Annotated in this window: 52 protein-coding genes and 4 tRNA genes (2 of these 56 running past the window's edge); 26 read left to right on the top strand and 30 right to left on the bottom strand. The window is 72.1% G+C overall.

What is annotated here, in order from left to right; translation table 11 throughout:
• Window positions 1–346, bottom strand: the 5' end (the start) of a protein-coding gene (locus tag VGE38_RS15770; protein WP_331143508.1) for a YncE family protein. It extends 1,058 nt beyond the left edge of the window; the window shows 346 of its 1,404 coding nt (coding positions 1–346); it begins with the start codon at window positions 344–346; the stop codon falls past the left edge of the window.
• Between the two features lie 52 nt (window positions 347–398).
• Here VGE38_RS15770 and VGE38_RS15775 point away from each other — a divergent pair, with 52 nt between their 5' ends.
• Entirely contained in the window at window positions 399–839 is a 441-nt protein-coding gene (locus VGE38_RS15775; RefSeq protein WP_331143509.1) for a hypothetical protein, read from the top strand.
• On the opposite strand, the gene VGE38_RS15780 is transcribed toward VGE38_RS15775, so the two are convergent.
• Window positions 836–1,285, bottom strand: a complete 450-nt coding sequence (locus tag VGE38_RS15780) for a gamma-glutamylcyclotransferase family protein (protein WP_331143572.1) — start codon at window positions 1,283–1,285, stop codon at window positions 836–838. The two genes, VGE38_RS15775 and VGE38_RS15780, sit on opposite strands and share 4 nt — an antisense overlap.
• 103 nt (window positions 1,286–1,388) lie before the next feature.
• Here VGE38_RS15780 and VGE38_RS15785 point away from each other — a divergent pair, with 103 nt between their 5' ends.
• From VGE38_RS15785 to VGE38_RS15800, 4 genes are all read left to right on the top strand, one after another.
• Complete coding sequence (locus VGE38_RS15785) at window positions 1,389–2,333, top strand: nitroreductase family protein (RefSeq protein WP_331143510.1); 945 nt, start codon at window positions 1,389–1,391, stop codon at window positions 2,331–2,333.
• A gap of 70 nt (window positions 2,334–2,403) precedes the next feature.
• On the top strand, window positions 2,404–3,801 hold the full coding sequence (gene lpdA, locus VGE38_RS15790) for a dihydrolipoyl dehydrogenase (RefSeq protein WP_331143511.1): 1,398 nt from the start codon (window positions 2,404–2,406) through the stop codon (window positions 3,799–3,801).
• A gap of 122 nt (window positions 3,802–3,923) precedes the next feature.
• Window positions 3,924–5,339, top strand: a complete 1,416-nt coding sequence (locus VGE38_RS15795; RefSeq protein ID WP_331143512.1) for an NAD(P)H-quinone dehydrogenase — start codon at window positions 3,924–3,926, stop codon at window positions 5,337–5,339.
• A gap of 299 nt (window positions 5,340–5,638) precedes the next feature.
• The gene (locus VGE38_RS15800; RefSeq protein ID WP_331143513.1) at window positions 5,639–6,835 is read left to right on the top strand and encodes a SpoIID/LytB domain-containing protein; all 1,197 of its coding nucleotides are present in this window, start codon (window positions 5,639–5,641) and stop codon (window positions 6,833–6,835) included.
• A 62-nt stretch (window positions 6,836–6,897) separates the two neighbouring features.
• On the opposite strand, the gene VGE38_RS15805 is transcribed toward VGE38_RS15800, so the two are convergent.
• Both VGE38_RS15805 and VGE38_RS15810 read right to left on the bottom strand, forming a co-directional pair.
• Window positions 6,898–10,293, bottom strand: a complete 3,396-nt coding sequence (locus VGE38_RS15805; RefSeq protein WP_331143514.1) for a pyruvate carboxylase — start codon at window positions 10,291–10,293, stop codon at window positions 6,898–6,900.
• A 101-nt stretch (window positions 10,294–10,394) separates the two neighbouring features.
• Complete coding sequence (locus tag VGE38_RS15810) at window positions 10,395–12,179, bottom strand: acetyl/propionyl/methylcrotonyl-CoA carboxylase subunit alpha (RefSeq protein ID WP_331143515.1); 1,785 nt, start codon at window positions 12,177–12,179, stop codon at window positions 10,395–10,397.
• Window positions 12,180–12,312: 133 nt separating this feature from the next.
• On the opposite strand from VGE38_RS15810, the gene VGE38_RS15815 reads away from it, so the two are divergent.
• Both VGE38_RS15815 and VGE38_RS15820 read left to right on the top strand, forming a co-directional pair.
• Window positions 12,313–13,509 carry an acyl-CoA dehydrogenase family protein gene (locus VGE38_RS15815; protein ID WP_331143516.1) on the top strand — a complete coding sequence of 399 codons (1,197 nt, stop codon included), beginning with the start codon at window positions 12,313–12,315 and terminating at the stop codon, window positions 13,507–13,509.
• 80 nt (window positions 13,510–13,589) lie between these two features.
• A complete protein-coding gene (locus VGE38_RS15820) occupies window positions 13,590–14,093 on the top strand; it encodes a GtrA family protein (protein ID WP_331143517.1) in 504 nt (167 codons plus the stop codon).
• Here the strand turns inward: VGE38_RS15820 and VGE38_RS15825 are convergent.
• Window positions 14,051–14,677, bottom strand: a complete 627-nt coding sequence (locus VGE38_RS15825) for a Maf family protein (protein ID WP_331143518.1) — start codon at window positions 14,675–14,677, stop codon at window positions 14,051–14,053. The two genes, VGE38_RS15820 and VGE38_RS15825, sit on opposite strands and share 43 nt — an antisense overlap.
• A gap of 11 nt (window positions 14,678–14,688) precedes the next feature.
• Here VGE38_RS15825 and VGE38_RS15830 point away from each other — a divergent pair, with 11 nt between their 5' ends.
• A complete protein-coding gene (locus tag VGE38_RS15830) occupies window positions 14,689–15,219 on the top strand; it encodes an HNH endonuclease signature motif containing protein (protein ID WP_331143519.1) in 531 nt (176 codons plus the stop codon).
• A 9-nt stretch (window positions 15,220–15,228) separates the two neighbouring features.
• Window positions 15,229–15,309, top strand: a tRNA-Leu gene (locus VGE38_RS15835).
• A gap of 74 nt (window positions 15,310–15,383) precedes the next feature.
• On the opposite strand, the gene bcp is transcribed toward VGE38_RS15835, so the two are convergent.
• Window positions 15,384–15,848, bottom strand: a complete 465-nt coding sequence (gene bcp, locus VGE38_RS15840; protein ID WP_331143520.1) for a thioredoxin-dependent thiol peroxidase — start codon at window positions 15,846–15,848, stop codon at window positions 15,384–15,386.
• A gap of 52 nt (window positions 15,849–15,900) precedes the next feature.
• Between bcp and VGE38_RS15845 the strand changes: the two genes are divergently transcribed.
• Both VGE38_RS15845 and VGE38_RS15850 read left to right on the top strand, forming a co-directional pair.
• The gene (locus tag VGE38_RS15845) at window positions 15,901–16,155 is read left to right on the top strand and encodes a DUF3618 domain-containing protein (protein WP_331143521.1); all 255 of its coding nucleotides are present in this window, start codon (window positions 15,901–15,903) and stop codon (window positions 16,153–16,155) included.
• Window positions 16,156–16,157: 2 nt separating this feature from the next.
• Window positions 16,158–16,484: a GroES family chaperonin gene (locus tag VGE38_RS15850; RefSeq protein WP_524538555.1), complete on the top strand. Its 327-nt coding sequence runs from the start codon at window positions 16,158–16,160 to the stop codon at window positions 16,482–16,484.
• A 173-nt stretch (window positions 16,485–16,657) separates the two neighbouring features.
• Here VGE38_RS15850 and VGE38_RS15855 read toward each other — a convergent pair whose 3' ends face one another.
• The 3 genes from VGE38_RS15855 to VGE38_RS15865 all read right to left on the bottom strand — a co-directional run bounded on the left by VGE38_RS15855 (window position 16,658) and on the right by VGE38_RS15865 (window position 20,103).
• A complete protein-coding gene (locus tag VGE38_RS15855) occupies window positions 16,658–18,076 on the bottom strand; it encodes an FAD-dependent oxidoreductase (RefSeq protein ID WP_331143522.1) in 1,419 nt (472 codons plus the stop codon).
• Window positions 18,077–18,208: 132 nt separating this feature from the next.
• Complete coding sequence (locus VGE38_RS15860; RefSeq protein ID WP_331143523.1) at window positions 18,209–18,847, bottom strand: class F sortase; 639 nt, start codon at window positions 18,845–18,847, stop codon at window positions 18,209–18,211.
• Window positions 18,844–20,103: a hypothetical protein gene (locus VGE38_RS15865; protein WP_331143524.1), complete on the bottom strand. Its 1,260-nt coding sequence runs from the start codon at window positions 20,101–20,103 to the stop codon at window positions 18,844–18,846. The genes VGE38_RS15860 and VGE38_RS15865 overlap by 4 nt, the downstream gene beginning before the upstream one ends.
• A gap of 258 nt (window positions 20,104–20,361) precedes the next feature.
• Here VGE38_RS15865 and VGE38_RS15870 point away from each other — a divergent pair, with 258 nt between their 5' ends.
• Window positions 20,362–20,718, top strand: a complete 357-nt coding sequence (locus VGE38_RS15870) for a hypothetical protein (protein ID WP_331143525.1) — start codon at window positions 20,362–20,364, stop codon at window positions 20,716–20,718.
• A 113-nt stretch (window positions 20,719–20,831) separates the two neighbouring features.
• Here VGE38_RS15870 and VGE38_RS15875 read toward each other — a convergent pair whose 3' ends face one another.
• The 5 genes from VGE38_RS15875 to VGE38_RS15895 all read right to left on the bottom strand — a co-directional run bounded on the left by VGE38_RS15875 (window position 20,832) and on the right by VGE38_RS15895 (window position 25,374).
• Window positions 20,832–21,332 (bottom strand): hypothetical protein, encoded by a 501-nt coding sequence (locus VGE38_RS15875; RefSeq protein WP_331143526.1) that lies wholly within the window; start codon window positions 21,330–21,332, stop codon window positions 20,832–20,834.
• Between the two features lie 174 nt (window positions 21,333–21,506).
• A complete protein-coding gene (locus tag VGE38_RS15880) occupies window positions 21,507–23,819 on the bottom strand; it encodes a heavy metal translocating P-type ATPase (protein WP_331143527.1) in 2,313 nt (770 codons plus the stop codon).
• 25 nt (window positions 23,820–23,844) lie between these two features.
• The gene (locus tag VGE38_RS15885) at window positions 23,845–24,819 is read right to left on the bottom strand and encodes a DUF8832 domain-containing protein (RefSeq protein ID WP_331143528.1); all 975 of its coding nucleotides are present in this window, start codon (window positions 24,817–24,819) and stop codon (window positions 23,845–23,847) included.
• A complete protein-coding gene (locus VGE38_RS15890) occupies window positions 24,816–25,022 on the bottom strand; it encodes a heavy-metal-associated domain-containing protein (RefSeq protein ID WP_331143529.1) in 207 nt (68 codons plus the stop codon). The genes VGE38_RS15885 and VGE38_RS15890 overlap by 4 nt, the downstream gene beginning before the upstream one ends.
• Before the next feature lie 40 nt (window positions 25,023–25,062).
• Window positions 25,063–25,374 carry a metal-sensitive transcriptional regulator gene (locus VGE38_RS15895; RefSeq protein ID WP_331143530.1) on the bottom strand — a complete coding sequence of 104 codons (312 nt, stop codon included), beginning with the start codon at window positions 25,372–25,374 and terminating at the stop codon, window positions 25,063–25,065.
• Between the two features lie 170 nt (window positions 25,375–25,544).
• Between VGE38_RS15895 and VGE38_RS15900 the strand changes: the two genes are divergently transcribed.
• Together VGE38_RS15900 and VGE38_RS15905 are read left to right on the top strand one after the other, a co-directional pair.
• The gene (locus tag VGE38_RS15900) at window positions 25,545–26,987 is read left to right on the top strand and encodes a DHA2 family efflux MFS transporter permease subunit (protein WP_331143531.1); all 1,443 of its coding nucleotides are present in this window, start codon (window positions 25,545–25,547) and stop codon (window positions 26,985–26,987) included.
• A 74-nt stretch (window positions 26,988–27,061) separates the two neighbouring features.
• Complete coding sequence (locus tag VGE38_RS15905; protein WP_331143532.1) at window positions 27,062–27,265, top strand: heavy-metal-associated domain-containing protein; 204 nt, start codon at window positions 27,062–27,064, stop codon at window positions 27,263–27,265.
• A 92-nt stretch (window positions 27,266–27,357) separates the two neighbouring features.
• Here VGE38_RS15905 and VGE38_RS15910 read toward each other — a convergent pair whose 3' ends face one another.
• The 6 genes from VGE38_RS15910 to orn form a co-directional block, all read right to left on the bottom strand.
• On the bottom strand, window positions 27,358–27,957 hold the full coding sequence (locus tag VGE38_RS15910; RefSeq protein ID WP_331143533.1) for a DUF305 domain-containing protein: 600 nt from the start codon (window positions 27,955–27,957) through the stop codon (window positions 27,358–27,360).
• A gap of 94 nt (window positions 27,958–28,051) precedes the next feature.
• Window positions 28,052–28,124, bottom strand: a tRNA-Lys gene (locus tag VGE38_RS15915).
• A 103-nt stretch (window positions 28,125–28,227) separates the two neighbouring features.
• Entirely contained in the window at window positions 28,228–29,805 is a 1,578-nt protein-coding gene (locus VGE38_RS15920) for a phytoene desaturase family protein (protein ID WP_331143534.1), read from the bottom strand.
• A 102-nt stretch (window positions 29,806–29,907) separates the two neighbouring features.
• On the bottom strand, window positions 29,908–30,111 hold the full coding sequence (locus tag VGE38_RS15925) for a cold-shock protein (RefSeq protein WP_331143535.1): 204 nt from the start codon (window positions 30,109–30,111) through the stop codon (window positions 29,908–29,910).
• Window positions 30,112–30,368: 257 nt separating this feature from the next.
• Window positions 30,369–30,444: transfer RNA gene (locus VGE38_RS15930), tRNA-His, on the bottom strand.
• Between the two features lie 42 nt (window positions 30,445–30,486).
• Window positions 30,487–31,143, bottom strand: coding sequence for an oligoribonuclease (orn, locus tag VGE38_RS15935; protein ID WP_331143536.1), 657 nt, complete (start codon window positions 31,141–31,143; stop codon window positions 30,487–30,489).
• Between the two features lie 71 nt (window positions 31,144–31,214).
• Here orn and VGE38_RS15940 point away from each other — a divergent pair, with 71 nt between their 5' ends.
• The 3 genes from VGE38_RS15940 to VGE38_RS15950 are packed head-to-tail and all read left to right on the top strand — an operon-like array spanning window position 31,215 to window position 33,446.
• The gene (locus VGE38_RS15940; RefSeq protein WP_331143537.1) at window positions 31,215–31,733 is read left to right on the top strand and encodes a DoxX family protein; all 519 of its coding nucleotides are present in this window, start codon (window positions 31,215–31,217) and stop codon (window positions 31,731–31,733) included.
• Complete coding sequence (locus VGE38_RS15945; protein ID WP_331143538.1) at window positions 31,730–32,401, top strand: DsbA family protein; 672 nt, start codon at window positions 31,730–31,732, stop codon at window positions 32,399–32,401. The genes VGE38_RS15940 and VGE38_RS15945 overlap by 4 nt, the downstream gene beginning before the upstream one ends.
• A gap of 22 nt (window positions 32,402–32,423) precedes the next feature.
• Window positions 32,424–33,446, top strand: coding sequence for an adenosine deaminase (locus VGE38_RS15950; RefSeq protein ID WP_331143539.1), 1,023 nt, complete (start codon window positions 32,424–32,426; stop codon window positions 33,444–33,446).
• On the opposite strand, the gene VGE38_RS15955 is transcribed toward VGE38_RS15950, so the two are convergent.
• From VGE38_RS15955 to VGE38_RS15970, 4 genes are read right to left on the bottom strand one after another with little or no spacing between them, the layout of a single operon-like run.
• Window positions 33,436–34,896 carry a glycoside hydrolase domain-containing protein gene (locus VGE38_RS15955; protein WP_331143540.1) on the bottom strand — a complete coding sequence of 487 codons (1,461 nt, stop codon included), beginning with the start codon at window positions 34,894–34,896 and terminating at the stop codon, window positions 33,436–33,438. The two genes, VGE38_RS15950 and VGE38_RS15955, sit on opposite strands and share 11 nt — an antisense overlap.
• 9 nt (window positions 34,897–34,905) lie before the next feature.
• On the bottom strand, window positions 34,906–35,544 hold the full coding sequence (locus VGE38_RS15960) for a hypothetical protein (protein ID WP_331143541.1): 639 nt from the start codon (window positions 35,542–35,544) through the stop codon (window positions 34,906–34,908).
• Window positions 35,545–35,546: 2 nt separating this feature from the next.
• Complete coding sequence (locus tag VGE38_RS15965) at window positions 35,547–36,776, bottom strand: NRAMP family divalent metal transporter (RefSeq protein ID WP_331143542.1); 1,230 nt, start codon at window positions 36,774–36,776, stop codon at window positions 35,547–35,549.
• Window positions 36,777–36,794: 18 nt separating this feature from the next.
• Window positions 36,795–37,268, bottom strand: a complete 474-nt coding sequence (locus VGE38_RS15970) for a hypothetical protein (RefSeq protein WP_331143543.1) — start codon at window positions 37,266–37,268, stop codon at window positions 36,795–36,797.
• Window positions 37,269–37,367: 99 nt separating this feature from the next.
• On the opposite strand from VGE38_RS15970, the gene VGE38_RS15975 reads away from it, so the two are divergent.
• Window positions 37,368–38,552: an alcohol dehydrogenase catalytic domain-containing protein gene (locus VGE38_RS15975; RefSeq protein ID WP_331143544.1), complete on the top strand. Its 1,185-nt coding sequence runs from the start codon at window positions 37,368–37,370 to the stop codon at window positions 38,550–38,552.
• Here the strand turns inward: VGE38_RS15975 and VGE38_RS15980 are convergent.
• On the bottom strand, window positions 38,542–39,117 hold the full coding sequence (locus VGE38_RS15980; protein WP_331143545.1) for a TetR family transcriptional regulator: 576 nt from the start codon (window positions 39,115–39,117) through the stop codon (window positions 38,542–38,544). The two genes, VGE38_RS15975 and VGE38_RS15980, sit on opposite strands and share 11 nt — an antisense overlap.
• 110 nt (window positions 39,118–39,227) lie before the next feature.
• Between VGE38_RS15980 and VGE38_RS15985 the strand changes: the two genes are divergently transcribed.
• Complete coding sequence (locus VGE38_RS15985; protein ID WP_331143546.1) at window positions 39,228–39,467, top strand: hypothetical protein; 240 nt, start codon at window positions 39,228–39,230, stop codon at window positions 39,465–39,467.
• A 30-nt stretch (window positions 39,468–39,497) separates the two neighbouring features.
• Here VGE38_RS15985 and VGE38_RS15990 read toward each other — a convergent pair.
• Window positions 39,498–39,571: transfer RNA gene (locus tag VGE38_RS15990), tRNA-Arg, on the bottom strand.
• Between the two features lie 144 nt (window positions 39,572–39,715).
• On the opposite strand from VGE38_RS15990, the gene VGE38_RS15995 reads away from it, so the two are divergent.
• Complete coding sequence (locus tag VGE38_RS15995) at window positions 39,716–40,810, top strand: ScyD/ScyE family protein (RefSeq protein ID WP_331143547.1); 1,095 nt, start codon at window positions 39,716–39,718, stop codon at window positions 40,808–40,810.
• Window positions 40,811–40,871: 61 nt separating this feature from the next.
• A complete protein-coding gene (locus tag VGE38_RS16000) occupies window positions 40,872–42,335 on the top strand; it encodes a glycoside hydrolase family 26 protein (RefSeq protein WP_331143548.1) in 1,464 nt (487 codons plus the stop codon).
• Between the two features lie 3 nt (window positions 42,336–42,338).
• Here VGE38_RS16000 and VGE38_RS16005 read toward each other — a convergent pair whose 3' ends face one another.
• Together VGE38_RS16005 and VGE38_RS16010 are read right to left on the bottom strand one after the other, a co-directional pair.
• On the bottom strand, window positions 42,339–44,843 hold the full coding sequence (locus VGE38_RS16005) for an SCO7613 C-terminal domain-containing membrane protein (RefSeq protein WP_331143549.1): 2,505 nt from the start codon (window positions 44,841–44,843) through the stop codon (window positions 42,339–42,341).
• A gap of 22 nt (window positions 44,844–44,865) precedes the next feature.
• On the bottom strand, window positions 44,866–46,308 hold the full coding sequence (locus tag VGE38_RS16010) for an aminopeptidase P family protein (protein ID WP_331143550.1): 1,443 nt from the start codon (window positions 46,306–46,308) through the stop codon (window positions 44,866–44,868).
• Window positions 46,309–46,341: 33 nt separating this feature from the next.
• Here VGE38_RS16010 and VGE38_RS16015 point away from each other — a divergent pair, with 33 nt between their 5' ends.
• The 5 genes from VGE38_RS16015 to ettA all read left to right on the top strand — a co-directional run bounded on the left by VGE38_RS16015 (window position 46,342) and on the right by ettA (window position 53,313).
• Window positions 46,342–47,472 carry a PrsW family intramembrane metalloprotease gene (locus tag VGE38_RS16015; RefSeq protein WP_331143551.1) on the top strand — a complete coding sequence of 377 codons (1,131 nt, stop codon included), beginning with the start codon at window positions 46,342–46,344 and terminating at the stop codon, window positions 47,470–47,472.
• Window positions 47,469–49,211 carry a dynamin family protein gene (locus VGE38_RS16020; protein ID WP_331143552.1) on the top strand — a complete coding sequence of 581 codons (1,743 nt, stop codon included), beginning with the start codon at window positions 47,469–47,471 and terminating at the stop codon, window positions 49,209–49,211. Before VGE38_RS16015 ends, VGE38_RS16020 begins: the two co-directional genes overlap by 4 nt.
• 9 nt (window positions 49,212–49,220) lie before the next feature.
• Complete coding sequence (locus VGE38_RS16025; protein ID WP_331143553.1) at window positions 49,221–50,885, top strand: GTP-binding protein; 1,665 nt, start codon at window positions 49,221–49,223, stop codon at window positions 50,883–50,885.
• Between the two features lie 147 nt (window positions 50,886–51,032).
• Complete coding sequence (locus VGE38_RS16030) at window positions 51,033–51,542, top strand: single-stranded DNA-binding protein (RefSeq protein ID WP_331143554.1); 510 nt, start codon at window positions 51,033–51,035, stop codon at window positions 51,540–51,542.
• A gap of 88 nt (window positions 51,543–51,630) precedes the next feature.
• Window positions 51,631–53,313 carry an energy-dependent translational throttle protein EttA gene (gene ettA / locus VGE38_RS16035; RefSeq protein WP_331143555.1) on the top strand — a complete coding sequence of 561 codons (1,683 nt, stop codon included), beginning with the start codon at window positions 51,631–51,633 and terminating at the stop codon, window positions 53,311–53,313.
• Window positions 53,314–53,459: 146 nt separating this feature from the next.
• Here ettA and VGE38_RS16040 read toward each other — a convergent pair whose 3' ends face one another.
• Both VGE38_RS16040 and VGE38_RS16045 read right to left on the bottom strand, forming a co-directional pair.
• Complete coding sequence (locus tag VGE38_RS16040) at window positions 53,460–53,951, bottom strand: MarR family winged helix-turn-helix transcriptional regulator (RefSeq protein WP_331143556.1); 492 nt, start codon at window positions 53,949–53,951, stop codon at window positions 53,460–53,462.
• A gap of 34 nt (window positions 53,952–53,985) precedes the next feature.
• Window positions 53,986–55,105 carry the 3' portion of an acetyl-CoA C-acetyltransferase gene (locus tag VGE38_RS16045; protein ID WP_331143557.1) on the bottom strand. Its footprint extends 95 nt past the window's final position, so only the last 1,120 of its 1,215 coding nucleotides appear in the window; its start codon lies off the right edge, out of view; it ends in the stop codon at window positions 53,986–53,988.

Here is a 55,105-nt window from a genome sequence, read left to right on the forward strand (position 1 = left end):
CGACGTACTGGTCGTGACCCTCGCCCGGGCCCTGCTGGATCGCGAGGTAGAAGGCCAGCTTCGCCGGGTCGAGGTGGATGTCGCGCAGCTCCTGGTCCTTGTCCGGCACCAGGTCGATGCCGGTCCGGAGCACCTCGTGGGTGCGCGCGTCGACCACGCTCGCCGTGCCGGCCCAGTTGTTGCCGACGAACATCACCTCCCGCAGCTTCACCGGCCCGCCGCTGACCGGCGGGGCGGTCAGCACGGCCAGCGCGACGGCGAGGACGAGGGCCAGGACCTGGAGCCTGGGCCGGGAGGCACGGTGGCGACGCATGTCCCACCAACGAGCCGCGAGAAGGTCGGTCACGCCCTGTGGAGAGCCGTTCGACAGAACCGTCCCGCTGGCGCAGCGTGAGCCCATGACGACATCACCCAGCGACCCGCCGTACCGTCCGCTGCTGCGCAGCCAGGCCGACGTCCAACGGATGTGGGCCACGCTGATGCGGCCGCTGGGCTGGCGCCGCCCAGCCCTGTGGTTCGCCGTGGTCGACGAGGACGACCGTCCGCTGCCGGTCCTCAACGAGGTGGACGACCTGCCGGCCGACTTCGACGCCGAGATGGCCCGCAGCCTCGCGCTCGTGCTGCGGTCCGTGCTCGACGACGTCGCCCCGGGTGGACGGGTCGCGCTCCTCTACTGCCGGCCCGGACGCGGCGCGGTCAACCGAGAGGACCAGCGGATCGCCGCCGCCCTGTACGCCGGCTGCCGGGCGGGACGCGTGCCGGTCGAGGTGGTGCACCTCGCCACCGACGACCAGGTCCGGCCGCTGCCGCTGGACGAGGTGGGGGTCCGCTCCGCCTAGAGCCCCACCGAGCGGCAGGGCCGGTGCCGCAGCGCGGTGACGTAGTCGGCCGGTGCGTCGGCCGCCTCCGCGGCGTCGGCCAGGGCGCCGAGGAAGTGCGCCGAGGGCAGCCCGCCCTCGTAGGCGTCGAGCACGTAGGTCCAGGCGACGATGTCGCCCGCCATCGTGTTCACGCGCACCTTCGTCTTGCGGTAGAGGCCGGAGTCGGCCGCCTCCCACGCGTCCAGGGTCTGCTCGTCGGGCGCCGCCACGTCGTAGATCGCCACGAAGACCTGCTCGCGGGGCTCCTGGACGATCGTCGCGAGGGCGCCGTCCCAGCCGTGCTCCTCCCCGCCGAACGTGAGCCGCCACCCGACCAGCCAGCCCGTCGTCCGCAGCGGGGAGTGCGGGCAGCGCGCGCTCATCAGCGACGGGTCCAGGTTCGTCCCGTAGGCGGCGTACGGCATCACGGTTCGCAGCCTACGTAATGATCCTCGTCATCGCCCCGCGCGGCGGTCGGGCCGTGTTACGTTCCGCCGATCGGCACAGCGGCCGGCGAGAGGCAGTCAGATGGGAAGCAGGCGCGACACCCCCGGTGCCTGGGCGGCCCGGAAGCAGGAGCTCGCGCTGGTGCGCGAGTTCGTCCGCGACGCCCGCCGCTACCTGCGGTACTCCATCCCCTCGGGCGGCGCGGAGCGGTTCACGTCGATGGACGGGATGAACCTCGACGCCGCTGCCACCCGGCTCTACCACCGGATCGAGAAGGCGCTGACCTTCCCGCAGCCCAAGCAGCCGTTCGGCGCCCGGATCGCCGGGCCGCTGCGCCGGGCCCTGGACAACCCGGCGGCCGAGGGCACCTTCTTCGCCGCCCAGGTCTCCTCCGCGCTGGAGGCGCTGGCGACGTGGAACGCCGCCGGGGAGGTCGACCAGGAGATCGCGCCGTTCGGGGACGGTGCCGGTCACCGGCTCGATCCCGCGGCGGTCGCGGCGCTCTTCGAGTCGCGCCACAGCGTGCGCAACTTCGGCCGGGACCGCCCGGTCGACCGGGCCCTGATCCAGGAGGCGGTCCGGCTCGCGGGCACCGCGCCGTCGGTGTGCAACCGGCAGAGCTGGCACGCCTACTACTTCGACGACAGGGAGGACGTACGGCGGCTGCTCGCGATCCACCACGGCTCCGCCGGGTTCCAGTCCACCGTGCCGGGCCTGTTCGTGGTGACGGCCGACCTGCGCGGCTTCGGTGACCTCCGTGAGCGCAACCAGGGCTGGATCGACGGCGGGCTGTTCTCGATGTCGCTGCTGCTCGCGCTGCACGGGCTCGGGCTCGGCGCGATCTCCCTCAACTGGTCGCGCAGCAACGCGTCGTCGGACCGGCTGCGGGCGGCAGCCGGCATCCCGGAGCACGACAACATCATCATGCTGGTGGCCACGGGCTATCCCGCGCCGGGCTACCGGGTCGCCCGTTCGCCGCGCCGGCCGCTCGCCCAGATCCTGCGCATCGGCATGCCGCCGGGCTGACCGCCGGAGGTTACCCGGCAGTGTCGAAGGCGACATCGGGCGCCGAGGAGCCCCGCATTAGGCTGGCGTCGTGACCCACTTCGATGTCCTCGTCCTCGGTGCCGGCCCCGGTGGGTACGTCGCCGCGATCCGTGCCGCCCAGCTCGGCAAGTCCGTTGCCGTGGTGGAAGAGAAGTACTGGGGCGGTGTCTGCCTCAATGTCGGCTGCATCCCCTCCAAGGCGCTCCTCAAGAACGCGGAGCTCGCCCACACGCTGACCCACGAGAAGCAGAAGTTCGGCATCGAGGGCGACGCCACGATGTCCTTCGGCCCGACGCACGCGCGCTCCCGCCAGGTGAGCGCCGGCATCGTCAAGGGCGTCCACTTCCTGATGAAGAAGAACAAGATCACCGAGATCGACGGCTGGGGGACCCTCACCGGCCCGAAGGCGATCGACGTCAAGGGCAAGGACGGCGCGACGACGTCGTACACCTTCGACAGCCTCATCATCGCCGCCGGTGCCACCGTCCGCCTGGTGCCCGGCGTGACGCTCAGCGAGAACGTCGTGACCTACGAGGAGCAGATCCTCACCGACCAGCTCCCCGAGTCGATCGTCATCGGGGGCTCGGGCGCCATCGGCGTCGAGTTCGCCTACGTCATGAAGAACTTCGGCGTCGACGTCACCATCGTCGAGTTCCTCGACCGGATGGTCCCGACCGAGGACGCCGACGTGTCCAAGGAGCTGCTCAAGCACTACAAGAAGCTCGGCGTGAAGGTGATGCTCTCGACCGCCGTGAAGAAGGTCGAGGACACCGGCTCCGGCGTCCGGGTCACCGTGGCCCCGGCCGCCGGTGGCGACGAGCAGGTGCTCGAGGCCGGCAAGTTCCTCGCCGCGTTCGGCTTCGCGCCGCGGCTGGAGGGCTACGGCCTGGAGAACACCGGCGTGGCGACCACCGACCGCGGCGCGATCGCGGTCGACGGGCGCGGCCGCACCAACGTCGAGGGCGTCTACGCCATCGGCGACGTCACCGGCAAGATGATGCTGGCCCACGTGGCCGAGGCGATGGGCATCGTCGCCGCCGAGACGATCGCGGGTGCGGAGACCCAGGAGATCGACTTCGACATGATCCCGCGGGCGACGTACTGTCAGCCGCAGATCGGGTCGTTCGGCTACTCCGAGGCGCAGGCCAAGGAGAAGGGGTACGACGTCAAGACGGCCACCTTCCCGTTCTCGGCCAACGGCAAGGCCATGGGGCTGGGCGAGGCCGTCGGGTTCGTCAAGGTCGTCGCCGACGCCGAGCACAACGAGATCCTCGGCGCGCACATGATCGGCCCCGACGTCACCGAGCTGCTCCCGGCGCTGACGCTGGCCCAGCAGTGGGACCTCACCGCCGACGAGGTCTCGCGCAACGTCTTCGCCCACCCGACGCTGTCGGAGGCGGTCAAGGAGGCCGTCCACGGCATCGCCGGCCACATGATCAACCTCTGACGTACGCCTTCCCAGGACGCCCCGGCCGACTCGGCCGGGGCGTCCTGGCGTTCGGTGCCGAGGTGCGCCCCCGTCGTGTCCCGGTTGTGGCCGGCCGTGACGCCTCGGGGAGAATGGTCTCCATGAGCGGCGTGGTGATCATCGGTGGCGGTCCGGGCGGCTACGAGGCGGCGCTGGTCGCCAAGCAGCTCGGCGCTGAGGTCACCGTGATCGACCGGGACGGCCTGGGCGGCAGCGCGGTGCTCACCGACTGCGTGCCGAGCAAGACCCTCATCGCCACCGCCGAGGTGATGACCGACATGGCGGCCGCCGGCGAGCTCGGCATCAACTTCCACGACGCCCACGGTGACGCGGCGACCACGATCCGGGTCGATCTCGGCACGGTCAACGCGCGCGTCAAGGCGCTGGCCGCGGCGCAGTCGGCCGACATCGAGGAGCGGCTGACCCGGCGCGGGATCCGCATCGTGCGGGGCACCGGACGGCTCGGGGACGGCGCCGGCCGGGGCGGCGGCGAGGTCGTCGCCAGCCTTGCCGACGGCGGTGAGGAGGCGATCCACGCCGACGCCGTACTCGTCGCCACTGGCGCCCACCCGCGCGTGCTCCCCACGGCGCAGCCCGACGGGGAGCGGATCCTCACCTGGGAGCAGGTCTACGACCTCACCGAGACGCCGACCCACATGATCGTGGTCGGCTCCGGCGTCACCGGCGCCGAGTTCGCGAGCGCCTACCTCGCACTGGGCATCCCGGTCACGCTGGTCAGCAGCCGCGACCGGGTGCTGCCCGGTGAGGACGCCGACGCCGCGACCGTGCTCGAGGACGTCCTGGAACGGCGCGGGATGCGCATCCTCGGCCAGTCCCGGATGCTGTCCGTGACGCGCGAGGGTGACGGCGAGGACGCGGTGACGGTCACCCTCACCGACGGCCGCACGGTCACGGGATCTCACTGCATCCTCGCGCTCGGCTCCATCCCCAACACCGCGGGCCTCGGCCTGGAGGAGGCCGGGGTCCGGCTCGACGACGGCGGGTTCGTCCGCGTCGACCGGGTCAGCCGCACCACCGCTCCGGGCGTGTACGCCGCCGGCGACTGCACCGGTGGGTTCATGCTCGCCAGCACGGCCGCCATGGCCGGCCGGATCGCGATGCGCCACTTCCTCGGCGACGCGGTGCAGCCGATGGACCTCAAGCAGATCGCCTCGAACGTCTTCACCAGCCCGGAGATCGCTACCGTCGGCTGGTCGGAGGCGGCGGTCGAGAAGGGCGAGGTCGTCGCGGACGTCGTCAAGCTGGACCTGCAGGGCAACCCGCGCGCCAAGATGCAGGGCATCCACGACGGGTTCGTGAAGCTGATCGCCCGCCCCGGCTCGGGCGTGGTCATCGGTGGCGTGGTCGTCGGCCCGCGCGCCAGCGAGCTCATCCACCCGATCAGCCTGGCGGTGGCGGCGAACCTGACCGTCGACCAGGTGGCCAACACGTTCACGGTCTATCCGTCGCTGAGCGGGTCGGTCGCCGAGGCGGCCCGGCGCCTGCACCAGGTGTGACGCGGCGGGCTCTGCGGCGGGCTCGTGGGGTGGGCGGGCGCGCCCGCAAAGTGTCACCGTGACAGTTCGCGATGGGGGTGACACTTCCAACTGTCACTCTCGACGCAACGTGTCACGGTGACACTTTGCGAAGACGTCGCGCGCGGCCGGGGTGACCACCCGACCGGTGCGGGGATGGCACACAGGCGCGGGCTGCTCGTCCCGCAGGGCGGAAGGCGAAGGATCTCACGGACTTTCCCTTCATTCCGCTAGCGACACGCCGTAGTCTTCGGTGGTCCCATCCATCACAGGAGACTCTCATGTCACAGCGGTCACTCCGTCTGCTCGTTCCGGTGGCGCTCGCGTGTCTGGTCGCGACCCTCACGGGCGGGCCGGTCCGCGCGGCGAGCGAGCCTGTGGTCGTCGTACCCGCGGGGTCGGGGCTGGTGCTGACGGGCCACGGCTACGGCCACGGCCGGGGCATGTCGCAGTACGGCGCCGAGGGTGCCGCCCGCAAGGGCCTCTCCGCCGCGCAGATCCTGGCCTTCTACTACCCGGGCACCGTCCTGGGCGCCAGCGCCGGCCAGATCCGGGTGAGGATCACCGCCGACACCGACGACGACACCGTGGTGGCGCACCGGCCCGGCCTGGTGGTGCGGACCGTCGGCAAGCCAGCGCAACGGTGGGACCTCGGTCGGCTGCGGTCGGGGGCGGCGTCCTGGCGGATCAAGCCGCTCCGGAACGGCCGGTACGCGGTGTCCGCCCGCGCCGCCGGCGCCCGCTGGGCACGCGTGCTCGTCTCCGGTCGCCCGCTGGCGTTCTGGGCGGGCGGGGCGCCGATCACGCTGCAGTATGCCGGCGGCAGCGCCGCCTACCGCGGCCAGCTGCGCAACGCCGGCCGCGACACCGTCAACGTGCTGTCGCTGGAGAACTACCTGCGCGGCGTGGTCCCGCGCGAGGTGCCGTCGGGCTGGAGCCCGGCGACGCTGCAGGCCCAGGCCGTGGCGGCCCGGACCTACGCCGCCTACGAGCGCGACCACACGCCCCGCGGCCGGGCGTGGCAGACCTGCGACACGACGTCGTGCCAGGTCTACGGCGGGTACGCCGCGGAGCGGCCGAGCACGAACGCGGCCGTCGACGCCACCCGCGGCCAGGTCGTCACCCACGGCGGCCGTGCCGCCTTCACGCAGTTCAGCTCGAGCAACGGCGGGTGGACCGTGCAAGGCGGGTTGCCCTACCAGCGGGCGCAGGCCGACCCCTACGACCCGTGGCCGGGCAATCCGATGCGCAGCTGGACCACCCGCGTATCGGCCTCCAGGATCGCGGCCGCGTGGCCGTCGATCGGCACGCTGACGGGGGTTCAGGTGCTGGGCCGGGACGGGAACGGCGAGTGGGGCGGCCGCGTCCTGACGCTGCGCCTGACCGGCACCGCCGGCCGCGCGGTGGACGTCGACGGCTCGACCTTCCGGACGAAGCTGGGACTGCGGTCCCAGTGGTTCTCGGTCGCCGCCGGCTGATCTGGTCGGACGTCATGCGAGCTGGCTGCCGGAGCGACCAGCTCGTATGACGTCGCGCTCGGTCAGCTCAGGACGAGGACCAGGTCGCCGCCGTCGACGGCCTGGGTGCCGCCCAGGGCGAGCCGCCGGACGGTGCCCGCGATCGGGGCGGTGATGGCGGCCTCCATCTTCATGGCCTCGATGGTGGCCACGGTGTCGCCGGCCGCGACCTGGTCGCCCTCGGCGACGGTGATGGTCACGACGCCCTGGAAGGGTGCGGCGACCTGGCCCGGGACGGTGGGATCGGCCTTCTCCGCCGCTGCGGCCTCGGCCTCCACGGAGCGGTCGCGCACCGAGATCGGCCGCAGCTGGCCGTTGATGGTGCACATGACGGTGCGGTAGCCGCGCTCGTCGGGCTCGCTGACCGCCTCCACACCGAGGTAGAGCTGCTTGCCCTCCTCGATCTCGACGACGTGCTCCTCCCCGTTGCGCAACCCGTAGAGATAGTCCAGCGTGGGGAGCACCGACACGTCGCCCCACTGGGAGCGGGCCTCGGCGAAGTCGCGCGTCGGGCCGGGGAAGAGCAGCCGGTTGAGGGTGGCGCGCCGACCCTGGGAGTCGGCCCCGAGTGCCTGCGCGTCGTGGGGCGAGAGCTGCTCCTCCGGCGCCTGCCAGGGGCGTCCGGCGATGGCCTTGCCGCGGAACGGCTCCGGCCACCCCCCGGGCGGGTCGCCCAGCTCCCCGTGGAGGAAGCCGACGACGCTGGCGGGGACGTCGTAGGAGGAGGGGTCCTCGGCGAACCGCGCCGGGTCCGCGCCGGCGGCGACCAGGGAGAGCGCCAGGTCGCCGATCACCTTCGAGGACGGCGTGACCTTCGGGACGCGTCCGAGGATCTCGTTGGCGGCGGCGTACATGTCCTCGATCTGCTCGAACTTCTCGCCCAGGCCCAGCGCGATGGCCTGCTGGCGCAGGTTGGACAGCTGCCCACCGGGGATCTCGTGGCGGTAGACCCGCCCGGTCGGTGCCGGCAGGCCGGACTCGAAGGGCGCGTAGAGGCGGCGCACGGCCTCCCAGTAGGGCTCCAGCGAGTTCACCGCCGCCAGCGACAGGCCGGTCTCCCTCTCGGTGAAGTCGGTCGCCGCGACCAGCGAGGACAGCGGCGGCTGGGAGGTGGTGCCGGCCATCGCGGCGCAGGCGGCGTCGACCGCGTCGACACCCGCCTCGATGGCCGCGGTGAGCGTGGCGAGCTGGCCGCCGGGGGTGTCGTGGGTGTGCAGGTGCACCGGCAGGTCGAACTCCGCGCGCAGCGCGCTCACCAGCCGACGGGCGGCCGGCGCGCGCAGCAGGCCGGCCATGTCCTTGATCGCGAGGACGTGGGCGCCGGCGGCGACGATCTGCTCGGCCAGCCGCAGGTAGTAGTCGAGGGTGTAGAGCCGCTCGCCGGGATCGGAGAGGTCGCCGGTGTAGCACAGCGCCACCTCTGCCACGGCCGTTCCGGTCGCACGGACCGCCTCGATCGCTGGCCGCATCTGGTCGACGTCGTTGAGCGCGTCGAACACGCGGAACACGTCGATCCCGGTGGCCGCGGCCTCCTCGACGAAGGCGGTGGTCACCGACGTGGGGTACGGCGTGTAGCCGACGGTGTTGCGACCGCGCAGCAGCATCTGCAGGCAGATGTTCGGCACCGCCGCGCGCAGCGTCTCCAGTCGCTCCCACGGGTCCTCGGACAGGAACCGCAGCGCCACGTCGTAGGTGGCGCCGCCCCAGCACTCCAGGGACCACAGCTGCGGGGTCAGTCGAGCCACGTGGCCGGCGACGCCGACCAGGTCCCGGGTGCGGACCCGGGTCGCGAGCAGCGACTGGTGGGCGTCGCGGAAGGTCGTGTCGGTGACCGCGACCTGCCGCTGCTCGCGCAGCGCGCGGGCGAACCCCTCCGGGCCGAGCTCGAGCAGACGCTGCCGGCTGCCGTGGGGCACCGCCAGGTCACCGAGGTCGGGCAGCTTGGTCAGCGGGTCGACCGAGACCGGTGCGGCGCCGTACGGCTGGTTGACGGTGACGTCGGCCAGGAACGTCAGGAGCTTGGTGCCGCGGTCGCCACTGGCGCGGGCGGTCAGCAACTGCGGATGGGTCTCGATGAAGCTGGTGGTGACCCGGCCGGCCGCGAAGTCGGGGTCGTCGAGCAGCGCCTGGAGGAACGCGATGTTGGTCGCCACGCCACGGATCCGGAACTCGGCGACCGCCCGGCGCGCCCGGCGTACCGCGTCGGTGAAGGTGCGGCCGCGGCAGGTCAGCTTGGCCAGCATCGAGTCGAAGTGGGCGCTGACCTCCGCGCCCGAGTAGGTCGTGCCGCCGTCGACGCGGACGCCGGCGCCGCCGGGGGAGCGGTACGTCGTGATCACGCCGGTGTCGGGGCGGAAGTTGTTGGCCGGGTCCTCGGTGGTGATGCGGCACTGCAGGGCCGCGCCCCGCAGCCGTACCGTCTCCTGCGACAGCCCGAGGTCGGCCAGCGTCTCGCCCGAGGCGATCCGCAGCTGCGACTGCACCAGGTCGACGTCGGTGACCTCCTCGGTCACGGTGTGCTCCACCTGGATGCGGGGGTTCATCTCGATGAAGACGTAGTTGCCCTCGGGGTCGAGGAGGAACTCCACGGTGCCGGCGTTGCGGTAGCCGATCGCCTGCGCGAACCGCACCGCGTCGGCGCAGATCCGCTCGCGCAGCGCCGGGTCGAGGTTGGGCGCCGGGGCGATCTCGACCACCTTCTGGTGGCGGCGCTGCACCGAGCAGTCCCGCTCGAAGAGGTGGATCACGTTCCCCTCGCCGTCCGCGAGGATCTGCACCTCGATGTGGCGCGGCTCGACGACGGCCTGCTCGATGAAGACCGTCGGGTCGCCGAAGGCGCCCTCGGCCTCGCGCATGCAGGTCTCGACCGCCTCACGGAGCCTGCTCGCGTCCGGACCCGGCTCGTCGACGCGCCGCATGCCGCGGCCACCGCCGCCGGCGACGGCCTTGACGAACAGCGGGTAGCGCAGGCCCTCGGCGGCCGCCACGAGCGCGTCCACGTCGGTGGAGGGCGCGACGCTGGCCAGCGTCGGTACGCCGGCCGCCTGGGCCGCGGCGATGGCGCGGGCCTTGTTGCCCGTCAGCTCCAGCACCTCGGCCGACGGACCCACGAACGCGATGCCCGCCGCCGCGCACGCCTCGGCCAGCGCCGGGTTCTCCGAGAGGAACCCGTAGCCGGGGTAGACCGCGTCGGCACCGGCCTGGACCGCCGCCTGCACGATGGCGTCGGGGTCGAGGTAGGCGCGGACCGGATGCCCGCGCTCGCCGATCTCATAGGCCTCGTCGGCCTTGAGGCGGTGCTCGCTGCCCCGGTCCTCGTAGGGGAAGACCGCCACCGTCTTGGCGCCGAGCTCGTAGGCGGCACGGAAGGCACGGATCGCGATCTCGCCACGGTTTGCCACGAGGACCTTGGTGAACATGCGGTCAACGTAACCGGCAGATCGGTTACCCATCAGTCACGCGTCTCAGCGGACGCGCCGACGCCCCGTCCCGCAGGGGGACGGGGCGTCGAAGTTGTGCTTCAGTCCTTGAGCTCGCAGATGACCGCGCCGTTGGTGACGGTGGCGCCCACCTCGGCGGCCAGGCCGGTCACGGTGCCGGCCTTGTGCGCCTTGAGCGGCTGCTCCATCTTCATCGCCTCGATGACGACGATGGTGTCGCCCTCGGCGACCGTCTGGCCCTCCTCGACGACGACCTTGACGACGGTGCCCTGCATCGGGGTGGTGACGGCGTCGCCGGAGACCGCGGCGCCGGCCTTCTTGGCGCCGGAGCGCTTCGGCTTCTTCGCAGTCGCCGCCGCCGAGCCCGCGGACAGGCCGCCCAGTCCGGCCGGGATGACGACCTCGAGACGCCGGCCACCGACCTCGACGACGACCTTCTGCTTGTCCTCGGCCTCAGTTGCGTCGGCCGTGTCGCCGGCGTACGGCTGGATCTGGTTGTCGAAGTCGGTCTCGATCCAGGTGGTGTAGACGTCGAAGGAGCCCTTGCCGGTCGGGTTGGAGGCGCCGACGTACGCCGGGTCCTCGATGACGGCCTGGTGGAACGGGATGACCGTCGGCATGCCGTCGACCTGGAACTCCGCCAGTGCGCGGCGCGAGCGCTCCAGCGCCTGGGTGCGGTCGCGGCCGGTGACGATGAGCTTGGCGATCAGGGAGTCGAACGAGCCCGGGATGGTCTCGCCCTTCTCGTAGCCGCCGTCGACGCGGACGCCGGGGCCCTGCGGCGGCGCCCACTCGGTCAGGGTGCCCGGGGCCGGCATGAAGTTGCGGCCGCCGTCCTCGGCGTTGATGCGGAACTCGATGGAGTGGCCGCGGATCTCCGGGTCGTCGTAGCCGAGCTCCTCGCCCGCCGCGATGCGGAACATCTCGCGGACCAGGTCGATGCCGGTGACCTCCTCGGAGACGCAGTGCTCGACCTGGAGGCGGGTGTTGACCTCGAGGAAGGAGATGGTGCCGTCCTTGGCGACGAGGAACTCGCAGGTGCCGGCGCCGACGTAGCCGGCCTCGCGCAGGATGGCCTTGGAGGAGTCGTAGAGGCGCTGGACCTGCTCGTCGGTGAGGAAGGGCGCCGGCGCCTCCTCGACGAGCTTCTGGTGACGGCGCTGCAGGGAGCAGTCGCGTGTGGAGACCACGACCACGTTGCCGTGCTGGTCGGCCAGGCACTGGGTCTCGACGTGACGCGGCTGGTCCAGGAACTTCTCGACCAGGCACTCGCCGCGGCCGAAGGCGCCGATGGCCTCGCGCGTCGCGGACTCGAACGCGTCCGGGATCTCCTCGAGCGTGCGGGCGACCTTCAGGCCGCGGCCGCCGCCGCCGAAGACGGCCTTGATGGCGACCGGCAGGCCGTTGGCCTTCGCGAACTCGACGATCTCGTCGGCGTCCTTGACCGGGTCCTTGAGGCCGGGAGCCAGCGGCGCGTTGGCCTTCTGGGCGATCTGCTTGGCCTTGGCCTTGTCACCGAGGGCGTCGATCGCCTCGGGCGAGGGGCCGATCCAGATCAGGCCCGCGTCGAGGACGGCCTGGGCGAAGTCGGCGTTCTCGGCGAGGAAGCCGTAGCCCGGGTGCACCGAGTCGGCCCCGGACCTCTTGGCGACGTCGATGATCTTCTCGATCGAGAGGTAGGAGTCGGCCGGCGTGGCACCGCCGAGCGAGTAGGCCTCGTCGGCCAGGCGCACGTGCAGTGCGTTGGCGTCGGGCTCGGCGTAGACCGCCACGCTGGCGATCCCGGCGTCCTTGGCGGCGCGGATGACCCGGACGGCGATCTCGCCCCGGTTCGCGATCAGGACCTTGGACAGCGGCTTGCTCAACGTGGACTCCTCGTAGGTGTGCGCGCACGATCATTGGGCCCCGGCGGGCCACCTGAGTCTAGGGGCGGGAGGCGCGTGGGTCCCTGTGACGTATCCAACGCCACAATGGTTAATGATTGCTAACCTGGGGGCCATGGCATTCGAGCTGTCCCGTGAGCACGAGGAGTTCCGCCGGGTCGTCCGGGACTTCGCCGAGGCGGAGATCGCCCCCCACTGCGCGCAGTGGGACCGCGAGCATCACTTCCCGGTCGACGTGGTGCGGAAGATGGGCACCCTGGGTCTGTTCGGCCTCACGGCCCCCGAGGAGTACGGCGGCGCGGGCGGTGACTTCACCTCGCTGTGCGTGGCCATTGAGGAGCTCGGGCGGGTCGACCAGTCACTCGGCATCACGCTGGAGGCGGCGGTCGGCCTCGGCATCAACCCGATCCTCACCTACGGGACCGCCGAGCAGAGGGCGCGCTGGCTGCCCGACCTCGTCGCCGGCCGGGCCCTGGCCGGCTTCGGCCTCACCGAGCCCGGCGCCGGCTCGGACGCGGGGGCCACCCGCACCAGGGCGGAGCTGGTCGACGACGAGTGGGTCATCAACGGCGCGAAGCAGTTCATCACCAACTCCGGCTCCTCGATCACGTCGCTGGTGACGGTCACCGCCCGTACGGGGACCTCGACGAGCTCCTCGACCGGGGAGGCCAGGCCGGAGATCTCGGCGATCGTCGTGCCGTCCGGCACGCCGGGCTTCACCGCCGAGAAGTCCTACGACAAGCTGGGCTGGCACGCCTCCGACACCCATCCGCTCAGCTTCGAGGACGTCCGCGTGCCGGCCGACCACCTGCTGGGCGAGCGCGGTCGCGGCTATGCCCAGTTCCTCGCCATCCTCGACGACGGGCGGGTCGCCATCGCGGCGCTGGCGGTCGGCCTGATCCAGGCCTGCCTGGAGCAGTGCGTCGCCTACGCCGCCGAACGGCAGACCTTCGGAGGACCGATCGGCCGCAAGCAGGGCGTCGCCTTCCAGATCGCCGACCTCGAGGTCATGCTGCAGGCCTCCCGGCTGCTCACCTACAAGGCGGCGGCGATGAAGGACGGCCTGCAGGAGGGGCGGAGCGTGCCGGTCGCGGAGTTCAAGCGCGCCGCCGCCGTCGCGAAGCTCTACGCCACCGAGTCGGCCGTGACGGCCACCCGGATCGCGACCCAGGTCTTCGGTGGCTACGGCTTCATGGAGGAGTACCCCGTCGCACGGTTCTACCGCGACGCCAAGATCCTCGAGATCGGGGAGGGCACCTCGGAGGTGCAGCGCATGCTCATCGCGCGGGGGCTCGGCCTGCCGGTCGAGTGAGCCGTCCCGAGTTCACGCGTCAGCAGGTGGGACTCAGGTCCTGCATCTGGGGTGGCTGCCCGGCCTTTAGAGTGTCGGCCATGCCGCGCCGCCCGCTGGAGCTCCCAGCCCTCACCGAGGTCGGTCGCTTCATGGCCGTCGGAGGCGTGTCGACGACGGTGGCGTTCCTGATCTTCAACCTGCTGCTGCACGGCTTCAACCCCTCCGGCGACGCTCCGCTGAGCGGTCACCCGATCACGGCCTACGTCATCGCCAACACGGTCGGCATGGTGATCAGCTACGAGCTGAGTCGCTCGTGGGCGTTCCGGCACCGCCCTCCGCGTCACGCCGACGGCGGACGTACGGCGTACGTCGTGATCAACGTCGTCACGATGTCGCTCCCGGTGTGCTGCCTGTGGTTCTCCCGCAGCGTGCTCGGCCTGGAGTCGCCGCTGGCCGACAACCTGTCGGCGAACGTCATCGGCCTGGCCGGGGGGCTGGTCGCGCGGTTCTACCTGTTCCGCCGGTTCGTGTTCCACCGGCCGATCTCGCTCGTGGAGATCTACGACGACCCGGAGGAGGTCCAGAGCCCGGTCCAGCTGTGACCGAGCTCCGCGACCAGCTCCCGCAGGCGGGGCAGGCTCACGCCGACGACGTTGTGGAAGTCGCCCTCGATCCCGCTGACGAACGCGCCTCCGAGACCGTCGACGGTGAAGGCCCCGGCGACGTGGAGCGGCTCGCCGGTGGCGACGTACGCCGCGATCTCCTCGTCGGTGACATCGGCGAAGTGGACCGTGGTGGCGGCACTCGCCGTCGCCTGCCGGCCGGTCGCGGTGTCGACCACGCAGTGACCGGTCACGAGCACACCGCTGCGGCCGCGCATCGCCTGCCAGCGGCGTACCGCCTCCTCCGGCGTGCCGGGCTTGCCCAGCGCCTCGCCGTCGAGCTCCAGCACCGAGTCGCACCCCAGGACGAGTGCGCCCTGCGGCACCTCGGGCCGCTTCGCGACCGCCTCGGCCTTGAGGACCGCCAGCTGCTCGGCCAGCTCGACCGGCGGCAGGCCGGCGAGCTGGTCCTCGTCCACGCCACTGACGATGACCACCGGCTCGATGCCGGCGTCGCGGAGCGTTTGAAGCCGGGCGGGGGACTGGGAGGCGAGGACCAAGCAGGAGTGTCGGTGGTCAGCCATAGCGTCAGATCATGGCAGTACGTCGCAAGTACACCGAGGAGATGCTGTCCGAGGCCGTAGCAGCGAGCCACTCCGTCGCGGATGTCCTCCGTGCGCTCGGACTGGCACAGGCCGGCGGGACGCACGCACACATCAGCCGCACCATCAAGAAGATGGGCATCGACACCTCCCACTTCCAGCCACATCGGAAGAACGGCTCTGCACGTCGGCGACTCACCGCCGCTCTGATACTGGTCCGCACCATTCCGGGAAGCGGGCGCACGAAGCCTCCTCTGCTCCGCCGGGCGATGCTGGAGATGGGCGTGCCGTATCGATGTGCCGAGTGTGGGCTCGCAGATTCATGGCAGGACCGGCCGATCCGCCTTCACGTCGACCATGTCGACGGGGACTACCACAACAATCTGCTTGAGAATCTGCGGTTCCTCTGTCCCAACTGCCATAGCCAGACGTCCAACTTCGCGGGGCTCAGCCGAGGCAAGTACACCGGGGCGTATACCCAGATCGACCAGTTCGCGGCGCGTCCGAATGCGGTCCTAGACTGACGCCGCTTCGCCGGAGTGGTGGAACGGCAGACACGCGGCGCTTAGGACGCCGTGCCTTAGGGCGTGCGGGTTCAAATCCCGCCTCCGGCACATCTACTGGTTTAGGCGAACGCCGACACCGTCTGAGGCGGACGAGGCCGACGTACGCGGGCCGGGGCCGCGTGTCAGATCGCGAGGTCCTTGCGCAGCTTGGCGACGTGGCCGGTGGCCTTGACGTTGTAGGCGGCGTGCTCGATCTTGCCGTCCTCGCCGACGACGAAGGTCGACCGGATCACGCCCTCGACGAGCTTGCCGTAGAGCTTCTTCTCTCCGAACGCACCCCAGGCGGTGAGGACCTCCTTGGCCGGGTCGGAGAGGAGCGTGATCGTGAGGTTGTCGCGCTCGCGGAACTTCGCCAGCTTCTCCGGCTTGTCAGGTGAGATGCCGACGACGTCGTACCCCTGCGCCTTCAGCGAGTCCAGGGAGTCGGTGAAGTCGCAAGCCTGCTTGGTGCAGCCGGGCGTCATGGCGGCGGGGTAGAAGTAGACGATCACCTTGCGGCCGCGCAGGTCGCTGAGGGACACCTCGGCGCCGGTGTCGGAGGTCAGCGTGAAGTCGGGGGCCGGGTCTCCGGGCTGCAGACGCGTCATGGCCGGAAACCTACCCGGGTCCGCCGACGACCGGGTTGGTAGCCTCGCCCCCATGACCCAGGACGACCGCACGTCCGCGCTCGAGCGCGAGATCGAGGAGACCCGCGAGCGCCTCGCCGGGACCATCGACCAGCTGCTCTACCGCTCCAGCCCCAAGACGATCATCGGTCGGCAGGTGGCGGCGGTGAAGGCGGCGTACGTCGACCCGGTCACCGGCCAGCCCCGGACCGACAACATCCTCAAGACCGCCGGCGCCGTGGTCGGCGTCGTCGGACTGGTCGTCGTGCTGCGCAAGATCGCCCGTTGACGGTGAGCGACAGCAAGACCCCGATCAAGATGCTGCACGACCGCATCCTGGTCGAGCTGGACCGGGAGTCCGGCGAGCGGCGATCCTCCGGCGGCATCGTCATCCCCGCCACGGCGGCCATGGGCGCGCGCCGGCTGTCGTGGTCGAAGGTCGTGGCCGTCGGGCCGCACGCCCGCGCGGTGCAGATCGGGGACCGGGTGCTCTTCGACCCCGAGGACAAGTCCGAGGTCGAGGTGGCCGGCGAGCTGTACGTCGTCATGCGGGAGCGTGACGTGCACGCCGTCGCCGCCGACCGGGTCGCCGACGACAGCACCGGGCTCTACCTCTAGCTCCAGCCGCTCCAGCCGGGTCGGGTCCGCCAAGTGTCACCGTGACACTTGCAAACTGTCACGGTGACACTTGGCGTCGCGAGTGACAGTTCAAAGCGTCACCCCTGCCGCGAAGTATCACGGTGACACTTTGCGAGCGCGCCCACCGCACGAGTCTGGAGCCGGCGGATGGGTCAGCGGACGGGGACGCGCTTCAGCCCGCAGGTGGCCGGCGCGTCCAGCACGCTGCCGTCGGCGTCGAACCGGGAGCCGTGCAGCGGGCAGTCCCAGGTCCGCTCGGCGTCGTTCCAGCGCAGTGCGCCGCCCAGGTGCGTGCACACGGCCGCCGGCGCCGACCGGTCGGTGACCGCGGGGACCAGCCAGCCGCGAGCGAGTTCGACGGCCACGGTCCCGTTGAACCGCGCCGAGGTCGGCACACCGGTGAGCTCGGAGCGCCGCCACGGCTGCCACGTCTCCGACCAGTCCACCTGGCCGCCCAGCAGCTGTGCGGTCACCGCCAGGGCGGCGGCCGGAGCGCCGGTCATGCCCCACTTGGCGAACCCTCCGGTGACGTAGAGCCGGTCGCTGCCGGGCACCAGCGGACCGGCGTACGGCAGGCGGTGGTGGCTCATGTGGTCCTGCGCCGACCAGGCGTGGGACTCCTCGCTGCCCGGGAAGTGCTCATGGGTCCACCGCCGGAGGTCCTCCAGCTTGGCGGCGTGCTCGGTGTTGCTGCCGGTGCGGTGACCGTTCCCGCCCACCAGCAGCAGTGCGCCGCCGTCGGCGTCTCGCAGCGACCGGGTGGGGGAGTCGGCGGAGAGATACATCCCGTCCACCGTCGGCGCGGCGGTGCGGAACGCCATCGCGTAGGAGCGGGTGGCCTCCATCCGGGCGAAGAAGCCGCCCCGGTCCAGGATCGGCATGCCGGTCGAGAGCACCACCCGCTCGGTGGCGATGGTCGAGCCGTCGTCGAGCTCCACCTCCAGCCCGTCACGCTGGTGGACCGTGTGCACCCGGGCGCCCTCGACGACGGTCGCGCCGTGCGTCTCCGCCTCGCGGGCGAGCGCCGTCACGAGCTCCAGGGGGTCGACCTGGGCCTGGTCCTCGAGCCGGACGGCGCCGTACGTCGCGAAGGGCAGTGGGACGGAGTCCTGCCAGGTGAGCGGGAGCCCGACCTGCTGCGCCGCCTCCAGCTCGGCGCGGACGGCCTCGGTGCCACGCTTGGTCGCCGCGAAGGTGTACGCCGGCCGCGACTCGACCGACACCCCGTGCTCGTCCGCGAACCGGCGTATCCACGCCTGTCCCTCGCGGTGGCCGGCGAGGTAGGCCGCGACCGTCTCGGTGCCGTGCCTCCGGCTGATCGTCGAGAGCCGGGTGCCCTGCAGCAGGCTGAGCTTGGCGGTGCTGCGGCCGGTGGTCCCGCCGCCGAGCGTGCGCGCCTCGAGCAACAGGACCCGGACGCCGGCTCGGGCCAGCAGCAGCGTCGTGGTCACGCCGGCGAGTCCGCCGCCCACCACCACGACGTCCCACCGCCCGTCGGTCAGGGCGCCGGCCGGTGGAACCGGCGCGGGAGAGCGGTGCTGGCGCTCCTCCCAGAGTGATCGCAGCGTCATGGGTCATCCCTTCCCGGCCCGGCGCGCCGGGCGACTCGGCGCCGGCGCTGTTGGTGTCGGGTACCCGTGGTCATCTGACCGCACACCGGCGCGCGGGCGCCGGCAGGCGTTACGGCGGGCGTACGGCGGGCCTCAGGCCGCGGCGTCGGCCGGCGCACCCAGGGGCTTGGCGAAGACGACGATGTTGCGCAGATAGTCATGCCCGTTCCAGTCGGTGCAGGTGATCAGGACCAACCGGCCGCGACCGCGGTCCTGGCCGAAGATGTCCTGCGACCGCTCGGCGAGCCTCGACTTGGACAGCACGACGACCTGCGTGACGACGTACCGCATCGTGCCGCGCTCGGTGACGACGTCGACCAGGTCGGAGCGCCGCAGCTCGCCGAGGCGGTTCATGCTGGCGCCGCCGGTATGCACCGTGTGGCCGGTGATGACGGTCTGGCCCTGGGCGTCGCCGGGCTTGGCGCTGGCGTTCCACCAGCCGACCTCGCGGTAGTCGCGCGGCGGGTCGAGGGTCCGCTCGGCCATCGCGATGGGTACGACGGGCGCGGTGACCTCGAGCGTGGGCAGCCGGATCCGGAGGGGATCGCCCGGGCCGAGTGCCTGGTACTGCGGCGTCGGGCGGGACGGGCCGCCGGGCACGAGGAACGACCCGAGGACCGACCCTCCGGCCAGCACGCCGACGAGGAGCTGGAGGGCGGTGGCGGTCGCGACGACGTACCTCCCGAGCCGGGCGAGCCGCCCGGGCGTGCTGGTGGGGGCCGGGCCGGTCACTGCCGCAGACTGCGGCGGAAGCCGACGACGCCGGCTGCGGTGCCCGCGAGGACGAGGCCGGTCAGCCCGGCGATCGTGAAGGGGGAGGGGCCGCTGTCCAGATCCTCCACGCCGGAGGTGACGGCCAGCGGCAGGCTGCTGGCACCGGCGCCCGCGACCATCGGCTGCTGCGCGGGCGCGGCTGCCGGAGCCGCGACCCGAGCGTTCGGGCCGCAGGTCACGGTGCCGAGGGTCAGCGCCAGCAGGTCGGCGTCGACGTACTGTGCCGCGGCGGGCACGACGCGCAGGTCGAGCGCGGTGATCTCGACGGCGTTGCTGGCCGGTCGGCTCTGCTTGTTGAGCGTCAGGTCGAGCAGGTTCTGCTCGACCGGGGCGAGCTGCGGGCCGAGGGCGTCGGTGACGTTCGCTTTGAGCTGGTCGACGAGAGTGTTGAGCCCCAGGTTGAGCGGGGCGAGCGCCGCGTCGAGCCCCGGCACGCTGCTCAGAGCGGCGAACTCCCGGTCGAGGCCGGTCTGCACCGTGGTCAGGACGCCGCTGAGGTCGGTGACGACCTTGGTGTTCGGGGCGGGGTTGAGCGGGAGGTCGACCAGGTCGATGCGGCCGACGCCGGGGCCTTGCAGGTAGACGGCTCCGTTGGCGATGTTCGCCGACCCCTGCGCGGAGCTGGTGGTGGCCGTGCACACCGCCTGGACCGCGCCGAGATCGACGTACAGCCCCGGGTTGCCGAGCCCGTCCAGCACCGTCCTGATGCCGTCGGAGACCGGGCCAAGGATCAGCGAGGTGACCTCGGGCGCGACGTTGCGCAGGGCGTCGTCGTCGGCGACCTCGAGGTTGGTCAGGTCGACGTTGGCCGCGTCCAGGGTGATCGTGCGGCCGCCGACCAGGCAGCTGGTCCCGTCGCCGGCCTGCACCGCGGTCGCACCCTCACCGGCGACGCCGGAGCAGGCGGCCGACGACCCGGCGCCGCTGGCGACGGTGGTGGTGGCGTCCTGGGCCAGGGTGCCGAGGTTGGTGAGCGTCTGGCCACCGAGCGCGGTCACCGCGGGGGAGTTGGTGCCGCTCGTCGTCTCGGCCGAGCCGTCGTGGGTCGCGGTGAACCGGCCGCTGTCGGTGCCGTTGCCCGCGACGCTGAGCGTCAGCGCCGTGGCCGACGCCTGGGCCACCGGCTCCGCCGCGAGTGCGGGGCCGGCCGCCATCAGGGCCAGCGAGGTAGCCGCCACGACGGCGCCGGTCCGGACGACGAGACTGCTGCTCACGAAACCCCCTGGGATCGGTCGGCTCCCCTCTGGGCCCGACGACGACACCAACGTCAACGGGGTCGAAGGTCCTGGGTTACGCGCGAGTCACCTAGGCGGTGGAGAGAGCGCCGCGGCCGATCTGAGCAACGAGGTGTACGGCAACCCTTGCTATCGGCGACGCTTCTCCTACCAGGTCGCCGGGACAACGCTGCTGAACCTCCGCGCCGTCGTGCTTCTCGCGGAGACAGGTGATGACGAACAAGGGAAAGATCGTTCATGTCAGACAACGACGCGGCTAGTCCCGACGGTGCCGGTTGGTTCGCCCTGCCGACCAGTGAGGACGACGCCGAACGCGCGGATGACCTGCCGGTCGGACGCCGGATCCGCATCATGGTCGACGGACCCGGCGTGCCGATCTGGGGCGAGTACACCCGGTTGCCGGACGAGCCGGAGCTCCTTCGCCAACTCGTCGATGTCAGCCCAGGGCTGATCGAGGACCTGCGAGATTGGAATGACCGGATGGCGCATCGTCTCGTCGACGACGAGCAGACCTGGGAACGGGAGGGGGAGATCCTCAGAAGGCGCCTCGCCGCCGAGCTGGGCGATGACTTCGACGTCGACCTGCGTCTCTAGCGTCGTTTCGGATACGCAGGACGCAGAAGGGCGCCCTCGGTGTGCGAAGAGCCCCGCCACAGTGGCCGTGGCGGGGCTCTCCTCGGTCAGCTCACCGACCGCTCAGTTGCCACTCAGCGGCCGTGGCCGCGGACGTGGCCGTTGTTGTGCGGGCTGTTCTCACCGTTGCTGTGCCCACGGTGGCCGTGGTGGCCGTTGTTGTGCGGGTTGTTGTTGTGCCCGCGTGCCTGGCTGCGCGCGGGGTTCCAGTCCTCGTCCGTGGTGACCTCGTCGACGTCGTCCGAGGTATCGGCTGCGGCCGGGGTCGGCTCCGTCGTGAGGTCGTCGGTCGGGCTTTCAGTCGCGTCCTCTGTCGAGTCCGTCGGCTCCTCGGTCGGCTCCTCGGTCGGCGTAGCCGTGGGCTCGTCGGTGGGCTCGTCGGGGCGGTCGAGGCCGTAGGCCTTGGCCTTCCCGAACAGCTGGCCGCAGCGCAGACCGGGTCGGACACCGTCGAGGCTCGGAGCGAGCTCGCCGTCGGGGGTCACGATTGTCGTCCGCTCGGCCTGCTGGCACAGCTGACCCACGGACGGCTCACGATCGCCGAACCACGGCACGGCCGAGGCGGGTACGGTCATTCCGAGACCGAGAGTGAGGCCACCCGCGAGGGCAGCCGCCGCAAGACTCCTGTTGGTGCTTCGTGCGTTCATCAAAGAACTCCTCATTCACCTTGGGGACATCTTCACTTCCGTCTCCCTCCCCAAAATTGGGTACCCAGTGCCACGAAGCCAATGCCCGTCACGGCATGACGATCACGTCGCGGTCGGCTCCGGCCGAGCCTTGAACCGGCGCAGACGGAGGCTGTTGGTCACCACGAACACCGAGGAGAACGCCATCGCGGCGCCGGCGAGCATCGGGTTGAGCAGCCCGGCGGCGGCGAGCGGCAGGGCCGCCACGTTGTAGGCGAACGCCCAGAACAGGTTGCCCTTGATCGTGGCGAGGGTCCTGCGGGAGAGCCGGATGGCGTCGACGGCCACCTGCAGGTCGCCACGTACGAGCGTCAGGTCGCTGGCCTCGATGGCGACGTCGGTCCCTGTGCCCATCGCCAGGCCGAGGTCCGCCTGCGCCAGGGCGGCGGCGTCGTTGACGCCGTCACCGACCATCGCGACGACCTTGCCGTCAGCCTGCAGCCGCTTGACGACATCGACCTTGTCGGCCGGCAGCACATCCGCGATGACGTCCGCCTCGGCGATGCCGACCTGAGCGGCAACGGTGCGGGCCACTGTCGCGTTGTCGCCCGTGAGCAGCATCGGCCGCAGACCCAGCTGTCGCAGCTCGGCGATCGCGGTGGCCGAGGTGGGCTTGACCGCGTCGGCGACCACGACGACACCGCGAGCGAGACCGTCCCAGCCCACCGCGACGGCCGTTCCACCCGTGGCCTGCGCCTGGTCGAGTGCCGACTGCAACTCCGGTGAGAGGTGTTGCGACCACTCCGCGAGGAGCTGGGGGCGTCCCACCAGTGCGGCGCGGCTGACGTCGCCGTCGAGCAGCACTCCCTGGACGCCGAGGCCCTCGATGTTGGTGAAGTCCTCGACCGCTGGGAGCCCGTCGAACTGGGACGTCGCGGCGTCGGCGATGGCGCGGGCGATGGGGTGCTCGGAGGCGTCCTCGAGCGCGCCGGCGTACCGCAGCACGTCGGCGGCGTCCTCGCCTTCGGCCGCGATGACGTCCCTCAGCGTCATCCGGCCGGTGGTCACGGTGCCGGTCTTGTCGAGCACGACCGTGTCGACCGCTCGGGTGGACTCCAGCACCTCGGGGCCCTTGATCAGGATGCCGAGCTGGGCACCACGGCCGGTGCCGACCATGAGCGCGGTCGGCGTCGCGAGGCCGAGCGCGCACGGGCACGCGATGATCAGTACGGCGACGGCGGCGGTGAACGCCGCTGCGAGCCCGTTGCCCGTGCCGATCCAGAATCCGAGCGTGCCGGCGGCGAGCAGGATGACGATCGGCACGAAGATGCCGGAGATCCGGTCGGCCAGGCGCTGCACCTGCGCCTTGCCGTTCTGGGCGTCCTCCACCAGCCGGGCCATCTGCGCCAACTGGGTGTCGGACCCGACCCGGGTGGCGCGGACGACCAGCCGGCCACCCGCGTTGACGGTGGCTCCTACGACGTGGTCTCCCTCTCCCACCTCGACCGGGACGGACTCACCGGTGAGCATCGAGGCATCGACCGCGGACGTGCCGCGCTCGACGACACCGTCGGTGGCGATCTTCTCCCCGGGCCGTACGACGAACACGTCGCCGACGGCGAGCTGCTCGACCGGCACTCTGGTCTCCGTGACGCCGTCGGCTCCGAGGACGGCGACCTCCTTGGCCCCCAGCTCGAGCAGAGACCGCAACGCTGCCCCGGCACGGCGCTTGGAGCGCTGCTCGAAGAAGCGCCCGGCAAGGATGAACGTCGTCACACCGGCCGCAGCCTCGAGGTAGATGTTGCCGCTCCCGTCGCTGCGCTCGATCGTCAGCTCGAAGGGATGGGTCATCCCCGGCGTGCCGGCGGTGCCCCAGAACAGCGCGTAGAGGGACCAACCCAGCGCGGCGAGGGTCCCGAGGGAGATGAGCGTGTCCATGGTGGACGCGCCGTGCCGCAGGTTGGTCCACGCCGCTTTGTGGAAGGGCCACGCACCCCAGGCCACCACGGGCGCTGCCAAGGTGAGTGACAGCCACTGCCAGTGGGTGAACTGCAGAGCGGGCACCATCGCCATCGCGATCACAGGGATCGTGAGGACCGTCGAGATCAGGAGGCGCTGCCGCAGTGGGGCGACCGGGTCACTCTCGGTGACCGCTCCGACCCCTCCGTCGGGGTCCACGTGCCGGGGAACGATCGCGCCGTAGCCGGCCTGCTCGACCGCGGCGACCAGGTCGTCGGGCGTGACGCCTTCCGTGTAGGTCACCTTCGCCTTCTCGGTGGCGTAGTTGACCGAGGCGGTGACGCCGTCGATCTTGTTGAGCTTGCGTTCGATCCGGTTGGCGCACGAGGCGCAGGTCATCCCGGTGAGCCCGAGCTCGATCTGCCGGCTCGCGGTCGTGTCCGTGGCTGGCGGTGCGGGATGACTCTGCGTGCTCATGCTCTTCTCCTTGTGCGCGTGCTGGTCAGTGACCGGAGTGGCTGCCCTGATCGGCGGGCGTGCCGGTCCGCGACGGGGTGGGGTCGGCCGTGCTGTGGGCGCCGCGCGCATCGGCGCCGGCGGTGACGGTGAAGGCGGCGGTGCGGACGACGCCCTCGTGCTGGAAGTCCAGGAAGAGGTGGTAGCGGCCGGCGCTCGGGACCGCCGCGTAGAACACCACGTCGGGCCCGGGTGTCGTCGTTCCGTCGCCCGGTGTGCCGTCGGGGTGGACGTGGAGGTAGGCGAGGTCACCGCCGCGCAGCGCGACCAGGTGGCCGTAGGCCCCGAGATAGGGCTGCAGGTCGGTGACGGGCTGCCCGTCCTTGCTGACGCGCAGGGTCAGCTTCGCGTCCGTTCCGGCGCTCAGACGACCGTCGAGCGTGACCGTGTACTCCCCGACGGTCGCGGTGCGATTCTCCGCGGCCGGGGTGGCCGGCTCGAACGCCCCGGCCACCTCGAGGTCGGTGCCCAGGGTGAGTGCCTCGGCGCCCGTGGCCTTGAAGTCGGCGAAGAGCCGCCACGTCCCCGGCGTGAGATCGAGATCGGTCGACCACACACCGGTGTCCGTGTCGAGGGTGGGGTGGACATGCTGGAAGCCGGTGACGTCGCGCCGTACGGCGATCAGGTGCAGTCGCTTCTCGTGCGCGACGTCGTACTCAGTGACGGGGGAGCCGTCGGGAGCGGTGATCGTGAACCTCACCGACCGCCGTCCTGCGCCCGCCAGGGTGGCTGGCTCGGCGAGGCTGAGGGTGTAGCCGTTCTGGGAGACCATCAGTCCTCCTGGGATCTGCTCGGCTGGCGACGGCTCGGCTGGCGACGGCTCGGAGGAGTGGCCGCCGGCGGCGTGTGAATCGCTGGCCTGATCGGCAACCGGGCCGGCGGCTCGTCCGGCGACGAGGGCCAGGGCGAACACGGCCGCGATCGCGGTCACGAAGCCGGCGAGCTTGACCGGGGTGCTCATGCGAGCTGGTAGCCGGCCTCCTCGACGGCGGCCCGGACCGAGGCGTCGTCGAGGGGGTTGGCGCTGGTGATGGTGACGGCGCCGGTGGCCAGGTCGACCTCGACGTTCTCGACGCCCTGGATCTCCTGGACCTCCTCGGTCACCGACGCGACGCAGTGGCCGCAGGTCATGCCGGTCACGGTGTAGGTGCTGGTCTGGCTCATGGCTGGTTCCTCCGGAATGGTGATGTGTTGACGGTCTTGGTCAGGAGCGGACGAGGCGGGCGATGGCGTCGGAGGCTTCCTTGAGCTTCAGCTGGGCCTCCTCGCCGCCGGCGGCGACGGCGTCCGCGACGCAGTGCGCCATGTGCTCGTCGAGCAGGCCGAGCGCGACGGCCTCGAGGGCCTTCGTCATCGCTGAGATCTGCGTCAGGATGTCGATGCAGTACTTCTCCTCCTCGACCATCCGCTGCAGGCCTCGGGCCTGACCCTCGATCCGGCGGAGGCGCTTGAGGTAGTCCGCCTTCGTGTTGTTGGCGATGTAGCTGTGCTGGTGCTCGCCGTGCTCGTGGGCCATCGGGTGTTCCTTCGTGTCGAGGGTTTCCTTGAGGTTCCTGTCATCTCAAGGGTACCCCCCTCCGGTATCTCGTGGTAGCGTCCGCTCCTGTCGATACAGTACCCCCCTAGGGTATTGAACGCAACAGCGAGATCCCGGACCCGCCGGGACTCCTGTCGAAGGAGCAAGAGATGTCAACAACGACACGGCCGGCTGCCGATCGCCGCTGGCTGGGGCTCGCGGTGATCGCTGCGGCCCAGTTCATGGTCATCATGGACACCTCGATCATCGGGGTCGCCCTTCCGCGGATGCAGGCAGAGCTGGGCTTCACCCAGGAGAACCTGTCGTGGGTCTTCAACGCGTACGTCGTCGCCCTCGGCGGGCTGCTGCTCCTCGGCGGAAAGCTCTCCGACGTGCTGGGTGCGCGCCGGGTCTTCTCCGCCGGGTGGGTAATCCTGCTCGTCGGATCGCTGGTCGCCGGGGTCGCGGGCAACGTCGAGGTCGAGCTGCTGGGGCGTGCCGTCCAAGGCGCAGGGGCGGCCCTCATCGCCCCCTCGGCGCTGACGCTGCTCTTCATGCTCTTCGGTGCGAACCCGAAGGAGTTGCCCAAGGCGCTCGCGCTGTACGGCGCCGCGGCTCCGGCCGGCGGCACCGCCGGTGTGTTCCTCGGAGGGGTCATCACCGAGTACCTGTCGTGGCCGTGGGTGTTCTACATCAACATCCCGATCGCCCTGCTCATCCTCGCGCTGGTGCCGACGGTCATGCCCGCCGGCGGCGCCGGCTCGAGGCGGCGGGTCGACCTCGTCGGCGCCCTCGCCGTGACAGCAGGTCTCGGCGCGGCGGTGTACGCCGTCGTTCAGGCGCCCGAGGTCGGCTGGGGTGCTGCCCGGACCTGGATCGTCCTCGCGTTCGCCGCGGTCCTCCTGGTGGGCTTCGTGATCGGCCAGGCCAAGGGACGCGATCCGCTGGTGCGACTCGGCATCTTCCGCGCCCCCAACCTCGCCGCCGCCAACCTCGCCCAGCTGCTGCTCGGGGCCGCATGGATCCCGATGTGGTTCTTCCTGAACCTCTATCTGCAGCAGGTGCTCGGCTACACCGCGTTCCCCAGCGGCGCTGCGCTGCTCCCGATGACGCTGCTCATCATGGTCGGCATGGTCGTCCTCGCCCCGAGGGTGCTGGCGGCCATCGGGCCCAAGGCCGCCACCGTGACCGGACTGGTGCTGCTGGCAGTAGGCATGGTCTGGCTCGCGCTCGTCGATCCTGACGGGTCCTACGCGGTCGACGTCCTGCCGGCTTCGCTGGTCGCGGCGCTGGGCATGTCGCTCGCCTTCATCCCGACCCTTGGCACCGCGATCGCCGCCGCGCGGCCCGAGGAGGGCGGCTTGGCCTCGGGCATCGTCAACACCAGCTACCAGATCGGCTCAGCGCTCGGCCTGGCCGTGATGACGGCCGTCGCCGCCGCCAATGGCGCCGACAAGCTCGGCGACAAGGCCGCGCTCACCGACGGCTTCTCGGCCGCCTTCGTCGGTGCCGCCATCATCGCCGGCGTCGGCGCCCTGGCCACCATCGCCCTGTTCCGAGCCCCCGCTCGAGCAGCGGCGGACCCCGAGGGCCGGGATCGCATCGCTGCCTGAGACCACCGGCCCGACGCGGGCCGGTCCACGAGCCGGCCACGGCTCTTCACACCACCAGAAAGGATCGTTCTCCGATGAGCGACATGAACACCTACACCGTCCAGGGCATGACCTGCTCCAGCTGCGCAACGAAGGTGAGCACGGCCGTCAAGCAGGCCGCTGGCGTCACCGGCACCGATGTCGAGCTGGACTCCGGCACCCTGACGGTCACCGGCTCCGAGGTCGACGACGCTGCCGTTCGCACCGCCATCGCGGACGCCGGCTACCGCGTGCACTGACCGACGAGGACAGCGTCGCCGCTGGGGTGGTGGCGACGCTGTCCCGGCCGGGCCCCGCCTCAGCCTCCCCACCCCCTGCCGGACGGAGACTCCTAACTGCGGAGCAGCTCCTCCATCGTGCGGAGCTGGGCGCGTTGGCCGGTCTCGACACGGTCCGCCAGCTCGACCGCCGGCGCGAAGCGGCCGGCCTCCTGCTCGTCCTGCACCAGCCCGATCGCTGCCTTGTGGTGCTCGATCATCAGCTCAAGCCACCGCTGCTGGAACTCCTGGTCGGTGAGCGCGGTGAGCTCCGTCAGAGCTGCCTCGCTCACCATCCCCGGAAGGTGGCTACCAGCGTCGGAGTGGGCACCGTGTTCGCTGGCATGATCACGGACCGTCGCCGGCCTCGGCACCTGCCAGTCCTGGAGCCAGCTGGTCAGCTGCTCGATCTCGGCGGTGTGTCCGGCAAGGATCTCGTCCGCCAGCTGGCCAAGCTCCGGGCTGAGGTCACGGCCCCGGGTCGTGTCCACGAGCGCCAGTGCTTGAGCGTGGTGCTGGATCATGTCGCTGGCGAAGGAGGCGTCCAGGTCGCTGTAGACGTCCCCGGTCAACGCGGCGGTGTGGATGGCTCCCGGTTCGGGCCCGTCACTCGCGCAGGAGGCGAGCAGCAGAAGTCCGGTCGCGGCCACGGCTCGTGCCAGTCGATGGGTCACCGGTACATCGTGCCTGGTGCCCACTCTCGGAGTTGCAATGGCGGAAATGGCAACGGGCCCGCCCTCCATGAAGGAGGAGCAGGCCCGTTCGCTGTACGCCATCAGGGACTCGAACCCCGAACCCGCTGATTAAGAGTCAGCTGCTCTGCCAATTGAGCTAATGGCGCATGCCTTGCGGCGTCGAGAACATTACCAGCGGGGGAGGCCGGGGAGAAATCGAGCGGCCCCCTGGCCGACGGCGACGCTCGTCACACGAGCGCGGCCGGTCCGTCACCGCTGCTCCAGCACCGCCTGCGCCGCGTTGTGACCGCCGATGCCGGAGACCGCGCCACCGCGCCGAGCGCCCGACCCGCACAGCAGCACGGCGGCATGGTCGGTCTGCACGCCCCACCGGGCCGCGGCTGAGGAGAGGTCGGAGCGGTGCGGCGCCCAGGGCCAGTCGAGGTCACCGTGGAAGATGTGGCCGCCCGGCATGGCGAGGTCCGCCTCGATGTCCTGGGGGATCTTCACCTCGATGCAGGGGTTGCCGTCGCCGTCGCGGGCCACCACCGACTCGATGGGGTCGAGCAGGTGCTCGTCGAGCGAGGCGATCGCGCGCTTGAGCGCCTCGGCGCGGGCCGCAGCCGGGTCGACGTCGAACAGCGTGGCCGGGGTGTGGAGCCCGAAGTAGGTCAGTGTGTGGGTGCCCGCCGGCGCGTCGCCGAGGATGGACGGGTCGGTGAGGGAGTGGCAGTAGACCTCGCCGGGGAGCGAGGAGGGCAGCGAGCTGGCTGCGGCGTCGGCGTACGCCCGCTCGAGCTGGGAGTAGTCCTCACCCAGGTGCAGCGTGCCTGCGAAGGCGACGGCGGGATCCTCGCCCGACCTCAGCCGGGGCAGCCGGTCGAGCAGGAAGTTGACCTTCAGCTGGGCGCCCAGCGGCTTCGAGGCGGAGTCCTCGCCGTCGCCCAGCAGGATCCGCAGCACCCAGGGCGCCACGTTGGCCAGCACGAAGCGCGCCGTCACCGTGTGCGAGGTGCCACCGTCGTGGAAGGCCACCTCGGCGCCGTCGTCGGAGGGACGGATCGCACTGACGCCGGCACCGGTCACCAGCTCCGCGCCGGACGCCGCGGCGGCCCGGGCCAGCGCGTCGGTCACCGATCCCATGCCGCCCACCGGCACCCGCCACTCGCCGGTGCCGTTGCCGATCAGGTGGTAGAGGAAGCAGCGGTTCTGGATCAGCGAAGGGTCGTGCAGCGACGCGAACGTGCCGATGAGCGCGTCGGTCGCCACCACCCCGCGCACGGTGTCGTCGCGGAAGCGCTGCTCGACCACCTCGCCGATCGGCCGCTCTACCAGCGCCTCCCACAACGCCGGGTCGACCCGCTCACGCATCTCGCGGTCGGTCGGCAGCGGCTGCAGCAGGGTGGGCGCCACCACCTCGGCGAACCCGCCGACTTCGGCGTAGAACGCCTGCCAGGCGGCGTACTCCTCCTCGCCGCCGGTCAGCGCACGGAAGCTCGCCGCGGTCGCCGGTCCCTCGGGTCGCTCGACGAGCAGGCCGCTGGCGCGGCCGTCGCGGAGCACCGGCGTGTACGACGCCGTCGACCGCGACCTCAGCTCCAGGTCGAGCCCCAGGTCGGCGACGACCTGGTCGGGGAGCAACGAGACGAGGTAGGAGTACCGCGAGAGCCGGGTGGGCCGGCCGGAGAACGCCTGCGCTGAGACCGCGGCGCCGCCGGTGTGGTTAAGCCGCTCGAGCACGGCGACAGAGAGCCCGGCGCGCGCGAGGTAGGCCGCCGCGGTGAGGCCGTTGTGGCCACCTCCGACGATGACGACGTCGTAGCTGCTGCGCGCGGTGGGGCCCGTCATGGAGTTCAACCTAGGTCATCGCCGTGGCAGGTCCGCCGCCACAAATGCCGGACGGCGGCCACCGATCGAGTCGGTGGCCGCCGTCCGGGTGGCGTCTGTGGGTCAGAGAGCCTTGACGTTCTCCGCCTGCGGGCCCTTGGGGCCCTGGGTCACGTCGAACTCCACGGCCTGGCCGTCCTTGAGGGACTTGAAGCCGGTGCCCTGGATCGCGGTGTGGTGGACGAACACGTCAGCGCCGCCGCCGTCCTGGGCGATGAAGCCGAAGCCCTTGTCGTCGTTGAACCACTTCACGGTGCCCTGCGTCATTGCGTTACTTCTTTCGGTGATGTGGGGGATGGCAACGTGCCACCCGCCCGGGTGCTGAAGACACCTGCTGCGCCTGATGTCCAGCTTCACCGGAAAACAAGAACCACTGCGATGAGCCACCGCCGTCCTCGACGGTGGGGGAGCCCGAAGGATCCCTTCAACACCTCGACCCTAACAGGGCAGGATCGGGCCGGCACCATCCTCGGCGTCCCCGGGAACGACGAGAGGCCCCGTGCGTCGCACGGGGCCTCTCGGCTTGGGGTGAGTGACGGGACTTGAACCCGCGACCACCTGGACCACAACCAGGTGCTCTACCAGCTGAGCTACACCCACCATGGGCCGGACTGCTCCGGACCGGTGAGAAGCATAGGGGAACTACCGATCCGACGCGGAATCGGGATCGCCCGCCGGATCGCCGAGCCCCGTCACGGAGCCGCCGTGCCGCGCGGCGATGTCCCGGGCGGCGTCGCTGTCGGGCCCGGGGGCCGGGACGAAGACCGCCTCACGGTAGTAGCGCAGCTCCTCGATCGACTCCTGGATGTCGGCCAGCGCGCGGTGGTTGCCACGCTTGGTCGGGGCCTGGAAGTAGGCCCGCGGGAACCAGCGGCGGGACAGCTCCTTGATCGAGGAGACGTCGACGATCCGGTAGTGCAGGAACGACTCCAGCTCCACCATGTCGCGCGCCAGGAACGCCCGGTCGGTCGCGACGGTGTTGCCGGCCAGCGGCGGCCGCGAGTCGGCGCCGCAGTGGGACCGGACGTAGTCGAGCACCATCCGCTCGGCCTCCGCGAGCGTCACACCGTGCTCGAGCTCGTCGAGCAGACCCGAGCGGGTGTGCATAGTGCGGACGAAGTCGTCCATCTGCGCCAGCGCCTCGGCCGGCGGCTTGATCACGATGTCGACGCCCTCGCCGAGGACGTTGAGGTCGAAGTCGGTCACCAGGGCGGCCACCTCGACCAGAGCGTCCCGGTGCAGGTCCAGGCCGGTCATCTCACAGTCGATCCACACGAGGCGATCGTTCGCAGCATTCACGGGCCGCACCTTACGCGCCGCCACGGACTTCTCTCAGCGAGCGCTCAGGACGACGCCCTACGTTCGGCCGCGTGACGTCCTGGCTGCTCCTCGCGATCCGCGCCGCCCTCGGCGTGCTGTGGGTGTGGGCCGGCGCCGTCAAGATCACCGACCCGTACGGCGCCGTGCTGGCCGTCCGCGCCTACCAGCTGCTGCCCGGCGACGTCGCCGAGGTGGTCGGCCACCTGCTGCCCAGCCTGGAGATCGTGGTGGGGGTCGCGCTGCTGCTCGGCGTGCTCACCCGCGCCTCGGCAGCCGTCTCGGCGGTGCTTTTCGGTGCCTTCGTCATCGGCATCGCCTCGGTGTGGCAGCGCGGCATCCTCATCGACTGCGGCTGCTTCGGTGGCGGCGGCTTCGACCCGGACGCCGCCGACAAGTACCCCTGGGAGATCGCCCGCGACGTCGTCCTCCTCGCGGCCTCGCTGCTGCTGGCCTGGCGGGATGGCGGCCGGTGGTCGCTGGACGCCCGCCTGTTCCGGCGTACTCCCGAGCCCGACCCCCAGCCCGACCCCCACGCTGATCCCCACGCTGACCAAGGAGCCCTCGCATGACCCCCGCCCCGCACGACACCCGCCGCCGCAACCTGAGGATCGGTGCGGTCGCCGCGATCGTGCTGGTGCTGGCCGTCGTGGCCGGCTACGTCGCCAGCAGCCGGCAGGACGACCCGGTGACCGAGGCCGCCGGCGCGCCGGCGGTCGGTCTGGTCATCGGCCCCGACGACGCCGACCACCGGGTCGTGGTCTACGAGGACTTCCTCTGCCCCTACTGCGGCGAGCTCGAGCGGCAGACCAGCGCGGAGCTGGCCGAGCTGGCCCAGGCGGGCCGGGTGCAGGTGGAGTACCGGGCCTTCCAGCTCCTCGACCACGACTACTCCCGCGAGGCGCTGCTGGTCTACGAGGTGGTCCGGCGCCAGGGCGACGACGCCGTCGCCCAGCGGCTGCACGACCTGCTCTTCGAGCAACAGCCCTCGGAGAGCGGCCGCGAGTTCCCGGGCCGCGACGAGCTGGTCGCGCTGGCCGTGGAGGCCGGCGCGGACGAGCAGCAGCTCCGCGACACGTTGGAGACCGCCCAGGCCGGCATCTGGGCCGATGAGGTGACCGAGGCGGCGCAGGACGCGGGTGTGATGAGCACTCCCACCTTGCTGCTCGACGGCAAGGAGTTCACCGACGGACGGACCGTGGACGAGCTCGCCGAGAACCTGCTCGCCGCGGTGCGCTGACCCGGCTCGTAGAGTCCCGTGCGTGGCTGATCTCGACTCCTTCATCGCCGGCCTTCCGAAGGCCGAGCTGCACGTCCACCACGTCGGATCGGCCTCGCCGCGGATCGTCAGCGAGCTCGCGGCCCGTCACCCGGGGACCGTGCCGAGCGACCTCGACGAGCTGCGGCGGTTCTACGAGTTCCGCGACTTCGCGCACTTCATCGAGGTCTACCTGGCCGTCGTCGGGTTGATCCGCACCCCGGAGGACATCGGCTACCTCACCTACGAGATCGCCCGCGAGATGGCCACCGGACAGCAGGTGCGGTACGCCGAGCTCACCTGCACGCCGTACACCTCCGTCCTCGCGGGCGTCCCGATCGAGGGCTACACCGAGGCGATCGAGGACGCGCGCGTCTCGGCCGAGCGCGACTTCGGCATCGTGCTGCGCTGGATCTACGACATCCCGGGCGAGAGCGGTCTGCCCGCCGCCGACGCGACACTCTCCTACGCCCTCGACCACCGGCCCGAGGGGCTGGTCGGGTTCGGGCTGGGCGGCCCGGAGATCGGAGTGCCGCGCCCGCAGTTCCAGCGCCACTTCGAGGCCGCGATCGCGAGCGGGCTGCGCAGCGTCCCCCACGCGGGGGAGACCACCGGTCCCGAGACGATCTGGGACGCGCTGGAGCTGCTCGGCGCGGAGCGGATCGGGCACGGCACGTCGGCCGCCCGGGACTTCACCCTGCTGGAGCACCTCGCCGAGACCGGCATCGCCCTGGAGGTCTGCCCGTCGTCGAACCTGGCCACCCGCGCCGTCGCGACGCTCGAGGAGCACCCGCTGCGGACCTTCGTCGAGGCCGGCGTGACGGTCACGATCAACTCCGACGACCCGCCGATGTTCAACACCAGCCTGAGTCGGGAGTACGCCGTCGCCGCCGACCTGCTCGAGCTCGACGAGGCGGGTGTCGCCGAGCTCGCCCGGGCCGCGGTCGAGGCGTCGTTCGCGCCCGAGGACGTCAGGACCCGGCTGCGTCAGGAGATCGACGCCTACGCCGCCGCGACTACGGCGTGACCGCGTAGCCGTCGACGACGACCTTCGCGCGGCTCAGCGAGCGCAGCACGATCCGGCCGCGGAAGGCGCGCGGCAGGTCGAGCCGCACTGCTCCATGACCGTCCACCGTGCCGACCCGGCGGCCGCCGATGAGGACCGCCAGCGTGCCGCGGCCCCGCATCAGCACGGTGACCCGCGACCCGGCGACCCGGGAGCCACGCAGGGTGACGCCGGGGCGGCGCACGACGGTGCGGGTGCCCAGGTAGCCGCCGCCCATCCGCGCGGCGGCCGGCCCGGCCCGCAGCGACCGGTCGTCGGCGAACCGAGCGGTGCAGCGCAGCTCCCACGCGCTGCGGTTGCCGGCCCGGTCGACCGCGCGGACGCTGACGCACCACTGCTCGCCCGGGCGCAGCGGGAAGGTCCGGCCCAGCGTGCGGGTGCGGCGCAGCTCGCGCGGCTGCTTCCAGCGACCAAGCGCCCGGCCGGGAGCGGCGTGCCGGACGCGCACCTGGTAGAAGGCGACGCCGGCCGCGTCGGCGGCGCGCCAGCTGATGCGCACCCGCTTGCGCTTCGTGGCGCTCGGCGGCGCGGGAGCGACGAACCGCGGCGCGGCGCTGTCGGCCGGTGGCAGCGACCAGACGGTGTCCTGGACGGCGTTCTCGTCGATGTTGATCGAGACGCCGCCGTAGGTGCGGGTGACGCCGAGCGTGAACTGGTTGATCCTGCGTCCGGGCCACAGCCCGTCCTGCGGCACGCTGAACGTGGTGTTGGCCTGGCCGCTGTCAGTGGCGACCCAGATGACGTCGGGCTCGGGGTAGGCGGGATCGGCGGCGTGCGCGTTCGTGATGTCGGTGATCGTCGAGCTGCGCGAGCCGTAGAAGGCCGACAGCCGGCCCAGCTGGTGCAGCCGCGAGGTCCAGCCGGCGGCGAACGACTGCGCCGCCGCGGTGCAGCGGGCGTTGCCGGTCGGGTAGGCCTCCAGGTCGAAGGCGACCGGCGCGGAGGCGGGGATGCCGAGGTCGTAGACCGCGTCGGCGGCGTACGTCGCCGCGGCCACGCCCTGACTCCATGCCGTCCCGGCGTCGGCGCTCATCCGGTGGAACCGGTCGGACTGGCAGGCGGCCTGCTGGCCGACGTAGATCGGCAGCACCTGCCAGCCGCGCGAGCGCACGGTGCGCACCCACTCCGGCGACAGGTGCGTCTGCACCTTGTCGTGGCGGTTGTCGGTGCCGGGGGCGACGGGCACGTAGACCCCGATGGCGCGGTACGGCGATTTCGACTCCGCAGCCTGCCAGGTGGCCATCACAGAGGGTGAGGGCGCCGAGGCGGTGTCCATCATCAGGTGGTGCCCGGCCGCCGCTGCCGGAGGCCGACCCGGGGCGTCGGCCGGCGCGGGAGCGGCACCGGCCGGCCCAGCCAGCCCAGCCAGCAGGGCCAGGACGGCGACGAGGGCGGCGGAACCGAGGCGCATCCCGCGACTTTACGTCGTCGGCGGCAGATCGCCGAGCCCGGCGACGCTCACCTCCACCCCGTGGCCCCAGTCGATGCTGAGGACGTCGGCGCGGCCGACGTACCCGGTGTGGCGGTGCCGCCACCGTACGACCGCACCGACCAGCCACGGACCCTGGTCGCGCCGCCGGTCGTAGCCGAGCAGGGAGCCCGGCCCGCCGCGGCCGACCACCAGGCCGTCGACCCGGCGTCCCTCGCGGACCCGGACGTCGATCACGCGCCCCAGCGAGCGGCCGCCGCCCCGCACCGGCAGGCCCAGCAGGTCGCCGAGCCGGTGGCCGGGCGGCTCGTGCCGCACCAGGAGGTGCTGGCGCACCCGGTTGAGGCGGACCTCGCTGCCGACCTCGGCGATCGCGTCGACGGGGATGAAGCACGGTGTCGAGCGGTCGGCCTGCTCGGGCGCCATCCGCTCCCAGAAGTCCTTCACCTTCGGTCCCAGCCGGCCGCCCAGCCGCGGCAGCAGGACCGCCGGCCCGCACAGCAGCCCCACGATCTCCAGGTCGGGGGAGAGGGCGACGTCGTCGACCTTGGCCACCATCAGGTCGTCGGAGTCGACGATCTGCCGGTCCAGCAGGTGGAGCGCCGCGTCGTAGCTCCCTCGCAGTCCCATCGCTATGCCCCCATCCGGGTCCAGATCATCAGTGGGATCGCGAGCGCCGCCGCGACGCCCACCACGACGAGGTAGAAGGAGCCGAGCCCGTTGGCGAGCCGTCCGTTGACGTGCTCGCCCATGTAGTCGTGGTCGTTGGCCACGACGAGGATGGGGAAGTACGTCAACGGCAGCGCCACCGCCGAGAAGACCACCGACATCTCGGTCACCATGATCGGGTCGACGGAGGTCACCAGCACCGCCACGGCCAGCAGCGTGACGCCGCCGAGCAGGAGGTGGAACCGCGCCGCCACGTCGGGGCGGACGTACTTGCCCCACTGCCATCCGAAGTACTGCGCGACGGAGTAGCCCACCGAGAGCCCAGTCTCGCAGGCCGCGCCGAAGGTGGCGGCGACGAACCCGAGGATCGCGACCGCGAGGCCGATCTTGCCGAACGCCTCCGCGACCGGCATCCCGACCTGGCCCAGCGTGTCGACCGTGATGCCCTCCGGGCCCAGGACGACCGACGCGCTGCCGGCGATCGCCAGCGAGAGCAGCCCGCCGAGCGGGAAGCCGATGAGCACGTTGGCCCGCATCAGCCCGATGTCCTTCGCGGTCCACTTCTCCTCGACGCCGCCGGAGGAGAAGAAGAACACCTCGTACGGCGTCATCGCCGCGCCGAACAGGGCGACCGCGTAGAACGCCCAGGTCGACCACGACTCCTCGCCCGGCTTGTCGACGGTCAGCCACTCGTGGGCGAGCGCGGACCAGTCCGGTCCCAGGTGCACCAGGGCGACCGCGAAGACGACCAGCGCCAGGCCGAGCAGGCCCAGCACGTCCTCCATCACCGAGAACCGGCCCCGCCACAGGATCAGCCACACCAGCAGCGCGACGGCGGGAACCAGCAGCACGTGGTTGACCGAGGTGACCAGCTGCAGCGCGAGCGCCACGCCGCCGATCTCGGCGACGAACGTCAACAGCGTGACGCCCATGCTGCCGACCAGGTTGAGCAGGCCCATGCGCGGGCCGAGCCGCTCGCGGACCAGGTCGAAGGTAGCCCGTCCGCTCACCGCCGCCACCCGGCCCGACATCTCCGCGAAGACGCAGATGCCCAGCACGCCGAGCATCACCACCCACGCCAGGGACAGGCCGAACCGGGCGCCGACCTGGGCGTTGGTGACCAGGTCGCCGATGTCGACGAAGCCGCCGATGGCGGTCAGCACGCCGAGGGCGATGCCGAGCAGCTTCTTCATGTCCGCCTCACCTCCGGCTCACCCCGCCGGCCGGCGCAGACGCTGCTCGAGACCGTCGAGCTCGTCCGCGGTCGCGGTCAGCCGGCCGACGTACGGCGTGAGCGGCTCGTGCCGCACCACGGCGATGCGGACCTCGGAGAGCAGCGAGGCGGCATCGTCCAGGGTGCTGGTGACCTCCTCGTGACGCTCCAGCTCCGCTGTCGGCGGCTGCACCGCCGACAGCTTCTCCGCGGCGGCTCCGGCGGCCTCCTCCGCGTCGACGACCATGGTCTGCAGATAGGAGTCGAACAGGTCGTCGTGGCGTCGCAGCGCCAGCCCGACCGTCGCGACCTCGCTCCGCACGTCCCCGGTGGCCCGGCTGGCGTCGGCGCGCCAGGCGCCCGCGTCCGGCGTGCCGGGCGCGCATCCGGCGAGCAGGGGCGGCCCGACGAGAAGTACGAGGGCGAGCAGAACCCTCGGAGCCGTCGTCCGCATGTCTGCGCGGTTCCCCACGGTGCTCGTCCTCAATCCCAGGGAGAGCGGTGGGGAAGCGGCGCGGGATCGGGTACGGGACCAGACGACCGAGCAGACGACCGACGAGTGGGAGCGACGATGCGTGCAGTGACCTGGCAGGGACCCGAGGAGATGGCGGTGGTCGACGTGCCCGACCCCGTCATCGAGGAGCCGACCGACGCGATCATCAAGGTGACCACCACCGGGCTGTGCGGCTCGGACCTGCACCTGTACGGGCCGCTGTCGCCGTTCATGACGCCCGGCGACGTCGTCGGGCACGAGGCGATGGGCATCGTCGAGGCCGTCGGGCCCGAGGTGCAGGGGCTCATGCCCGGCGATCGCGTCGTGGTGCCGTTCAACATCAGCTGCGGCAGCTGCTGGATGTGCAGCCGCGGCCTGCAGAGCCAGTGCGAGACGACCCAGAACCGCGAGCACGGCACCGGCGCGTCGCTGTTCGGCTACAGCAGCCTCTACGGTCAGGTCCCCGGTGGGCAGGCGGAGTACCTCCGCGTCCCGTTCGCGGGCTACGGCGCGATCAAGGTGCCCGCCGGGCATCCCGACGACCGGTACGTCTTCCTCTCCGACGTGGTGCCCACGGCCTGGCAGGCGGTGGAGTACGCCGGCCTGGAGACGCCCGGCGAGACGCTGCTCGTGCTCGGTGCCGGCCCCATCGGCGACATGGCGGCCCGCATCGCCCTCCACCGCGGACTGCGGGTGATCGTGGTCGACCTGGTCGCGGAGCGGCTCGCCCGCGTCGCAGCTCGCGGCGCCGAGACAATCGACCTGCAGGAGGTCGACGACGTCGCCGAGGAGGTCCGCTCGCGCACGGGCGGACGCGGCGCCGACGCCGTCATCGACGCGGTCGGGATGGAGGCGCACGGCGCGCCGCTCACCCGGTTGTTGCACAAGGCGACCGCCAGGCTGCCCTCGGCCCTGGCCCAGCCCTTGATGAAGAAGGCCGGCGTCGACCGGCTGACGGCGCTGTACACCGCCTTCGAGGCGGTCCGGCGGGGCGGGACCGTCTCGTTGTCCGGCGTCTACGGCGGCTCGATGGACCCGATCCCGATGATGCAGCTGTTCGACAAGCAGGTGCAGCTGCGGATGGGCCAGGCCAACGTGCGCCGCTGGAGCGACGACGCCCTGGCGCTGCTCGAGCAGGACGAGGACGTGCTGGGGGTGGAGCAGTTCGCGACCCACCACCTGCCACTGGACGAGGCGCCCCGCGCCTACGCCGACTTCCGCGACAAGGCCGACGGCATGGTGAAGGTGGTGTTTAACCCCTGACGGCGTCCAGCGCCCGCCGGACCGTCGGCAGTGGAGCCGGCTCCTCGGTGGCGGTCGCCCAGTGCAGGTAGCCGGTGAACGACGCGATCGCGGCGACGTTCGCCGCTACCCGGGCCTCGAGCAGATCCATGCCGCGACCGACGAGGAAGTCCCGCATGACCAGGCACTGCTCCTGGATGTAGCCGGAGCCGAACGCGATGAGGTCCTGGTTGGACGCGATGATCCGCAGCCGGATGCGGATCACCTCGGGGTCCGGTGCGTTCGCCGCCACCTCGGCGAGCGCGTCGAGCACGGCCGCGCGCGGGTCGTCATGGTCGCTGCGGGCGAGTGCGTCGTGGAGCACGTCCATCCCGTGCTGGAAGCCGTCCCAGACCAGTGATGCCTTGGTCGGGAAGTAGCGGAACAGGCTGCGGCGGCTGACCTCCGCGGCCTCGGCCACCTCGGCGGCACTCACCGCGTCGAAGCCCCGGTCACTGAAGAGCTCCACGGCTACCTGGGACAGGCGAGCCGGGTCGATCTCGACCGGGCGGCCCCTACTGCGCTCCCCTTGCGCGTTGGGTGTCATGGGTCATTATCAGCAGATTCGGACCTGTGTTCGGGCGGATACGGCTGGTCCCGTCGCCTCAATTGGGCCCGTGCCGCGTGCTCACGGACGTCCGTGGCACCATCGGCCGCATGGCCGAGCCGGACTGGAGCACGCTGCGCGAGGGCGACGTCGCGTTCCTCGACGACGACCCCGACCAGGGGCCGCTGCCGCTCCGTGTCGGCACCGACGCGCTGTATCCGCAGGAGTACCCGACGGTCCACTGGGACCACCCGCGGCTGACCCTCCCTGCGGCACAGGCGCTCCTGGACGCCGGCGACCCGACGCTGGCGAAGAGGTACGACGCCGCCACCAACCGCTGGCGCGGCTGAGCTCCTTCTGAGGGGACTAGCGCCCGGCAGCGCCCCCGGCAGGACTCGAACCTGCGACCAGTCGATTAGAAGTCGACGGCTCTATCCAGCTGAGCTACGGGGGCGAGGGGCCACCTCGGCCCGCGGCAAGGATAGACGCCCGCGGCGGCTACCCGATCGTGAGGATTTTCCCGCCGTCCGATCGCCAGCGGCCACGCGACGACGGAGACAGGTCAGGTTGACCCAATCCAACGCAAGGGAGCAGCACGATGCGGACACATCCACTCATCGCCGTCGCGACGGCGGCGGTCCTGGCAGGCAGCGCCATGGCCGCCGTACCCAGCGCGCAGGCGGCGCCGCGGCAACGGACCCTCGCTAGCGGCCTGGTGAGCCCGCTCAGCGTGGCGGCGGCACCGAACGGCACCACGTACGTCACCCAGAACTTCGCCGGCACGCTCGAGCGGATCCGGCCCGGCCGGGCGCCGCGGACCGTCTACCGCAGCCGCGGTGGCAACGAGGTGGGGGCGGTGTCGGTCCGAGGCGACCGGGTCGTCTTCGCCGAGACCGCCGGCGGGATGATGCCCACGCACTCCTGGCTCAAGCGGCTGACCCGCAACGGCAAGGCGCGCACGATCGCGAACATCCGGGCCTTCGAGAACCGTCGCAACCCCGACCGCCGGATCACGTACGGCGCCCGCGGCATCAGCCCCAGCTGCGCCGCCCAGTGGCCGACCGAGGAGGCGGGTCCGCCGGTCTACCGCGGCCTCAAGGACTCCCACCCCTACGCCACGGACCAGGTCGCCGGACGCACCTACGTCGCCGACGCCGGGATGAATGCGATCCTCTCGGTGACCAACGGCGGTCGGATCCGCGTCGTCGCGGTCACCCCGGCCAGCCCCGTGCTGATCACGGCCGAGCTGGCCGGACAGATGGGCCTGCCCGCCTGCGCGGTCGGACTCACCTACTTCGGTGAGTCGGTCCCGACCGACGTCGAGCGTGGCCGCGACGGGATGCTCTACGTCACCACCGAGGGGGGTGGCCTCGGCGAGATGATGCCGCTGGGCTCGCTCTACCGGATCAACCCGGCCAACGGGCGGGTGCGCAAGATCGTCGGTGGGCTCTTCGCCCCGACCGGACTGGCCATCACCGGACGCGGGGACGTGCTGGTCGCCCAGCTCTTCGGCAACGAGATCTCGCGGATCAAGAAGGGGACCAAGCGGGTGCGCAGGTACGCCTCGGTGACGATGCCGGGCGCCCTGGACTGGACCCGGCGCGGCCTGTACGCCACGACCGACGTGCTGGCCGGACTCGAGCCGCCGTCGGCGCCCGGCGGCAAGGTGGTGCTGTTCCGGGCGCGGCGCTGACCGGCGCTGACCGGCGCTGAGGGGCCGCCCTGATCGGGGGAGCCCGTAGGCTGGTCTAGACATGCGCCAGCTTGCCTCGCTCGCTCTCGGGATCCTCCTCGCCCTCCCCGCTCCGGTGCTGGCCGCCACCATGCCAGCGCCGGGCGGGGCGGTGCGGCATGTCCCGGTCGGCGTCTTCGTCGGCGGCAACGGCGAGGTGTTCCGGGACGGTATCGCCGCCTATGCGGCGCTGTCCGGCGAGCAGCCGGGGATCGTCCACACGTTCACCGACTGGGACCCCAAGCCCTTCCCCGCCGAGCGGGTGGCGATCATCGGCCAGGCCGGCGCCGTGCCGCTGGTGACGTGGGAGCCGCGGCGGTGGGACACCAGCCAGGCGGCGTACCGCCTGCCGGCCGTCACCGACGTGCTGGGGGAGACGGTCGCGGGCGCGTTCGACGGCTACATCCGCGCATGGGCGACGGCCGCCCGCGACACCGGCCGGCCGGTCTACGTCCGCCTGGGGCACGAGATGAACGGCAACTGGTACCCCTGGGGCCGCGTCACCGGCAACACGCCGCAGGAGTACGTCGAGATGTTCCGCCACGTGCACGGCCTGTTCGAGGCGGTCGGGGCCGACAACGTGCGGTGGGTCTGGAGCCCCAACGTCCTCCATGGCGCGCAGACCGACCCGGCGGCCTACTACCCCGGCGACGCGTACGTCGACGTGGTCGGCCTGGACGGCTACAACTGGGGCGACAGCGGGCTGGGCCCCAGCTGGCAGTCCTTCGGCACGATCTTCTCCGAGACGGTCGAGTCGGTCCGCCGCTACGCCGCCCAGCCGCTGTGGGTCATCGAGACCGGCAGCGCGGAGTCGGGTGGCGACAAGGCGCTGTGGCTGCGCGACATGTTCCGCACCCTGGCCATGGACACCCGGTTCGCGGCGTTGGTCTACTTCGACACCGTCGGCAACCTCGACTGGCGGCTGCGGACCTCGCCGGAGGCATCCCTCGCCTTCCGGGAGGGGCTCGCCACGATGCGGGCCGAGACCGAGCCGAGCCTGACCGAGGACCCGAGCCTCGACCCCACCGGCGACGTGCCGGACGTGATCCGGCTGCCCGAGGACGAGGAGTCGACCACGGAGCCGGTGCCGGTCGCGCCGCCGTCCGTGCCCGAGCCGTCGACGCCGGAGCCGACGCTCCCGGTGCCCCCACCGCCGACGCCGGCGACGACCCCAGCGACGACCCCCGCGGCCCCCGTGGCGGGCCCGGTCCCGCGTCTGCTCGTCACGCAGCTGCGCGGGCATGACCGCCGGACCCGGGCGGTACGGGTCCGGGGCCGGACCGGTCGGATGGCCGCTGCCGGCACCCGGGTGGTCGTGCAGCGCAGGATCGGCCTGCGGTGGAGCCGTGTGGCCAGCGCCCACACCGCCGTCGCCTCCTACGCCGTCCGCGCTCGGCTGCCCCGTCGGGCCGTGGTCGTCCGCGTCGTCGTGACCGGACCTGGTGGTACCCGGGTCAGCGCGCCGGTGCGCGTCCGGATCCGCTGAGTCCTAGCGGAGCTCGGCGAGCAGGCCCCAGGTGCGCCGCCCGGCACGCGCGAGCCGCTCCCAGGCCACGCCGGCCGCCAGCAGCACCAGGCCGACCAGGCTGATCGTGATCCAGCTGAGCGCGACGGCGTACGGCGCCACCTCGGCCAGCACGAGCAGCACCCCGGCCACCGCGCCGGCGGCGAGCGGCGCCTGCCAGCGGGCGAGCGCCCCGACGACGACCAGGCCCGCGCAGGCGAGCCCCACGAGCAACGCGCGGGCGCTGACCGGGTCCCCGAGGGCGAGCACGAGCGAGGGCGCCAGCGCCAGGCCGAGCCCGGGGGAGAGGACGGCCATGGACCGCGTCGACCGGTCCCGCCAGAAGGCCCAGACCCCGAAGGCCAGCACCACGCCGGCCAGCGGCAGCGTGTAGGCCTCGGGAGTCGCGACATCGGACGCGGCCAGTCGCAGCCAGAGCGCCGCCAGCCCCAACCCGGACGCCACGGCGCCGATCGTCCGGCTGCGGTGCCGGATGCCGAGCACCGCGCCGGCCGCGGCCTGGGCGGTGAGGGCGAGGGCGGTCCAGTCCGGCTCTCCGCCCATCGATGCCCCCGCGACGGTCAGCAGCAGGGTGACGCCCAGCGTCGCGGCGTACGACGCCCGGCGGCCCGGCTCGGTCAGCGGCCGTGCCCAGCCGAGCAGACCGACGGAGAGGGCGACGGCGAGCGCACCCCCGATGCCGACGAGCGCCGCCGTGGTGTCGGCGCTGCCCGTCGCGACCGCCACGGCCGCACCGGCGACGCCCGCCAGCGCCGGCAGCGCCAGTCCCGCGCCCAGCGCCTCGTACTCGGAGCCCCGGCGCAGCGTCAGCCCGGCGACCCCGGCGAGCAGCACCGCCGTGACGCCGAGTGCGGCCGCGTCGTAGGTCGCCACCAGCAACGCCGCGGCCGCCAGCCCACTGGCCGTCCCCCACTGCAGCAGGTGGGGCGGACGCCGGACGGCGCAGAGGACCGCGGCGGCCTGCACCAGCGCGGCGACCAGCAGGACGGTCACGACGCCGACCAGGTAGGTGACGTGGCCCAGCACCACCGACGCGGCGAGCAACAGCGCCAGCGTGAGCCAGGACAGGGGCGCCACAGCCCGCACCCAGGCGCGCCGCCACGTCAGGGTCGCCGCGAGCAGCGCCGCTGCGCCCGCCAGCGCGCTCCACGTGGGCACGACGTCGACGGTGAGCCAGAGGTCGTACGCCCGCCGCCAGTCGTGGGCACCGTCCTCCCAGCCCCGCTCCGAGCCCTGCGCCGTCGCGGCGCCGACGGCGCCGCCGAGCTCGAGCACCCACGCCAGAGCGACGACGACAGGCCCGATCGCGAGCGTCGTGGCCAGCCAGCGCAGGACGCCGGCCATGCTCGCGCGCGGTGGCATCGCGAGGGCCAGGGTGGCGGTGAGGGCCGTCGCGAGAGTCGCGACGACGACCGCCTCCCCGACCGTGTCGACGAACCAGGCGCTCCCGGCGACCAGGAACAGCCAGCCGGCGAGGACGCCGCCCAGCACCCGCAGCGCGAGCGGGGCCGACGGCACCCACCGGGACGGCGTGGCCAGCGGGGCCGCCACGAGGGCGGCCAGGACGAGGGGGAGGACCGCGTCCGCGGCGTGCGTCGGCAGCCGGTCCGCCGTGCGGACCAGTCCGGTTCCGGCCAGCACGAGCCAGCCGCCGGCCGCCACCAGCGCCGCGTTGACCACCGCGACCGGTTGCCCGGCCCGGCGCAGCACGACCAGCCCGAGCAGTCCGCCGACGGTGATGACCGTCCCCGTCGTGGCCGGAAGCCCGAACCCGAGCGCGCTCAGCGCCGCCACGTCGAGGCCAGCCGCGCCGGCCAGCTGCGGCAGCAGCAGCACCGGTCCGGGGACGGCCCGACGCAGGGCGAGGGCGCCGGCGGCGCAGGCGACGGCGACGATCAGCCCGGTGACGACCAGCCAGGCCTGCCAGTCGGTCGCGACCCAGCCGGCCAGCCGCGCCCCGGCCAGGTCGAAGGCGAGGAAGGCGGCCGTGACGGCGGCCAACGTCTCGGCCGCCAGGTCCAGGCCCCGTCGCGCCACCAGCCAGGTGCCGGCGGCGGCCAGGCCGGTGAGCAGGACGAGGACGACGGTGCGGCCGGAGGGTCCGAGTAGGTACCACGCGACCGCGACGAACAGCAGCGCGCCGACCGCCAGGCACAGTCCGCCGAGGCTGAGCAGCACCACCGGCACGCTCCACCTCCAGCGGTGCGGCTCCCGAGGCAACGGCCCCGTCGGCGCAGCGGGCCCGGTCGGCACCGAGGGTCCGGTCGTCACCGCAGCGACGTCGGCGGCCGGCTCGGTCCGCAGCCGGGCCAGCAGCAGGTCGGCGTGCTGCAGCGTCGTGAACAGCTCCTGGGCCACCGGCCCGGACAGGCTCAGCCCGCAGGCGGGACACCGGGTGGGTCCGGCGATCGGCGAGCCGCAGTCAGGACAGCGGTGCGGATCGGCGTACCTGCTGGTCACCCGGTGCATGGCTGCACCGTAGTGCCCAGCGTCAGCCGATGAGGTCGCCCATCCACAGCTCCACGTCGCGCGAGGTGCGGGGCAGGGCGGCGGAGAGGTTCGAGGCGCCGTCGGCGGTGACCAGGATGTCGTCCTCGATCCGGATCCCGATGCCCCGCAGCTCCTCGGGGACGAGCAGGTCGTCCTCCTGGAAGTACAGACCCGGCTCGACGGTCAGCACCATGCCCTCGGCGAGCGTGCCCTCGGCGTAGGCCTCCTTCGAGGCCTGCCCGCAGTCGTGCACGTCCATGCCGAGCATGTGGCTGACCCCGTGCAGCGTCCACCGGGAGTAAACCTTGCTGTCCTCGTCGAGCGCCTCCTCGACCGGCACCGGCAGCAGGTCGAGGTCGGCCAGCCCGTGGGCGAGCACCTCGACGGCCGCGTGGTGGGCGGCCCGGAAGGCGGCGCCGGGGCGGACCGCCGCGATCCCGGCCTCCTGGGCACGCAGCACGAGGTCGTAGAGGTCGCGCTGCAGCGGCGTGAAGGTGCCCGAGACCGGGAGCGTGCGGGTGACGTCGGCGGTGTAGAGGTTGCGACCCTCGACGCCCATGTCGAGCAGCACCAGCTGGCCCGGGACGATCGGGCCGGTGTTCTCGATCCAGTGCAGCGTCGTCGCGTGGGAGCCGCCCGCGACGATCGAGTCGTAGCCGATGTCGTTGCCCATGGCGCGGGCGCGGCGGAAGAACGTGCCCTCGATCCAGCGCTCGCCGAACTCCAGCACGCGCGGCCACTCCCGCACCGCGTCCTCGAAGCCGAGCGTCGTGATGTCGCAGGCCTCCTGCAGCTGCGCGACCTCCCAGTCGTCCTTGACCAGCCGCAGCTCCGATGCGACCCGGGCGAGCTCGGCGTCGAGCGCCTCATCAGGGGCGACGAGCCCGTCGACGTACGACGAGACGCCGCGGTGCACCCGTGTCTTCGCGGAGACGGCCAGGTCGTCGGCCAGCCGGTCGACGTGACGCACCTCCAGGCCCAGGGAGTCGCCGATCTCCTTGGCGGACGGCCGGCGGCCGGCCCACAGCTCGCCGTACTGCCGGTCGCGGAAGAACTCGTCGGTGTCGCGCGAGGAGCGCGGGCGGGCGTAGAGCACCGCGGAGCCGTCGGGCTCGACCACGAGGACCGCGTCGGAGGTCTGGTTGCCAGTGAAGTAGGTGTGCGCGGTGTCGGGCCGGAACCGGTAGTCGGTGTCGTAGGCGCGGACCTTGTAGCCGCCGGCGGGCAGCACCAGCCGCTCGCCGGGGAAGGCGGCGGCCAGCCGGGCACGGCGCGCGGCGGCGTACGGCGCGACAGGATGGCGCGGCAGGTCGAGCTCCCGGTCGCCCCAGCCGGTGCGCATGAAGCGCGACCAGGCTTCGGGCACCGACGGGTCGTGCGACTCGGTCTTGGGTGCCGTCGCGGGGGCGGTCTCGGACGTCGGCTGCGGCTCGGTCTCTGCCATGCGCCAACTGTAGTCGTCGCTAGGCTTCGCCCCATGGGGGTCAGGCGCCGGCGCAACGTGGTCTTCACGGCCCTGGTCTCCGTGGTCGTGGCGCTCGCCGCGATCCCGATGCTGCTCATCGTCGTGGTGTCGGGCGCGCCGACCACGGTCGTGGTCGCGACGGTGCTGGCCGCGGTCCCGGTCGTGCCGCTGGTCGCGTGCTTCCTGTGGCTCGACCGCTACGAGCCCGAGCCACGTGGGCTGCTGGCGCTCGGACTGCTGTGGGGCGCGATCGTGGCCTGCTTCGCGGCCATCGTGCTCGAGGGCGTCGGCGGAGCGGTCGGCGGCTTCAGCGACCAGGCGACGGTCACGGTGCTGGCGCCGGTGGTCGAGGAGGCCTGCAAGGGCGCCTTCCTGCTGATGCTGCTGTGGTGGCGCCGCGACGAGCTCGACGGCGTGCTGGACGGCATCGTCTACGCCGGGATGCTCGGCATCGGCTTCGCGTTCACCGAGAACATCCTCTACCTCGCCGCGGCGTACGACGGCACCGGTCCCGAGGGGGTTCTCGGCCCCGGCGGCACCACGGCGCTCACCCAGACCTTCGTGGTCCGCTGCCTGGTCAGCCCGTTCGCGCATCCGCTGTTCACCGCCTTCCTCGGCGTCGCGGCGGGCATCGCGGTCAACTCCCGATCGCGGTCGGCGCGCACGCTGCTGCCGCTGGTGGGGTACGTCGGCGCCGTGCTCACCCACGCGCTGTGGAACTCCTCCACCGTCTTCGGGTACGGGGGGTTCGTGACCGTCTATGCCCTGCTGATGCTGCCGGCGCTGTGCGCGATCGGGGCGCTGGCCGTGTGGACGCGCGCGGCCGAGCGGCGGATGCTGAGCGCCGCGCTCGGTGACGCCGCGGCCCGCGGCCTGCTGCCGGCCACCGACATCGGGTGGGTCGTCGACCTCCGTGCCCGCCACCGGGCGCGGGCCCACGCCCGCCAGCTCGCCGGGCCCGCCGCCGAGGACGCGATGCGGGAGTACCAGCAGGCGGTGATCGAGCTCGGATTCCTCCACCACCGCTACCTGCGCGGCACTCCGCCGCCCGACTTTGCGGTCCGGGGGCAGGAGTATGTCTCCAGAATCGGTAGGGTCAGGCCGATCATCGCATTCCCCGGACAGGTGGTGCCCACCAGATGACGACCCCGCCCGGCTCGGGCAGTGACGCCAGCACGCGCATGGTGACCGCGCTCGTGCGGCTGCACCAAGCGCTGCAGGAGCTGACGCTTCCGCTCGACCTGCCCGGCGTGGCCGGCGAGCGTGCCGCCCGCGGAGACCTGGTCTCGCAGCTGGAGGACTACGTCATCCCCCGGATGATGACGATCGACGCGCCCCTGCTCGCTGTGGTCGGCGGGTCCACCGGCGCCGGCAAGTCGACGCTGGTCAACTCGCTGATCGGCACCCGCGTCACCACCCCCGGCCTGCTGCGGCCGACCACGCGCTCACCCGTCCTGGTGCACCACCCCGCCGACGCCCAGTGGTTCGGCCAGGACCGGCTGCTGCCGGAGCTGGAGCGGGTCGCGCACAGCACCGACGACCCGAAGGCGCTGCAGCTGGTCGCGTCCGAGAACGTCCCGCAGGGCCTGGCCATCCTCGACGCCCCCGACGTGGACTCGGTGGAGGAGCAGAACCGGCTCCTCGCGGCCCAGCTGCTCGCCGCCGCCGACCTGTGGATCTTCGTCACCTCGGCGGCGCGCTACGCCGACCAGGTGCCGTGGGGCTTCCTCAAGCAGGCCGCCGAACGGTCCACCGCCGTCGCGGTCGTGCTCGACCGCACCCCGGCCGACGCCGTACAGACGGTGGCCACCCACCTCGCCCGGATGCTGGCCTCGCGTGGGCTCAAGGACAGCCCGCTGTTCATCGTGCACGAGGGTCCCGTCAGCGAGGAGGGCCTGCTGCCGGCCGGCAGCGTCGCGGAGGTGCGGGGCTGGCTCGACATGCTCGCCGCCGACACCGTGGCCCGGCAGGCGGTCGTGCAGCAGACGCTGGACGGCGCGATCCGGTCGCTGTCCCGCACGGCGTACCCCGTCGCCGACGCCGCGGCGTCCCAGGCCGACGTGGTGGAGCGGCTGCGCCGCGACGCGGCGACGGCGTACGACGAGGGCCTGCGCGGCGTGCTCGCCGCGACCGCCGACGGCACCATGCTGCGCGGCGAGGTGCTGGCCCGGTGGCAGGAGTTCGTCGGCACCGGCGAGCTGCTGCGCTCGTTGGAGAACCGCGTGGGCCGGCTGCGCGACAAGCTCGTCAACGCCGTCAAGGGCAAGCCCCAGCAGGCCGAGCAGGTGCAGGTGGCCGTGGAGTCGGGCCTGGAGCTGCTGATCCTCGAGCACGCCGAGCACGCCGCGGAGCGGGCCGAGCAGGCGTGGCTGCAGGTCGAGGCCGGCCGCGGGCTGGTCGACGCCGCCCCCGGTGATCTGGGCCGGGCCTCACGCGACCTGCGCCGCAAGGCGGAGCGGGCGGTGCGCGACTGGCAGCAGGACGTGCTCGACATGGTCCGCACCGAGGGGGACGACAAGCGTGCCACGGCCCGGTTCCTGGCCTTCGGCGTCAACGGCCTCTCCGTGGCGCTGATGGTGGTGGTCTTCGCGAGCACCGGCGGTGCCCTGGCGGGTGCCGAGGTCGGCATCGCGGGCGGCTCCGCCGTGCTGGGGCAGAAGCTGCTCGAGGCGGTGTTCGGCGACCAGGCCGTCCGGCGGCTGTCCGAGCGCGCCCGTACCTCACTCGAGCTGCGCCTGCGGGCGCTGTTCGCCGACGAACAGGCCCGCTTCGACGCCGTCCTCGACGGGCTTGCGGTCGATCCCGCTGCGGCCGAGAAGATCCGGCAGGCTGCACGCCGCGTCGACGACGCCCGCTTCGCGGCCCAGCTCGGCAACTCCTAGGCTGACGACATGACTTCCCTCCTCCACGGCGCGATGAACGGCGTCAAGGGCCTCGTCACCCAGGGGTCCGACATCGGGGAGCGCCTCGACGGACTCGCGGCGGCCGTCGCCGCGGCCGAGGGCCGCTTCGACGAGGAGCTGGTCGGCGAGGCCCGGACCATCGTCGAGCGGGCCGGCGGCCGGCTGCGCCTCTCGGCCGAGCACACCGTGGTCGGCATCGCCGGCGCCACCGGGTCGGGCAAGTCCTCGACGTTCAACGCGCTCACCGGGCTCGAGCTCTCCGCGGTCGGCGTGCGACGGCCCACCACGTCGTGGGCCACCGCCTGCGTGTGGGGGACCCAGGGTGCGCGCGAGTTGCTGGAGTGGCTCGGCATCCCGGACCGGCACCAGACCACCCGCGACTCGATGCTCGACACCCGCCGCGAGAGCAACGACCTCGACGGCGTCGTGCTGCTCGACCTGCCCGACCACGACTCGACCGAGGTGTCGCACCACCTCGAGGTTGACCGGCTCGTGGTCCTCGTCGACATGCTGGTGTGGGTCCTGGACCCGCAGAAGTACGCCGATGCCGCGATCCACGACCGCTACCTCCAGCCGCTGCGCACGCACGAGGAGGTCATGGTCGTCGTCCTCAACCACATCGACACCGTGCCTGAGGAGCGGCGTGAGGCGATGGTGGCCGACGTACGCCGCCTGCTCGACGCCGACGGGCTGCACCAGGTGCCGGTGATCCCCCTCAGCGCCAAGAAGGGCTGGGGCGTGGAGGAGCTGCGGACCGAGATCGCGCGCCGCGTGGCTGAGAAGAAGGCGACCAAGGCGCGGCTCGAGGCCGACATCAAGGGGGTCGCCGGGCGTCTGGAGGCGGTCTCCGGCACCGCCAAGCCTCGCTCGCTGGCCGCCGGCCGGATCGAGGCTCTCGACGACGCGCTGGCCGAGGCTGCGGGGGTGCCCACGATCGTGGACGCCGTGCACCGCGCCACCACGATGCGAGCCGGGCGGGCGACCGGGTGGCCGCTGGTCTCGTGGATCTCCTCCCTCAAGCCCGACCCGCTCAAGCGCCTCCACCTCGACCTCGGCTCGGCCGGCAAGGAACTCACCGGACGGGCCCGCACGTCGGTGCCCGAGCCCACCGCCGTGCAGCGTGCCCGGGTCGACAGTGAGGTGCGGGCTCTGGCCGACGACGCCTCGGCGGGCCTCGGCACCCCCTGGCAGGAGTCCATCCGGCGCGCGTCGGTCTCCCGGGTCGACGACCTCGGCGACCGGCTCGACGGCGCCCTCGGCTCGGTCGACCTCGGCGCCGCGAAGCTGCCCGTCTGGGCGGGGCTGGTCCGGGTGCTGCAGTGGCTGCTCATCCTGGCGGCCGTCGCGGGCGGCGTCTGGACGCTCGCCGCCTTCTTCTCCGGGTCCCTCGACGACGCCGACCGGACGCCGCAGGTCGGCGGCATCGCGCTTCCCATCCTGCTCGGGGTGGGCGGCGTCGCGCTGGGCATCGTGCTGGCCATCGTGTGCCGCTTCCTCGTCGCCGCCACCGCGCGGTCGCGTGCGGCGCGAGCCGACCACCGGCTGCGCAGCGCGGTCGAGGAGGTCGCCCGGGAGTTGGTGGTGGCTCCGGTCGAGGCGGAGCTGGCGGCGTACTCCGAGGTCCGCACCGGCCTCACCCGTGCCCTGACGTAGCCCCGGACCGCTTTCGGTCCACAGGGGCGGCCGGGTCCGTCGGACTCCACAGCCTCCGCAGGTCCCGCGCCGCAGCGTCGGTCGTCGCCAGCAGGGTCGGATCCCGAACGGGCCCGCCGGGCCCGAGGACCGATCCAGGAGTGGACCATGAACGACACCCAGATCACCGTGCAGGGCTTCGTGGGTGGAGCCGTCTCGCTGCGCCGGGCCGGCGACAGCGAGGTCGCCACCTTCCGCCTCGGCTGCACGCCGCGCTACTTCAACCGCCGCACGCAGCAGTGGGTCGACGCCCCGACGCAGTGGTACACCGTCAACGCGTGGCGGGGGATGGCCGAGAACGTCGCGCGCTCGCTCACCAAGGGCGACGGTGTCGCCGTGTCCGGCCGCCTCAACGTCTCGACCTGGCGGGCCGACGACGGCCAGGAGCGCACCAACCTGGAGATCGACGCCACCTTCGTCGGGCACGACCTCAACCGCGGCACGACCCGGCTGGCCCGCAACGAGCGGCCGGCGGGGGAGGAGCAGCCCGCACCGACGTCCGAGCACGACGACGGCACGCGCGGGACCGAGAGCGGGAGCGACGCTCCTACTCCGGCGCCGGGGGCGCCGGAGTGGACGGTGCCCAGCCTCGACGTGGGCGGGAGCAGCGCAGCCTGATCGGGCCCTACGGCGCGGGCGGCGTGAGAGCGCCCGGGGGCCGGGCCGGATGCGTCAGGATCGGGCCCGGCCAACTAGCCTTGGCAGCATGGCGGAATACATCCTCTCGCTGCGCAACGTGCGCAAGGCCCATGGTGACAAGGTCGTTCTCGACAACGTCACGCTGTCCTTCCTCCACGGCGCCAAGATCGGCGTAGTGGGGCCCAACGGCATGGGCAAGTCGTCGCTGCTCAAGCTGATGGCCGGCCTGGACCAGCCCAACAACGGCGACGTGATCCGCGACCCCGAGTCCACCGTCGGCATGCTGCAGCAGGAGCCGCCGCTGTCGGAGGGCAAGACCGTCCTGGAGAACGTCGAGGAGGCGGTCGCCGAGATCAAGGGCAAGATGAAGCGCCTCGAGGAGGCGTACGCCGAGATGGGCGAGCCGGACGCCGACTACGACGCGCTGATGGAGGAGACCGGCGAGCTCCAGACCTTCCTCGACAACATCAGCGCCTGGGACATCGACTCCCGCCTCGAGCAGGCGATGGACGCGCTGCGCTGCCCGCCGCCGGACGCGCTCGTCGACAACCTCTCCGGTGGTGAGCGCCGCCGCGTCGCGCTGTGCAAGCTGCTGCTGCAGCAGCCCGATCTGCTGCTCCTCGACGAGCCCACCAACCACCTCGACGCCGAGTCGGTGCAGTGGCTGGAGGGTCACCTCAAGTCCTACCCCGGCGCGGTCCTCGCCGTCACCCACGACCGGTACTTCCTCGACAATGTCGCCGAGTGGATCGCCGAGGTCGACCGCGGTGCCATCCACGGCTATGAGGGCAACTACTCCACCTACCTGGAGACCAAGAAGGAGCGCCTCAAGGTCGAGGGTCAGAAGGACGCCAAGCGTGCCAAGATGCTCGAGAAGGAGCTGGAGTGGGTGCGCTCCAACGCGAAGGGGCGCCAGACCAAGTCCAAGTCGCGTCTGGCCCGCTACGAGGAGCTCGCCGCGGAGGCCGAGAAGGCCCGCAAGATCGACACCGCCGACATCAACATCCCGCCGGGCCCGCGCCTGGGCGACGTCGTGCTCGAGGCCAAGGGCCTCAGCAAGGGCTTCGAGGACCGGATCCTGTGGAACGACATCTCGTTCTCCCTGCCGCGCGCCGGCATCGTCGGCATCGTCGGGCCCAACGGCGTCGGCAAGACGACGCTGTTCCGGATGATCACCGGCAGCGAGCAGCCCGACTCCGGTGAGCTGCAGGTCGGCCAGACGGTGAAGATCTCCTACGTCGACCAGAGCCGCGGTGGCATCGACCCGAACAAGAACGTCTGGGAGGTCGTCTCCGACGGCCTGGACCACATCAAGGTCGCCAACTTCGAGATGAACAGCCGCGCCTACGTCGCGTCGTTCGGCTTCAAGGGCCCCGACCAGCAGAAGAAGGCCGGCGTCCTCTCCGGCGGTGAGCGCAACCGCCTCAACCTCGCGCTCACCCTGAAGCAGGGCGGCAACATGCTGCTGCTCGACGAGCCCACCAACGACCTCGACGTGGAGACGCTCTCCAGCCTCGAGGACGCGCTGCTCGACTTCCCGGGCTGCGCCGTGGTCACCTCCCACGACCGGTGGTTCCTCGACCGCATCGCCACCCACATCCTCGCCTGGGAGGGCGACGACGAGGACGGCGGCAAGTGGTTCTGGTTCGAGGGCAACTTCGCCTCCTACGAGGAGAACAAGGTCGAGCGGCTCGGTCCCGACGCCGCCCGTCCCCACCGGGTCACCCACCGCCGCCTCACGCGAGACTGAGCGCCGCCCGGCACGCACGCTGGCTACGTTGGCGGCGCTCGATAGCCCGCTTCGCTCCAAGGCCGCCTTCGCGCCGCCGCCTTGCCATCGCACGCACCGGACGACGCTCAGCCCTCGCGTGGACGACCTCCTCGAACGCCCCGGCCTCAGGGCCGGGGCGTTCGCATCTCCAGCGCCGGGTTGCAGGAGATCAGGTGGTCCGAGACGGCGTCGAAGACTCGCCCGAGGGCGGCGAAGTCCTCGGCCGAGGCCAGGTCCACGAGGTACTCCCGCACACCGGTGACGTGCACGTGGGCGCTCCGCTCGAGCAGCGCCCTGCCGTGAGCGGTCATCGTGGCGACGACGCCGCGCCCGTCCTCGCAGGAGGTGGCCCGCTCGACCAGGCCCGCCCGCTCCATCCGCGTGATCGTGTGGGTCACCCGGGAGCGGGAGTGGGCCATGGCGTCGGCCAGCTGCGCCATGCGCAGCGAGCCGTCGTTCTCGGAGAGGCGGACGAGCACCTCGTACTCCGCCAGCGAGAGGTCGAAGTGCCGGCGCAGGTCGGCGTCGAGCCGGTCGTTGAGCAGGGTCATGCCCATGACCAGGGCGCGCCAGGATCGCTGCTCCTCGGCGCTGAGCCACCGGGTCTCGTCGCTCACCTCTCCGATTGTGTCAGAGCGGCCGCTGCAGCGGTCAGAGTCGCTCGAGGATGAGCGCCATGCCCTGGCCACCGCCCACGCACATCGTGATCAGGCCCGTGGTCTTGTCGTGCCACTCGAGGCTGTTGAGCATCGTGTTCTGCAGCCGGGCGCCGGTCATGCCGAAGGGGTGGCCGACCGCGATGGCGCCGCCGTTGACGTTGAGGCGGTCGAGGTCGATGCCGAGGTCCTGGTAGGACGGGATCACCTGCGCGGCGAACGCCTCGTTGATCTCCACCAGGTCGATGTCGCCGATGCTCATGCCGGCGTTGGCCAGCGCGCGGCGCGACGCCTCGACCGGGCCCAGCCCCATGATCTCGGGGGAGAGGCCGGAGACGCCGGTGGCGACGATGCGGGCCAGCGGCTTGGCACCGAGCTCGGCGGCCTTGGTGTCGGACATGACCACGACGGCCGCGGCGCCGTCGTTGAGCGCGCAGCAGTTGCCGGCGGTCACGGTGCCGTCCTCGCGGAAGACCGGCTTGAGGCCGGCGATGGCGTCGTACGTCACGCCGGCGCGCGGGCCGTCGTCGGTGGAGACGACCGTGCCGTCCGGCAGCGTCACCGGGGTGATCTCCCGGGCCCAGAAGCCGTCGCTGATCGCCTTCTCGGCGAGGTTCTGCGAGCGGACCGCGAACTCGTCCATCTCGTGGCGCGAGATGCCGCGCAGCGTCGCGACGTTCTCCGCCGTCTGGCCCATCGCGATGTAGACGTCGGGCAGCAGGCCGTCCTCGCGGGGGTCGTGCCACCGGTCGTTGGTCTCGGCGATCTTCGCGGTGCGGGACTGCGCGTCGTCGAAGAGCGGGTTCACGGTGTGCGGGATGTGGTCGGAGGTGCCCTTGGCGAACCGCGACACGGTCTCGACGCCGGCAGAGACGAAGATGTCGCCCTCGCCGGCCTTGATCGCGTGGAAGGCCATCCGCGTGGTCTGCACCGACGAGGAGCAGTAGCGGGTGATGGTCGCTCCCGGGACGCGGTCCCAGCCGTTGATGACGGAGACGACGCGGCCCATGTTGTTGCCCGACTCGCCACCCGGCAGGCCACAGCCCAGCAGCAGGTCGTCGATCGTCTGGGGGTCCAGGCCCTCGACCTTCTCGACCGCCGCCTTCGTGATGAAC

The organism is Nocardioides sp. (genome assembly GCF_036405735.1).
Taxonomy (GTDB): domain Bacteria; phylum Actinomycetota; class Actinomycetes; order Propionibacteriales; family Nocardioidaceae; genus Nocardioides.

Coding starts and splice junctions, on each gene's coding strand:
- VGE38_RS16020 (WP_331143552.1), top strand. CDS start 47,469: ATGACGACCCCGCCCGGCTCGGGCAGTGACGCCAGCACGCGCATGGTG.
- VGE38_RS15820 (WP_331143517.1), top strand. CDS start 13,590: ATGCCGCGCCGCCCGCTGGAGCTCCCAGCCCTCACCGAGGTCGGTCGC.
- VGE38_RS15900 (WP_331143531.1), top strand. CDS start 25,545: ATGTCAACAACGACACGGCCGGCTGCCGATCGCCGCTGGCTGGGGCTC.
- VGE38_RS15895 (WP_331143530.1), bottom strand. CDS start 25,374: ATGGCCCACGAGCACGGCGAGCACCAGCACAGCTACATCGCCAACAAC.
- VGE38_RS15780 (WP_331143572.1), bottom strand. CDS start 1,285: ATGCCGTACGCCGCCTACGGGACGAACCTGGACCCGTCGCTGATGAGC.
- VGE38_RS16010 (WP_331143550.1), bottom strand. CDS start 46,308: ATGGCAGAGACCGAGCCGCAGCCGACGTCCGAGACCGCCCCCGCGACG.
- VGE38_RS15830 (WP_331143519.1), top strand. CDS start 14,689: ATGGCAGTACGTCGCAAGTACACCGAGGAGATGCTGTCCGAGGCCGTA.
- VGE38_RS15965 (WP_331143542.1), bottom strand. CDS start 36,776: ATGAAGAAGCTGCTCGGCATCGCCCTCGGCGTGCTGACCGCCATCGGC.
- VGE38_RS15870 (WP_331143525.1), top strand. CDS start 20,362: ATGTCAGACAACGACGCGGCTAGTCCCGACGGTGCCGGTTGGTTCGCC.
- VGE38_RS15905 (WP_331143532.1), top strand. CDS start 27,062: ATGAGCGACATGAACACCTACACCGTCCAGGGCATGACCTGCTCCAGC.
- VGE38_RS15980 (WP_331143545.1), bottom strand. CDS start 39,117: ATGACACCCAACGCGCAAGGGGAGCGCAGTAGGGGCCGCCCGGTCGAG.
- VGE38_RS15925 (WP_331143535.1), bottom strand. CDS start 30,111: ATGACGCAGGGCACCGTGAAGTGGTTCAACGACGACAAGGGCTTCGGC.
- VGE38_RS15815 (WP_331143516.1), top strand. CDS start 12,313: ATGGCATTCGAGCTGTCCCGTGAGCACGAGGAGTTCCGCCGGGTCGTC.
- VGE38_RS15775 (WP_331143509.1), top strand. CDS start 399: ATGACGACATCACCCAGCGACCCGCCGTACCGTCCGCTGCTGCGCAGC.
- VGE38_RS15960 (WP_331143541.1), bottom strand. CDS start 35,544: ATGGGACTGCGAGGGAGCTACGACGCGGCGCTCCACCTGCTGGACCGG.
- VGE38_RS15785 (WP_331143510.1), top strand. CDS start 1,389: ATGGGAAGCAGGCGCGACACCCCCGGTGCCTGGGCGGCCCGGAAGCAG.
- VGE38_RS15800 (WP_331143513.1), top strand. CDS start 5,639: ATGTCACAGCGGTCACTCCGTCTGCTCGTTCCGGTGGCGCTCGCGTGT.
- VGE38_RS15875 (WP_331143526.1), bottom strand. CDS start 21,332: ATGACCGTACCCGCCTCGGCCGTGCCGTGGTTCGGCGATCGTGAGCCG.
- VGE38_RS15795 (WP_331143512.1), top strand. CDS start 3,924: ATGAGCGGCGTGGTGATCATCGGTGGCGGTCCGGGCGGCTACGAGGCG.
- VGE38_RS16015 (WP_331143551.1), top strand. CDS start 46,342: ATGGGGGTCAGGCGCCGGCGCAACGTGGTCTTCACGGCCCTGGTCTCC.
- VGE38_RS15945 (WP_331143538.1), top strand. CDS start 31,730: ATGACCCCCGCCCCGCACGACACCCGCCGCCGCAACCTGAGGATCGGT.
- VGE38_RS15845 (WP_331143521.1), top strand. CDS start 15,901: ATGACCCAGGACGACCGCACGTCCGCGCTCGAGCGCGAGATCGAGGAG.
- VGE38_RS16000 (WP_331143548.1), top strand. CDS start 40,872: ATGCGCCAGCTTGCCTCGCTCGCTCTCGGGATCCTCCTCGCCCTCCCC.
- VGE38_RS15805 (WP_331143514.1), bottom strand. CDS start 10,293: ATGTTCACCAAGGTCCTCGTGGCAAACCGTGGCGAGATCGCGATCCGT.
- VGE38_RS16025 (WP_331143553.1), top strand. CDS start 49,221: ATGACTTCCCTCCTCCACGGCGCGATGAACGGCGTCAAGGGCCTCGTC.
- bcp (WP_331143520.1), bottom strand. CDS start 15,848: ATGACGCGTCTGCAGCCCGGAGACCCGGCCCCCGACTTCACGCTGACC.
- VGE38_RS16030 (WP_331143554.1), top strand. CDS start 51,033: ATGAACGACACCCAGATCACCGTGCAGGGCTTCGTGGGTGGAGCCGTC.
- ettA (WP_331143555.1), top strand. CDS start 51,631: ATGGCGGAATACATCCTCTCGCTGCGCAACGTGCGCAAGGCCCATGGT.
- VGE38_RS15880 (WP_331143527.1), bottom strand. CDS start 23,819: ATGAGCACGCAGAGTCATCCCGCACCGCCAGCCACGGACACGACCGCG.
- VGE38_RS15855 (WP_331143522.1), bottom strand. CDS start 18,076: ATGACGCTGCGATCACTCTGGGAGGAGCGCCAGCACCGCTCTCCCGCG.
- VGE38_RS15955 (WP_331143540.1), bottom strand. CDS start 34,896: ATGCGCCTCGGTTCCGCCGCCCTCGTCGCCGTCCTGGCCCTGCTGGCT.
- VGE38_RS16005 (WP_331143549.1), bottom strand. CDS start 44,843: ATGCACCGGGTGACCAGCAGGTACGCCGATCCGCACCGCTGTCCTGAC.
- VGE38_RS15985 (WP_331143546.1), top strand. CDS start 39,228: ATGGCCGAGCCGGACTGGAGCACGCTGCGCGAGGGCGACGTCGCGTTC.
- VGE38_RS15885 (WP_331143528.1), bottom strand. CDS start 24,819: ATGAGCACCCCGGTCAAGCTCGCCGGCTTCGTGACCGCGATCGCGGCC.
- VGE38_RS15995 (WP_331143547.1), top strand. CDS start 39,716: ATGCGGACACATCCACTCATCGCCGTCGCGACGGCGGCGGTCCTGGCA.
- VGE38_RS15920 (WP_331143534.1), bottom strand. CDS start 29,805: ATGACGGGCCCCACCGCGCGCAGCAGCTACGACGTCGTCATCGTCGGA.
- VGE38_RS15890 (WP_331143529.1), bottom strand. CDS start 25,022: ATGAGCCAGACCAGCACCTACACCGTGACCGGCATGACCTGCGGCCAC.
- VGE38_RS15825 (WP_331143518.1), bottom strand. CDS start 14,677: ATGGCTGACCACCGACACTCCTGCTTGGTCCTCGCCTCCCAGTCCCCC.
- VGE38_RS15975 (WP_331143544.1), top strand. CDS start 37,368: ATGCGTGCAGTGACCTGGCAGGGACCCGAGGAGATGGCGGTGGTCGAC.